This window comes from Sphingobium sp. (assembly GCA_023266575.1).
Lineage (GTDB): Bacteria > Pseudomonadota > Alphaproteobacteria > Sphingomonadales > Sphingomonadaceae > Sphingobium.
Genome location: JAHFPV010000014.1, coordinates 1 through 57671, shown reverse-complemented (window position 1 = coordinate 57671; position 57671 = coordinate 1). Strand labels below are relative to the sequence as shown.

The window sequence follows — 57671 nt, the reverse complement described above, 5'->3', positions numbered from 1 at the left end:
TATACAACACATGCCGGTTTTGAGTTTTCAGCAAAAGGCTTGCGCCGGGTCAAAATTTTGCGAATTCAACATTATTTCCTACACATCTTAGGCATCACAAGACGCCAGGGGCTCAACATTGTAGTTGCGATTACAAGCCTCATCGCTGCTGTCGCAGCCTGCGCGTCAGCTTATTTTTCATATTTAGCATTGAGCGCCAAATAATGCCCAAACGCACCGACATCTCCTCCATCCTCATTATCGGCGCTGGTCCGATCATCATCGGCCAGGCGTGTGAGTTCGATTATTCGGGCACGCAGGCGGTGAAGGCGTTGAAAGAGGAGGGCTATCGCATCATCCTGGTCAATTCCAATCCGGCCACGATCATGACCGACCCGGAATTTGCCGACGCCACCTATGTCGAGCCGATCACGCCCGAAATCGTGGCGAAGATCATCGAGAAGGAGCGGCCGGACGCGGTGCTGCCGACGATGGGCGGGCAGACCGCGCTCAACACCGCGCTGGCCCTGTTCAATGACGGCACGCTGGAGAAGTACGGCGTCCAGATGATCGGCGCGGACGCTGAAGCTATCGACAAGGCGGAGGACCGGATCAAGTTCCGCGACGCCATGGACAAGATCGGGCTGGAATCCGCCCGTTCGCGCATCGCCCACTCCATGGAGGAGGCGCTGGAGGCGCTGGAATTTACCGGGCTTCCTTCCATCATCCGCCCCAGCTTCACCATGGGCGGCACCGGCGGCGGCATCGCCTATAATCGCGACGAGTTCATGACCATCGTGCGCGGTGGCCTGGACGCATCGCCCACCACCGAAGTGCTGATCGAGGAATCGCTGCTCGGCTGGAAAGAATATGAGATGGAGGTCGTGCGGGATCGCAACGACAATTGCATCATCATCTGCTCGATCGAAAATGTCGATCCGATGGGCGTCCATACCGGGGACAGCATCACCGTTGCGCCGGCGCTGACGCTGACCGACAAGGAATATCAGATCATGCGCAACGCATCCATTGCGGTGCTGCGTGAAATCGGCGTCGAAACAGGCGGTTCCAACGTACAGTTCGCGGTCAATCCCAAGGATGGCCGCCTGATCGTGATCGAGATGAACCCGCGCGTGTCGCGCTCTTCGGCGCTCGCATCCAAGGCCACCGGCTTCCCGATCGCCAAGGTCGCGGCCAAGCTGGCGGTGGGCTATACGCTCGACGAAATCACCAACGACATTACAGGCGCGACGCCTGCCAGCTTCGAGCCGACCATCGACTATGTCGTGACCAAGATCCCGCGCTTCGCGTTCGAAAAGTTCAAGGGCGCAGAGCCTTTGCTCGGCACCGCGATGAAGTCGGTCGGCGAAGTCATGGCGATTGGCCGCAATATCCATGAATCGATGCAGAAGGCGCTGCGCGGTCTGGAAACCGGTCTGTGCGGCTTCAACGATGTCGATCATCTGGTAGACGCGCCCAAGGATGACATCATCGCCGCTTTGTCGCAGCCCACGCCCGACCGGTTGCTGGTCGCCGCGCAGGCGTTGCGCGAAGGGCTGACCGTTGCGGAAATCCACAATATCGCCAAGTTCGACCCCTGGTTCCTCGAACGGATCAAGGAGATTGTCGAGGCGGAGGGCGAAGTCATCGAAAATGGCCTGCCGCGCGATGCGGACGGGATGCGTCGTCTCAAATCTATGGGCTTTTCCGACAAGCGCCTCGCCTATCTCGCGCTCAAATCCGCCAATCTGCGCGGCATGGAACGCGGCATCGCGCGCGGGTCAGGCCTGATCCACGAGGCGGTCAAGGCGATGACCGGCGGCGTGACCGAAGATGAGGTGCGCGCGCTGCGCCACAAGCTTGGCGTGCGCCCGGTATTCAAGCGCATCGACACCTGCGCCGCCGAGTTTGAGGCGAAAACGCCCTATATGTATTCGACCTATGAAGCGCCGATCTTCGGGCAGGCGGAAAATGAATCCGCGCCGACCGATCGCGAAAAGGTCGTGATCCTGGGCGGCGGGCCGAACCGGATCGGGCAGGGGATCGAGTTCGACTATTGCTGTGTCCACGCCTGCTTTGCACTGAGCGACGTTGGCTATGAAACCATCATGGTCAACTGCAACCCGGAAACCGTGTCCACCGACTATGACACGTCCGACCGCCTCTATTTCGAGCCGCTGACCGCCGAGGATGTGCTGGAAATCCTCGACATCGAAAAGTCGAACGGGACATTGAAGGGCGTCATCGTCCAGTTTGGTGGCCAGACGCCGCTCAAGCTGGCGCAGGCGCTGGAGGATGCGGGCATCCCGATCCTGGGCACGTCGCCCGACGCCATTGACCTGGCCGAAGATCGCGAGCGTTTCGCCGCGCTGATCGACAAGCTCAAGCTGCGCCAGCCCGACAATGGCATTGCCCGCAGCCGCGAGGAGGCGATCGCGGTTGCCAACCGCATCGGCTATCCCGTCCTCATGCGCCCCAGCTATGTGCTGGGTGGCCGGGCGATGGAGATTGTCGACGGGCAGGCGCAACTGGAAGAATATATCACCACCGCCGTTCTGGTATCGGGCGAATCGCCCGTGTTGATCGACCAATATCTGCGCGACGCGATCGAGGTCGATGTCGATGCGCTGTGCGATGGCGTCGATGTCGTTGTGGCGGGCGTGTTGCAGCATATCGAGGAAGCCGGCGTCCATTCGGGCGACAGCGCCTGCTCGTTGCCGCCCTATAGCCTGAGCAATGATATCATCGCGGAAATCGAACGGCAGACCGAAATTTTGGCGCACGCCCTGTCGGTCCGCGGCCTGATGAACATCCAGTTCGCGGTCAAGGATGGCACCGTCTATCTGATCGAGGTCAACCCGCGCGCCAGCCGCACCGTCCCCTTCGTCGCCAAGGCGATTGGTACGCCCATCGCCAAGATCGCGGCGCGGGTGATGGCGGGCGAGATGCTCGAAAACCTGCCCGTGATCGACCGCAACGCGATCAACCATGTCGCGGTCAAGGAAGCGGTATTCCCCTTCGGTCGCTTCCCCGGCGTCGATCCGGTCCTCTCACCGGAAATGAAAAGCACCGGTGAAGTCATGGGAATCGATAGCGATTTCGCGACCGCCTTTGCCAAGGCACAGATCGGGGCAGGCACCATGCTGCCGACCAGCGGCACGGTGTTCATATCCTTGAAGGATGGTGACAAGCAGGTCATCCTGCCCGCTGCCAAGAAGCTGGCCGCCATGGGTTTCCGCATCATCGCGACCGGCGGCACCGCCACCTTCCTGGCCGATAATGGCCTGGCGGTGGAAACGGTCAACAAGGTGGCGCAGGGTCGTCCGCACATTGTCGATCGGATCACAGACGGCGACGTGCAGCTGATCTTCAACACCACCGAAGGCTGGCAGTCCCTCAAGGACAGCAAGGCGATCCGCACATCGGCTCTACGGGCGAAGATTGCCAGTTTCACCACGGCCGCTGCCAGCGTCGCCGCTGCTGACGCGATCGAGGCTTTACGGGACCATCCCCTTGAAGTGCGGTCGCTCCAGTCCTATTATCCCCTGTCGCAAGCCTGATCCCCTGCACAAGGACACACGCTGCGGGTGGCACCATGTTGGTCGCCGCCAAAGGGAAGTTTTGACGAAGGATTTGCATAATGGCGACCGTTGAGAAGATGCCGATGTTGCAGATGGGCTATGACAAGCTCATGACGCAGCTCCGCGAACTCAAGGCTGAACGGCCATTGATCGTTGACGCCATCGAAGAAGCGCGGGCACATGGCGACCTGTCCGAAAATGCCGAATATCACGCCGCCAAGGAACGGCAGGGCCAGGTCGAAGCGACCATCTCCGATCTGGAGGACAAGCTGTCGCGCGCGCAGATCATCGATCCCAAGAGCCTGTCGGGCGACAAGATCGTGTTCGGCGCGACTGTCACCTTGCTTGATGAGGATGACAAGCCGGTCAAATATCAGATCGTGGGTCAGGCCGAAGCCGATGCGAAGCTTGGCATGATTTCCTATAACAGCCCGCTTGGCCGCGCGCTGATCGGTCGCACGGTGGGCGAGGATGTGGAAGTGTCGGTCCCGGCGGGCGACAAATTCTACCAGGTCGAAAAAATCGCCTTCATCTGACCGTGAAATTACCCGCAGGCAGGATGACCAACGGGATTGCGGCGATCACTTTCGTCGCATTTCTGCTGCTCCATTTCACTGGCCGCACCGATGACGCCGCCATCATTGGCGGCTTCATCCCGGCGCGGATTGGCGACCCTGCTCTGCTGGAGGGCATGGCGGCGGTCCCGGCCTGGCTGACGCCGCTCAGCTGCGCGCTGATCCACGCGGGCTGGCTGCATATCGGCTTCAACCTGCTGATGCTGGTCTTTTGCGGGCGGCAGGTCGAACAGGTGCTGGGGAAGGGGGGTACGCTCTGCCTTTACCTCGTCGGCGCTTATGGTGCCTGCGCCGCGCAATGGGCGATAGACCCCGGATCGACCAATCCGATGGTTGGCGCCAGCGGCGCGATCTCGGCGATCATGGCGACCTATGCCTTGCTCTACAGTCAGCAGACGGTGCGCCGCATCGGGCCGCTATCGGCCAACATCGTTCGCCTGCTCTGGCTGGCGGCGGCGTGGATTGGCTTGCAACTGATGATCGGCATCGCGACCGCTGGTGGTCTGGGCGATCTGGGCCAGATCGCCATCGCTGCCCATATTGGCGGTTTTCTGGTGGGGCTGGTGCTGACGCGCCCGCTGCTGCGCTGGCGTTTCCGCAAACCGCCCCAGCCCCTGAACTAAATTATCAAGCGGACGGCAGGTCCGGTTCCAGCAGTCGGTGCAGATGCACGATGACATAGCGCATTTCCGCGTCATCGACCGTCCGCTGTGCCGCGCTGCGCCACGCCTTTTCGGCCGACGCATAGTCAGGGAACACGCCGACCAGATCGACCTTGCTCAGGTCCTGAAATTCCAGTGTCTGTGGATCGGTAACGCGACCGCCCATCACCAGATGCATTTTGCTCATGGTGTTATCTTATCCTCGCTTGGGTGAACGCTGACCCTAGCAGCGGTGCAGCGTCCATCCAAGGGGGAGCAAGGCAGCAACTGCGTGCTTTTCCCGCCGTTGCGATTAGTTTTTCGGCAATCGCGCCTTGATCGCTTCGGCCAGGGCGTCGATCTTGGTGGTGACCATTGCCACCACGTCTTCTGTGATGTGCGATGCCTTGGCGGGCAGGTCGCTCGACGCGGCTGTCTTGCGTGCCGTGGCGGCCAGATCGCTGGCACCCTGCTTGATCGTTTCCGCGCCATCCGATGCCGCCGACCGCGCAGCCAGCGCTGCCTCGACCAGCCGCGCACCGGCGGTGCTGGCGAGGCCCGGCAGGGCTTTCATCGCTGCGCGGCTCTTGGGGAACATCCATGCGATCACTGCGCCAGCAGCGACTGCACCAGCGACAGCAACGACAGGATGCTCCTGCACAATCTGGTTGGCGCGCGCAGCGACCTTCTGCGTGCGGTCGCGTGCGTCGCCATAGGCTTCGCTTGCCTTTTCCCGGCTGGTCTGGATCAGCTCGCCCGCGCCTTCGCGCGCCTTTTCCGTGCCATCCTTGATCTTGTCCGTCGCGCTCGACGCGACATCATTCGCCGCTTCGCGGACGCGGCTCAGTTGGGCGCGAATATCAGCCATCATCAGTCTCCGAATGGTCGGGGTTTGTGTCGTCATTTTGAACGCCCAGCCGACCAAAAAGTGCCGCCAGCGGGCGACGGGCGAAGAAGAGGAGCAGCGCGACCCCAGCCGCGCCAACCATGGCTGGCCGCTGACGCGCGGTGGCGGCGGCATAGGCCATCCCGTCCATGGCAACGTCCACCACCTTGGCCGTGGCATCCTGCTTCAGCCGGGCGGGGGTGATACGCGCTTTTGCCGCCTGAGCGCTGGAAATCAGGCTTTGTTTCGCTGCCTCGGCCCGCGCCACAGCCTCTTGATAGCGCCCTGCACCGCTCATGGCGTAATCGCTTTCTTCATCCGGGAAATCCGCGCCTTCGCCAGCAGCAACAGGCCGATCGCCACCAGCAGGCTGGCGCCAAGCACTGCGAAGGTCGCCCAAAGCGGGCCAAGCTGTGGCGCCAGCGCGATGATCAGGCCGATCAGGAACGCGACCAGCGTGGCAAAGACCAGCATGATCGCAACCCCGGCAAAGATCGCCGCGTCGCGCACGCCTGCGCCGATCAGGCCCGCGCGCGCCTTCTGCTTGTCCGCTTCCGCCGCCGCATAGGCACGACCATCGGCATAGAGACGGGCAAAGACGTCGCGCACCGATTCATCGGGCGCGCTATCGTCCGGCCCGTCGGCGTGCGGCGTCACCGCCGTTTCCGCTGGCATCTCTGTCAAATCAACCTCCGCCGCGCTTGCCGCAGCTTTTGCGCAGATGTCAGGCGTCGCTGTCCGAACCCTTGGCCAGACGCATCAGCACGAAGCCGACCACTGCCGCCGCGCCGATCGCGACCGCCGGGCTTTTACGCACAAAGTCGCGCGCTTCGGTCATCAGCTGGTCGACATCCTTGCTGTCGAGCGAATCCGCCGCACCAGCGACCGATTCGGCCGCCTGCCGGGCATAGTCGCCATATTGCGGACCCAGCTTGGCATCGACCGTACCTGCCGTATCGGCGATCAGCTTGGCCAGGCTCTGCATGGCGGTGCCGGTCTTTTCCTTGGCGACGCCAGCGGCGGACTTGGCGGTTTTACCCGCCTGTTCCTTGATCGGGTCGATATGCGACTTCCAATCGACAGCGCCCAGCGCATCGGTCGCGGACTTGGCGGCTTGTTCCGCCTTCGCCTTGATCGGCGCAATCTGCGCGGCCCAGCCGGTGGAGGCTGCGCCATTGCCCGGCTTTTTGGCCGCCTTGGCCGCAGGAGCCTTGCGCGCGGGCGTTTTACGCACCGGGGTGGCCTTGACGGGCTTCACCGCAGGCACGCTGGCGGCGGTGGCTTCGACCGGCTTGGCCTTGCGCGGCCTGCCTACCGACTTCTTCGCTGCGCTTTTGTTCGCTGCGGTCTTGACGGGCGGGGTTTCGGGCGTGTCAGCCATGGTCCTAAGTCTCCCTTTCGGTTGCGCGGCTGGGGCGTGCGGCGCAGCAATTGATACTTTGGTCAAATGCTTTGCGGTCGCTCACAGTTCCGTAGCCGTTCCAATTTCGACCATCGGCATTTTTTCGGCCCATGCAAGCCCCTCTGCATTGCCAAGCACCGGGTCGCTGGCTAAGCGGAGCGCGAAAATAGGCGTCCTGCCGCAGCGCAGGCCATATTTCAGGGAGCGACCATGACCGCCATTCTCGACATTCACGCCCGCCAGATCTTCGACAGCCGTGGCAACCCCACCGTCGAAGTCGATGTCATGTTGGAGGATGGCAGCTTCGGCCGCGCCGCCGTGCCATCGGGCGCATCCACCGGTGCCTATGAAGCGGTGGAAAAGCGCGACGGCGACAAGTCGCGCTACATGGGCAAGGGCGTGCTGGGCGCAGTCGAGGCAGTCAATGTCCAGATCGCTGACGCGCTGGTCGGCTATGATGCCGAAGATCAGGGCGAAGTCGATGCCGCGATGATCGAACTCGACGGCACCGATAACAAGTCGAACCTGGGTGCGAACGCGATCCTGGGCGTCAGCCTGGCGGTGGCGAAGGCCGCGGCGGACGCACGCGGGCTGCCGCTCTATCGCTATGTCGGCGGCGTGTCGTCGCATGTCCTGCCGGTGCCGATGATGAACATCATCAATGGCGGCGAACATGCCGACAATCCGATCGACTTCCAGGAATTCATGATCATGCCGGTCGGTGCCGAAAGCATCGCGGACGCCGTGCGGATCGGCTCGGAAATCTTCCACACCTTGAAAAAGGGCCTGCATGACAAGGGTCTCGCGACCTCGGTCGGTGACGAGGGCGGCTTTGCCCCCAACATCGCCTCGACCCGCGACGCGCTCGACTTCATCATGCTGTCGGTCGAGAAGGCTGGCTACAAGCCGGGCGACGACGTCGTGCTGGCGCTCGATTGCGCCGCGACCGAATTTTTCAAAAACGGCAAATATGAGATTTCGGGCGAAGGCCTGTCGCTCAGCCCGGTCGAAATGGCCGATTATCTGGCTGCCCTGTGCGCCGACTATCCGATCAAGTCGATCGAGGACGGCATGAGCGAGGATGATTTTGAGGGCTGGAAGGCGCTGACCGACAAGATTGGCGGTTCGGTCCAGCTGGTCGGCGACGACCTGTTCGTGACCAATCCCAAGCGTCTGGCGATGGGCATCGACATGGGGCTGGCCAATTCGCTGCTGGTCAAGGTCAACCAGATCGGCACGCTCACCGAAACGCTGGCGGCGGTCAATATGGCGCACCGCGCGCGCTACACCGCCGTCATGTCGCATCGTTCGGGCGAGACCGAGGATGCGACCATCGCGGACCTGGCCGTCGCCACCAACTGCGGCCAGATCAAGACCGGTTCGCTGGCGCGCTCCGACCGGCTTGCCAAGTATAATCAGCTCATCCGTATCGAGGAAGAATTGGGCGACGTTGCCGTCTACGCCGGTCGCTCGATCTTCCGCTAAAATCCGTCAGGATTCGGTTGGCCGCAAGTTAACCATTTTTTACTTGCGGCCAGCCCCTCCCTGTGATTCATCTTGGCCATGGCGCATATCGCGAAGCTTCGTTCCCTTCTTTTCTCGGCCTTTGGCCCGGCGGTCGCGCTGCTGCTCCTGCTCGTCTTTGCCGGTTATGTCGTGCTGGGGTCGAACGGGGTGCTGGCGTGGGGCGACTATTCGCGTCAACTGCGCACGGCCAAGGCGGAACTGAAAACGACCAAGGCCGCGCAAGCAGAACTGCGCAACCGCGTCGAAGCGCTTGATCCCCGCCGCGTCGATCCCGATCTGGCCGACGAACTGATCCGCCGCCAGCTTGGCGTCATCCATCATGATGAAGTGATCGTTCCGCTCAACTGAGCATCGTGCGAAAAAGGGGTAACCGGTTTTTCGCCTGAAACGATGCGACAATAAAAAGTTGGAGCGCGCGACAGCCTCCCATTTGACGCAGCGCGCTCCGAGCCATCATATTTTTGCGCAGTCTATTGGTTCTGCCCGGATTCCGCGGGGTCCGCCGTTGCATTATTGGCGGTTCTGCCGCTATATCGCCATTCCTTCCATCCTACCCCACGCAAAAGGATAAGAGCCTTGGCGAAACCAACGACGCCGCGTCCTTCACGCGCAACGGCAAAGGCGGCTGCACCCGCTGCCGGCGCGGACCATAACCGGCCTCGCCCTGAAACTCCCACTGATTACAAGGCATCCAAGGAAGAGTTGCTGGAATTCTACCGGCAGATGGTCCTCATCCGCCGTTTCGAGGAAAAGGCCGGGCAGCTTTACGGCCTGGGTCTCATCGGTGGCTTCTGTCACCTCTATATCGGCCAGGAAGCGGTCGCGGTCGGCATCCAGTCGGCGCTCAAGCCCGGCAAGGACAGCGTTATCACCGGCTATCGCGACCATGGCCACATGCTGGCCTATGGTATCGACCCCAATGTCATCATGGCCGAACTGACGGGCCGTGAAGCGGGCATTTCCCGCGGCAAGGGCGGTTCGATGCATATGTTCAGCGTCGAACATAAATTTTTTGGCGGCCATGGTATTGTCGGCGCGCAGGTTTCGCTGGGCGCGGGCCTCGGCTTTGCCCACAAATATAATGGCGATGGCGGCGTATGCGTCGCCTATTTCGGCGACGGCGCGGCCAACCAGGGCCAGGTCTATGAATCCTTCAACATGGCCGAACTGTGGAAGCTCCCGATCATTTTCGTCATCGAAAATAATCAATACGCCATGGGCACCAGCGTCAACCGCTCATCAGCCGAGGACCAGCTCTATCGCCGTGGCGAAAGCTTCCGCATCCCGGGTATCCAGGTCAACGGTATGGATGTGCTGGCCGTGCGCGGCGCGACTGAGGAAGCCTTGAAATGGGTGCAGGGCGGCAATGGCCCGATCCTGCTGGAAATGAAAACCTACCGTTATCGCGGCCACTCCATGTCCGACCCGGCCAAATATCGGTCGCGTGAGGAAGTCCAGGCGATGCGCGACAAGTCCGACCCGATCGAAGGCGTCAAAGCCTATCTCGCCGCGCAAGGCGTGGGTGAGGATGAACTCAAGAAGATCGACCAGGACATCCGCAAGATCGTCAGCGAAGCGGCGGATTTCGCCGAAACCTCGCCTGAGCCGGACATGGCCGAACTCTATACAGACGTGCTGGTGGAGCAATATTAATGGGTATCGCAATCAAGATGCCGGCGCTCTCGCCGACGATGGAAGAGGGTACGCTGGCCAAGTGGCTGGTCAAGGAAGGCGATGACGTCCGTTCGGGCGACATCCTGGCCGAAATCGAAACCGACAAGGCGACGATGGAGTTCGAGGCGGTCGACGAAGGCAAGATCGGCAAGATCATGATCGCCGAAGGCACCGAAGGCGTGAAGGTCGGCACGGTCATCGCCGAAATGGCGGGCGAAGGTGGCGAAGAAGCTGCTCCTGCGCCGAAGGCCGCCGCGCCGGCCAAGGCCGAAGCCGCACCCGAAGCGCCGAAAAAGCCGGTTGCGGTCAAGGCGACCGTGGCTGATCCCAGCCTGCCTGCCGGCACCGAATATGTCAAAACCACGGTCCGCGAAGCGCTGCGCGACGCCATGGCCGAGGAAATGCGTAGCGACGAGCGCGTGTTCGTGATCGGCGAGGAAGTCGCCGAATATCAGGGCGCCTATAAGGTGACCCAGGGTCTGCTCGACGAATTTGGTGCCAAGCGGGTCATCGACACGCCGATCACCGAATATGGCTTTGCCGGTATCGGCACCGGCGCGGCGATGGGTGGTCTCCGCCCGATCGTCGAGTTCATGACGTTCAATTTCGCCATGCAGGCGATCGACCACATCATCAATTCGGCGGCCAAGACCAACTATATGTCGGGCGGCCAGATGCGTTGCCCGATCGTGTTTCGTGGTCCCAACGGCGCGGCCAGCCGCGTCGGCGCGCAGCATAGCCAGAATTACGCCCCCTGGTATGCTGCCGTCCCCGGCCTGATCGTCATCGCGCCCTATGACGCGGCTGATGCCAAGGGTCTGCTCAAGGCCGCGATCCGCAGCCAGGACCCGGTCGTATTCCTCGAAAACGAACTGCTCTACGGTCGCAGCTTCGACGTGCCCAAGGTCGATGATTATATCCTGCCGATCGGCAAGGCGCGGATCATGCGGTCGGGCAGCGACGTCACGCTGGTCAGCTACTCGATCGGCGTCGGCCTTGCGCTGGAAGCTGCCGAAACGCTGGCGGCAGAGGGCATCGACGCCGAAGTCATCGACCTGCGCACCTTGCGCCCGCTCGATACGGCAACGGTGCTGGAGAGCTTGAAAAAGACCAACCGCCTCGTCGTGGTCGAAGAAGGCTGGCCGACCTGCTCGATCGCGTCGGAAATCGCCGCCGTGGTCATGGAACAGGGCTTCGACGATCTCGACGCCCCGGTCCTGCGCGTCACCAATGAGGATGTGCCGCTGCCCTATGCCGCAAACCTTGAGAAGGCAGCCCTGATCGACGCCGCCCGCGTCGTCGCGGCGGCCAAGAAGGTCTGCTACAAATAGGTGTTCAGAAACGGGCAGCGGATCAACGCTGCCCGTTTCGTCATCTCTCGTGCCGGTCTATGCCGAGCAGGTCGAGGCCGTGACATTTTCCGTATTATAGACCGTCGTCAGGTCGCGACTGTCGCGGACGTTGAACGCCGACGTTTCGGTAATGTCGCTGAGCGGCAACCAGAAGAGCGGCATCAGTCGTTTGTAGCGATACCGGATTTCAACGAACATCACAGCGGTGCCAGCCGCGGCTTTCAACTGCTTGCCGGTCGGTCCCATGCCCGCGAACCCGGTGCCGGTGGCGCCGGTGCCCTGCGCGCCATAGGCTGAGGAATAGGCGACCGATCCAAAGCAGCGCTGCCACTTGATCGTTTGTCCGCCGTCGCTGTTCAATTGCAGACTGGACAGGATGATGCGGCTGTTGGCTGCCAGGTTCAGGCCCGATGCCTGAAGATCCGCGCCGATGAATACATCGTTGATTTCCGCTTCGCTGATCGGCTTGTTGTTGATCGCGCTCTGCGCACCCATGCGGGACGCATTGTCCGACACCATCACGCCCAGTTCGCCGACCCGCTTGACCGTGATGGCATAGTTGGTGAGTTCCAGCGCCGAGGTCGCCATGATCATCAGGAACGGCAGGACCATGGCGAATTCCACCAGTGCCATGCCGCTTTCACTGCGCCGCAGACGTTGCGCATGACGCTGCCATCTGTCGCTTCGCGCGTGGGAGAAAGGGAGAATCGCGGTCATACTGTGATCCTCATGTGCAATTGCCGGTGACGGGTTCGGACTGCTTGTCGAAGGGCTGGTTGCGCAGGATGGTGCTGGACGCCATGGTCACTTCCTGTGGCCAGCCCAGCAGATAGGCCATCGGGAAGATACGATTGTAACGGAGCGTCACCGTGTAGATGGTCACATCCTTCGCGCCGCCTTGCCCGCTCGCGCCCGAATCCAGGTCGCGCACGTTGTTGGCATTGGCGTCATCGAAGGTCTCATTATTGTTGCACAGGCCGTCGCCATTGCCATCGACAAAGGCTTCGGCCTTCGACTGTGCGCGACCATAGGATTTATAGGCCATGCGCGTGAAGGCGACATTGCCCGCACCGACCAGCCGCTTCACCGCCGTTTCCACGCCACTGTCGAGCGCGTCGCGGTTGGCTTGGGTCGCAGTTTCCAGGCCCGATGCGCGCCCGGCCGCTTGCACCTCCCCGCTCAGGATCGCGCGGGCGTAGAGATAATAGGCCGTGTCGAACAGGAACATCAGGATCAGGATCAGCACCGGCGCGACAAAGGCGAATTCCAGGATCGTCGCCCCGCGCCTGTCCCCGCGCAGGGCGCGCAGCAGCCCCATGCCGGGCCATCGCGAGCCAGCGCGTTTCATCGTGTGATCCGCAATTGAGCGATCTGCGACGCTATCTGTGAGAAGGTCGTGGTCAGCTGATCCGCATTGTCCGCCTGATAGGCACGGCCTGGCGACGCGCAATTGGACAACATCGTACTCAGATTGGTGCCGAAGGCGATGACCCAGACGGTGATATTCTTCTGGGTTTTGGCAATCGTACACAATTCAGTGAGACGAGCTTCCGTGATGGCGTTCTGATCGGCATTGGTCGGGATGGACGCCGTGGATGTACGACGCCGGGCGACCGCCGACAGGCCCCATGCGTCATAGCTGCCGATGCGCGTGTCGGTTTCACCATCGGTCATGAAGATCAGGTTGCGGGCGTAGCGTCCCGTCGATTCCGCTGTAGCATGTTCTGCCGCGAACAAGCCTTCGCGTGACATCAGCCGCAGACCCCACATCATGCCGATATCATGATAGGTATAGCCGGCGGGTACGAGCGCGGAAAGATAGGTCGACAGGGTGGAAGAGTCGATTTCCGCCAGCTTCCGCGCATAGGTCGGACAAGCGGCATATTGGGATGTGGACCCGTTGGGCGTGTAATAATTGGTCGTGGCATTGGGCGTGACCACCCGCGTATAGGTCGCTGCTGCGCCGCTATACTCCCAGCCTGTCGTGGCAGTCGCGCTACCGCCGCGACGGCCATAGACGACCCCAGGCAGGAAGGGTTTCCATTGCGTTTCAGGCTTGGTTGAATCGGGGATCAGGTCAACGTCCATATCGTAGCGGGGAACATCGGTCCCTTCATTATTGCGACGGGTCGCGCGTTCCTCGATGCAGGCGTTGGTCTGCGTCCAGCTGATTTTTCGATCCGTACCGAAATTATTGGTCACTGGTGCCATGAAAAAGCCGCCAGTCACCAAATCATCGCCTGAGCCGGTGCCCTTCAAATTGGCCATTGAGTAGGTCACTGGCTTGTAAATCCAGTGATAGGCTGTCCCATCGGCATTCTGGTTACCCGCGTTGGGATTTTCCGACACGGTTTCGGTGTAGGTTTCCTTCAAATTATTATAGTTGGTCGGCGTGATCCAGCAGACGCCGTTAGTCAGGCCCGCTGAATAGGTCACGCCGTTGCGGGTGCGCACGCGCGTCCGGGACCGGGGCAGGGCGGTGGCAGACGGCGACCATGCTGACCATGCAGTATAGCTATCGCTTAGCGAATTGGCGGGCGCGGTGCATGTTTCCGACGAACCCTGATATTTGGTGCCGGTCGATGTATTGCCACTATCTACTACTGACGTGGTTTTGCTGGTTGTGGCGCCCTGCGTTGATCCCGGAATGACGGAAGTCCCATCCGGCACGCGGGAATCATAGATCGCATTGTCCTGAATCCAGTTGCGCTTGAGCAACATGCCGACATTGACGGTCGAGGAATAGGGCACGAAGCCATAGCGGATATGGCTGCCCGCCGGTTTAACGAGTTGCAAAGCATCGTAGAAATCCTTGACCGCCTTGCGCAGCACGATGATGCGACTTTCGCTGTCGCCCGGATTAATGTCGTTCATCGACAGGGTGGTGTCGAGCACGAACATGACGTCCGTGTTGGGCAGTTGCAAATCCGCCGTGCATTCGGCCGAAATGGTGCGGCTGGTGACGTGGAACAATTTCATCAGCGTCATCGGCACCGCGACGGACGCAGTGCCGGTCACTGCACCGGTGTTTGATGCGGTATAGGCGATGGCCGGTGTTCCCGCTCCATATTTGTTTGCGGGAAAGTTGAGGTTGAAGAAATTCTTGGCGGTTTCCTCATTGCTGCTGGCGCCTGTCGTCCAGGTGATGCCCGACATGGAGCGGCGCCCTGCCAGCGCGCCCGCGTCGCAGGCTTGCTGAAGGCGGGTCTTTGCCAGATAAAGTCGGCTGATGTCGATGCCGCCGCCGATCAGGCCCGCCAGCGGGATGACCGACGCCGCGACGATGGCCAGGGTGTTGCCGGCCTGGTTATGCGCCAGCCGGGCCAGAAACCCGTTCGTCCGATTGATCTGCTTGCCCATCTGTCCGCAATCACCCATGTCGCGCCCAACACCCCCCATGTCCGGGTGGGGCAATTCTGTTCGCCTATGCAGGCCCACTGGTTAGAATGTGTATGAGGAAGATGGTTAAAGGACCGATAATCCCCGCGCCCGACGATGGTCTGTCCCCACTGGCGGCGCTGCTGAGTGCCCATGCCGGGGCGGATTCCGCGCGGCATCGGGCGATCTGGGCCTATGACGGACGACTGGCGCATATCGCGCGCTCCACCCGTGAACCCGCGATCGGTCAGATGCGGCTGGCCTGGTGGAATGACGTCATCTATGATGCTGCCGGGGTCAAAGGGCAGGGGGAGCCGGTGATCGACGCGATGCGGGCGACGGGGGCCATTGCCGCGCCGGGGCTGATCGCGATGATCGACGGCTGGGAAATCCTGGTGGTGGAGCCGGAGATCGACGTCGAGGGGCTGCGCACCTACGCCTTCGGTCGGGGCGGCGGGCTGTTCCGGGCGTTGGCGGGGGAGACGGAAGCGCCCGACTGGCTGGTGCAGGCGGGGCAGGTCTGGGCGCTGTGGGACCTGTCCGGCCATGTTGGCGACGAGCGACTGGCCGATGAAGCGCTGGCGCTGGCTCGCGCTCTGGTGACGGACGCGCCGCCAGCCTGGCCGCGCCGGTGGAAGCCGTTGCGGATCGTTTATACACTCGCCCGACGGGATGTGCTGGCCGGACGCCGCGCCCCGGTCGGGATGCCGCGCGCCCTGGCGCTGCGGCTGTTGCGGGTTGCGCTGTTCGGGCGCTAGGATGGGCTGACGAGGCGGCGACAGGAGAACAGGGAATGGGGCGATTGCTGGCGGGCGCGATGGCGATGCTGCTGCTGGTCGCGGGCGGCCTGTTCTGGTGGCAGGGGCGGGCGAACCAACAGCCGGTGCCGCAACTGGCCCTCGCCCCGCCACCGCCTCCGCAGATTGAAGGTCTGCCCGAAGGTGATGCCGACGCCACCGGCGACGCGCCGCCCATGCCCGCCGAGGCCAGCCCGCAAAGCCGCGAACAGCGGCGCTTTGCCCGCTACGATCGCAACCGCGATGGCGTCATCACCCGGATCGAGATGCTGGGCAGCCGCACCAAGGCGTTCAAAGCGCTCGACAAGGATGGCGACAATCTGCTGTCCTTCGAGGAATGGGCGGTCGCGACATCGGATCGCTTCGGCGCTGCGGACGGCAACAAGGATGGCAAGCTGACCCCGGTGGAATTTGCCGCGACCGCGCCGAAACGGGCGGTGAAGGCGAAGTGCCGGTGCTGACCCCACAGGGGTGGGGAGATTACGCCCCCACCATCTCCCCCAACCACGCCCCCAGCGACGCCCGTGCTCGTGACGTGTACGCCTCCTTGCGCTGCTTCTTCTTCACATCGTCCAGCGTGGGAAACAGGCCGAAATTGACGTTCATCGGCTGATAGTCCGCGCTCACGACATTGCCGGTCACATGGCCCAGCAGCGCGCCCAGCGCCGTATCGGCGGGCGGGGGCGTCATCACCCGGCCCTGTAATTCCGCCGCCGCGAAGCGCCCCGCCAGCAGGCCGATCGCCGCGCTCTCGACATAGCCCTCACACCCCGTCATCTGCCCGGCAAAGCGGATATGCGGCGCACTTTTCAGCCGCAAAGTCGCATCCAGCAATTTGGGCGACTGGATGAACGTGTTACGGTGCAGCCCGCCCAGCCGCGCAAATTCAGCCTTCTCCAGCCCCGGTATCGTGCGGAACAGTTCCACCTGCGCGCCATGTTTCAGCTTGGTCTGGAAGCCGACCATGTTCCACAGCGTCCCGCTGGCATTGTCCTGCCGCAACTGAACCACCGCATAGGGCCAGCGGCCGGTGCGCGGATTGTCCAGCCCCATCGGCTTCATCGGCCCATGGCGCAGCGTTTCCGGCCCGCGCGACGCCATCACCTCGATCGGCATACAGCCCTCAAAATAGGGGGTGTTGGCCTCCCATTCCTTGAACTCGGTCTTTTCGCCGTCGATCAGCCCCTGGACGAAGGCCTCATATTGCTCCCGGTTCATCGGGCAATTGATATAATCCTTCCCCTCGCCACCGCCGGGACCGATCTTGTCCCAGCGATTGGCCATCCAGCACTGGTCCATGTCGATGCTGTCATGGTGGATGACCGGCGCGATCGCGTCGAAAAAGGCCAGATGCTCCATCCCCGCCGCCTGGCCGATGCTGGTCGCCAGCGCAGGCGCAGTCAGTGGCCCGGTCGCCACGATGGTCATGCCCGACGTGGGGAGCGTGTCGATCCGTTCGCGAATAATCTCCACATTGGGATGTTCGGCCAGCGCGCGGGTGACGCCGCCCGAAAAGACATGCCGGTCCACCGCCAGCGCGGAGCCTGCCGGCACCTTGGCCGGTTCCGCCTGCGCCATGATGACGGAATCGAGCCGCCGCATCTCCTGATGCAGCAGCCCCACGGCATTCTTGTCCGCATCGTCGGACCGGAAACTGTTGGAACAGACCAGCTCCGCCAGCCCCTCGGTCTGATGCGCCGGAGACATATCACCCGCGCCCCGCATTTCCGACAGGCGCACTTTCACCCCCGCCTGCGCCAATTGCCACGCCGCCTCGGAACCTGCCAACCCGCCGCCGATGATATGCACCTGATGATTTGACATGGCGCGTTCCATGGCCCTCGCGCGCGCTCAGGTCAATCCGTCAGGCAACTGCCAAGTCGCCCGTTCCATAATAAGCGCCCTCGTCCAAAATCCCCTCGCGCTTCGCGACGACCACGCCCACCAGCACCTGCCCCGCGACATTCACCGCCGTGCGGCCCATGTCGAGAATCGGGTCGATCGCCAGCAGCAGCCCCGCGCCCTCCAGCGGCAGGCCGAGTGTCGACAGGGTCAGCGTCAGCATCACGGTCGCGCCGGTCAGGCCTGCTGTCGCCGCCGAGCCGATCACCGATACCACCGCGATCAGCGCATAATCGACCACGCCCAGCGGGATGCCGTAAAAGCCCGCGACGAAGATCGCCGCCAATGCGGGGTAGATGGACGCGCAGCCGTCCATCTTGGTGGTCGACGCCAGCGGAATGGCGAAGACGGCGTAGCTTTTGTCGACGCCCAGCCGCTCGGTCACGGCTTCGGTGACGGGCAGGGTGCCGACCGAGGAGCGGGAGACGAAGCCCAGCTGGATCGCGGGCCAGGCCTTGGCGAAGAAGGGCAGGGGCTTCAAACCATGGGCGATCAGCAGCGTGGGGTAAACGATCAGCAGGACGATCCCCAAACCCAGATAGATGGCGCCGGTGAATACGCCCAGCCGCGCCAGCGCGTCCCAGCCATAGGTGGCAACAGCCGCGCCGATCAGCCCCGCCGACCCGATCGGTGTCAGGCGGATGACCCAGCCGAGCAGCGCACGCACTACCGCCAGCAGCGATCGGACGAAGGCGAGGAAGGGGTCTGCCTTCTCCCCGACTTTGAGCGTCGCCAAGCCCATCGCGATGGCAATGACCAGCAATTGCAATATGTTGAAGCTGATGCTGGTGCTGGCCGCGCCATCCTCGCCGATCTTAGTGCTGCCTGACAGCGCCAGGCTGTTGCCCGGCACCAGCCCTTTGAGGAAATCGAGCCAGCCGCCGACCGACGATGGCGGCTTGGCGACCAGCGCGGCGCTGCTCAGGCCCACGCCCGGCTGGGTGACGATCCCGATGGCGAGGCCAATGAGGACCGCGATCAGCGCGGTGATGGCGAACCACAACAATGTCTGCCCAGCCAGCCGCGCGCCATTATCAAGCGCGCGCAGATTGGCGATCGACGCGACGATGGCGGCGAACACCAGGGGCGGCACGATGGCCTTGAGCAAGGAGACGAAGATCGACCCGACCGTCTTGAGCGTGGTCGCCAGCCAGTTGAGATCGCCGTCCGGCCCCGCGCCGATCTGGCGCGCGACAAGGCCCAGCGCCAGCCCCGCGACCATGCCGACCAGCACCTGAAATCCGAAACTGCGATAGGGTAGGGCCATGTTGTACCGTCCTGTGGGCGTAGGCCGGTGATATGGGATCGACCGGGCCGATTGCGCGCAAGCAAATCTTGAGGGGGGACAAGGTGGATAAGGAGGCCCTCTTTCCGCCTGTCGTCGGGTCAAACGCATTGGCCGACGCAATCCGCTATGCCACACAGGGCGTCACGGTCCATCAGGGAGTGCAAATAGATGATGTTGCGGCGCATGACAGTGGCGATGACGGGCGCGGCATTGATGCTGCCCCATGGCGCGATGGCGGCGGCGGACCCGGCAGTGGCGAAGGACATATTGATGCGCTCGGTCGCCTTTCGCACGGTGGAGGGGGCAGGGCAGGTGCCAAAGCTGGCGGCTTATTTTGCGTCGGTGTTGAAGGCGGCGGGCTTTGCCGATGCCGACATCGTCATCACGCCGATGGGCGAGACGGCAACGCTGGCCGCGACGATCAAGGGGCGCGATGCGAAGCTCAAACCCCTGCTGATGATCGGCCATATGGACGTGGTGGCGGCGGATCGGGCGGACTGGACCCGTGATCCCTTCGTGCCGGTCGAAGAAAATGGCTATATTTTCGGGCGTGGGTCGGAGGATAATAAATATGACGTCGCGATGATGGTCGCGACGCTGGCGCAGCTGAAAAAGCAGGGCTGGACCCCGCGCCGCACCGTCACCCTGCTGCTGTCAGGCGATGAAGAAACCGCGATGGTGACGACCAAGGCGCTGGCGGCCCAATATAAGGACGCCGAATTGCTGCTGAACGGCGATGGCGGCGGCGGGCTGCTGAATGAGGACGGCAAGCCGGTCCTCTATCAATTGCAGGCGGGCGAGAAAACCTATGCCGATTTCGAGATCGGCTTTACCGATCCGGGCGGGCATAGCAGCGCGCCGACGCCGGGCAATCCGATCTATCGACTGGCCAAGGCCATCGACAGGATCGCGGCCTATCAATTCCCGCCGATGCGTAACGAACTGACCCAAGCGTCGCTCAGCCTGTCGGCGGGCCGGATCGGCGGCGAGGTCGGCGCTGCGATGCGGCGTTATGCGGAGACGGGCGACGCGGCGGCGGCGGAACTGCTGTCGACCAAACCGGAATTTGTCGGCCAGGTCCGCACCACCTGCGTCGCGACGATGGCGCAGGCGGGCCATGCGCTCAACGCCCTGCCGCAAAGCGCGAAGGTCATGGTCAATTGCCGCATCTTCCCCGGCGTGGCGATTGAGGCTGTGAAGGCGGAACTGGTGAAGGTGGTTGCCGATAGCGGCGCAACCGTGACCACGCTGGGCGATCCGCTGGCCAGCGATGCGTCGCCCCTGCGCGCGGACGTCATGAAGGCGGTGCGCGACGCGGTGACCGCCCGTTCACCGGGCATCACCGTGATGCCCGGCATGTCGGCGGGCGCGACCGACAGCCTCTATTTCCGCGCCTTGGGCGTGCCGAGTTACGGCGTGTCCAGCCTGTTCATGAAGGCCGAGGACGGCTTTGCCCACGGCCTGAACGAGCGGGTGCCGGTCGCGGGCATCGGGGAGTCGCTGGCGCAGTGGGATGCGGTGGTGCGGGCGCTGGCGAAGTAAAACATAATCTCCGTTCGCCCTGAGCGAAGTCGAAGGGCTCGCCCGACCAGCGGGAAGGCACTTCGCTTCGCTCAGTGGGGGGCTTCGACTTCGCTCAGCCCGAACGGATAAGTGGGTTTACCCCCGCGCCACCGCATTCGCCGCCGACAGCACCGCCTGCACCGAAGCCGTCGCGACGTCCGCATCCGTCCCCACGCCAAACACCGTACGCCCGTCCGGGGTGCGGCATTCGACATAGGCGGCGGCGTTCACGTCGCTGCCCGAACCGATCGCATGTTCGCTATAGTCGGCAATCTCCAGCTCGACGCCCAACTCGTCGCGCAGCGCCGCCAGCACCGACGAGAGCAGGCCGTTACCACGCCCCGAAATGCTCCGCTCGCCGCCCTTGTGCGCAATCTTGCCGGTGAAGATGCGGTCGCCCGCCGCGCCGCCCTCATGATAATCGATCAGGCGATAGGCCTGTTCGCCACACAGGCGATAATGGTCCTGGAACGCCGTCCAGATATCCGCGGCATTGAGTTCGCGGCTCGAATGGTCGGCCATGCCCTGCACCACGCGGCTGAAATCGGCCTGCATCCGCTTGGGCAGTTTGAAGCCCTTGTCCTGCTGCAATACCCAGGCGACGCCGCCCTTGCCCGACTGCGAATTGACGCGGATCACCGCTTCATAGTCGCGGCCCAGATCCTTGGGATCGATCGGCAGATAGGGGACGTCCCAGATCAGGTCGTTGCGTGCTTCCTGTGCGGCAAAGCCTTTCTTGATCGCGTCCTGATGGCTGCCGGAAAAGGCCGTGAACACCAGTTCGCCAGCATAGGGGTGGCGCGGATGGACCGGCAACTGGTTGCAATATTCGACGGTCTGGATGACCTCGTCAATGTCGCTGAAATCCAGGCCGGGGTTGATCCCCTGCGTGTACATATTGAGCGCCACGGTCACGATGTCGCAATTGCCGGTGCGTTCGCCATTGCCGAACAGGCAGCCTTCAACCCGATCCGCGCCCGCCATCAGGCCCAGTTCCGCCGCCGCCACGCCAGTGCCGCGATCATTATGCGGGTGGAGCGAGATGACGACGCTGTCGCGGCGCGAAATATGGCGGCACATCCATTCGATCTGGTCGGCATAGATGTTCGGCGTGGCGCATTCGACCGTCGCTGGCAGGTTCAGGATCAGCGGCTTGTCGGGCGTCGGCATCAAAATATCCATCACCGCCTCGCAGCACTCCAGGCTGAAATCCAGCTCGGCAGTGGAGAAGGTTTCGGGCGAATATTCAAAATGCCAGTCCGTGTCGGGTTGGGCCGCTGCATTGTCGCGCAGCAGCTTGGCGGCGGTGACGGCGATCTCCTTGATCTGCGGCCGCTCCATCCCGAACACGATCCGCCGCCAGGCGGGCGACACCGCGTTATAAACGTGGACGATCGCCTTCTTCGCGCCGCGCAGCGATTCAAACGTCGTCGCGATCAAATCCTCGCGCGCCTGGGTCAGCACCTGCACCATCACATCGTCGGGGATGCGCCCGTCCTTCACCAGCCCGCTGATGAAGTCGAACTCGGTGGCACCGGCCGACGGGAAACCAACCTCAATCTCCTTGACGCCGACCTTGACCAGCAAGTCGAAAAAGCGGCTCTTTTTCTCCGCATTCATCGGGTCGATCAGCGCCTGATTGCCATCGCGCAGGTCGGTCGAGAGCCAGCGCGGGGGCGAGGTGATGACATTGCCCGGCCATTGGCGATTGGGCAGGTCGATCTGGGGGAAGGCGCGATATTTCTGGGACGGATCGGTCAGCATCATGGGACTACTACTTCTTTTGCGAACGGGCGCGCGGGTCGTTGAGGGCGCGCAGCCCGGTTAACGATGATCAGCGAAAAGGAAGCCCTTAGGCGTATCGTTGCTGCCCATAATCGAAAGGCAGCGCAAAAACCACGCCTAAGGGCGTGTAAGTCGTAGCAGGGGAAGAAGCGTCGCGCTCTGCATGATGGGGACGCTTGTAGCCGGTTTGGGGGCGGGGCGTCCAGTGGTTATTGCCCAACCCAGATCCGTCATCCTGACGAAAGTCAGGATCCAGGGTTCGACGCACAGCGCCGGACGCTCTGGACCCCGGAGCAAGTCCGGGGTGACGGAGAGGGAGTAGGTAGTCGTCTTACTTCTGGAACGCGGCGACGATCTTCAGTTCGATAGTATCGCCGACCATCGGCACGCCATAGCCCATGCCGAACTCGCTGCGCTTGATGGCGCCGGTCGCGACGAAGCCGACATTTTCCTTGCCGCCCGCCATCGCCGGGGCCTTGCCCGCGCCGTAAAGTTCAGCGTCCAGCGTCACCGGCTTGGTCACGCCCTTGATCGTCAGATTGCCGGTGATGTCCGCGCCGGTCGCGCCGTCGGGCTTCACGCTGGTCGATACGAAGGTCGCGGTCGGGAATTTGGCGGCGTCGAAGAAATCCGCCTTCATCAGATGCTCGTCCAGCTTGGGCACACCCGTGCGCAGATTGGCGATCGTGAAGGTGACGGACACTTTGGATGCGGCCGGGTTCGCCTTGTCCAGGGTCAGGGTGCCGGTCGGTTCGGCGATGGTGCCCATATTGCTGGTGAAACCCATATGGTCCCAAGCGAACACGACCTGGGTATGGCCCGGATCGACGGTATAGCTGCCGCCGGTCGCTTTAGCGGCATCCTTGGTGCCGGGCGCGGTCATCGGCCCCTGCGCGATCAGGACGGTGCCGCCGGTCAGGGCGATCAGGGCGGCGGCGGGGATGAGATATTTTTGCATGGGGGACTCTCCAAAACGATCAAGGGGCGCAGCTTGAATAAGCTACGCCCCTAAATTGTTCCAGAGCCGTAACCGGAAACGGATCGTTCGCCTTTAAGCCCCTCCCCTTCAGGGGAGGGGTTGGGGTGGGGCTTGTCGTCTGGAGACAGCGCTTGGGACACAGCCCCACCCCCGTCCCCTCCCCTGAAGGGGAGGGGTGAAGAAGGCTTAATTCTTTTCCTGGTCCACCAGCTTGTTGGCGGCGATCCAGGGCATCATCGCGCGCAGCTTTGCGCCGGTTTCCTCGATCGGGTGGCGCTTGGCGGCGATGCGGCTGGCTTTCAGTTCCGGCTGGCCGGCGCGGTTGTCGAGGACGAAGTCCTTGACGAAGCGGCCCGACTGGATGTCGGCCAGCACGCGCTTCATTTCCTTCTTGGTTTCTTCGGTGATGATGCGCGGGCCGGTCTTGATGTCGCCATACTCTGCTGTGTTGCTGATCGAATAGCGCATGTTGGCGATGCCGCCTTCATACATCAGGTCGACGATCAGCTTGAGTTCGTGCAGGCACTCGAAATAGGCCATTTCCGGTGCGTAACCGGCTTCGACCAGCGTTTCGAAACCGGCCTGGACCAGCGCGGTGGCTCCGCCGCACAGCACGGCCTGCTCGCCGAAAAGGTCGGTTTCGCATTCTTCGCGGAAGTTGGTTTCGATGATGCCGCTGCGGCCACCGCCCACGCCGCTGGCGTAGGACAAGGCGATGTCATGGGCGTTGCCGGTCGCGTCCTGATAGACGGCGATCAGGCAGGGGACGCCGCCGCCGCGCTGATATTCGCTACGCACGGTGTGGCCCGGACCCTTGGGCGCGATCATGATGACGTCAATGTCCTTGCGCGGCTCGATCAGGCCGAAATGGACGTTCAGGCCATGGGCGAAGGCCAGCGCCGCGCCGGGGCGCAGATTGGCGTGGATGTCGTCGGCATAGATGGCGGCCTGATGCTCGTCGGGGGCGAGGATCATGAGGACGTCGGCCCAAGCGGCGGCTTCCGCATTCGGCAATACCTTGAAGCCCGCGCCTTCCGCCTTCTTCGCGCTGCCGGAACCGGGGCGCAGGGCGATGGCGACTTCGGCCACGCCGCTGTCGCGCAGATTCTGCGCATGGGCATGGCCCTGCGACCCATAGCCCAGAATGGCGACCTTCTTGCCCTTGATCAGGCCGATGTCCGCGTCGTGATCGTAATAAACCTTCATGAGTGTCTCTTCCCTCGAACAAATCTCCTCGCCCCGCCGGGGAGAGGATATGAAATCTTGGCCTGGCGCAGCCGGGCCTAGATGAAGTTGGAGAGGGGCTTTGGACGGACGAACGTCGCTGCCCCCTCTCCCAGCTTCGCCTAGGCAGTCGATCAGAGTCACGTGCCTCTGAATCGACTGCCAAGGCTGCGCAACCCTCTCCCCGCCGGGGAGCGGGAATTCGTTAAATCGCTTCTTTCCCCCGGATCAGGCCGACAACGCCGGTGCGGCCAACCTCGACCAGGCCGATCTGGCGCATCAGGCCAACAAAATTGTCCACCTTGTCGGTGGTGCCGGTAATCTCGAAAATGAAGCTTTCGATCGTCGTGTCGACCACCTTGGCGCGGAACACGTCGGCCAGGCGCAGCGCCTCGATCCGGTCCTCGCCCACGCCCGCCACCTTGACCAGCGCCAGTTCGCGCTCGACGAAGGGGCCGCTCTCGGTCAGGTCGGTAACCTTGTGGACCGGGACCAGCCGGTCAAGCTGCGCCATGATCTGGTCGATCACCTTGGGCGGGCCGTTGGTGACGATGGTGATGCGGCTGACGCCATGGTCCTGGGTGATGTCGGCCACGGTCAGGCTGTCGATATTATAGCCGCGCGCGGTGAACAGGCCCGCGATGCGCGCCAATATGCCCGCCTCGTTGGAGACGGTCAGCGACAGGACGTGTCGCTGACTCAGTTCTTCCTGAATATGCATCAGATGCTTGTCCCGTTGTCCGTATCTTCATGGGCACCTTTATGGTCTGCCCGTTCCGAAATCATCGCCGTAAAGGCATAGTGCCAGCCGCCATCCTGCCGGTGGGCGAGGCGGACGGGAAAGCCCGTTACCGCGTCGAACATTCGGCTCAGATGCTCGCCCACATAGCGCGGACCGATCAGCAATGTGCCGATGTGCCGCTCATGATGCTCGAACCCATGGTCCAGATGCACTTCCCATTCCTCATTGTCCGGGTCGGCATGGTCGATGGTCCAGCCGGTCAGCTCGGCGCTGCCCGCGTTCCGCTCGAAATCCCAGGGTTCCGTAACGTGGATGCGCAGTTTTAGGTGTTGGGTCACACTAGCGCCTTGGCTTCGTCCGTCATGCTGCCCTTCACCTGGCTGGGATCGAGCAGCATTTCGGTATGCGCCGCGCCCGACGGGATCATCGGGAAACAGTTGGACAGCTTAGCCACGCGGCAATCGACGATCACCGGGCCGGGCGTGTCGATCATGGCGCGGATGCCGCTTTCCAGATCATCCGGTCCGTCGATGCGGATGCCGGTCCAGCCATAGGCTTCGGCCAGCTTCACGAAATCGGGCAGGCTGTCGGAATAGCTGTTGGAATAGCGGCTCTGATAGGTCAGTTCCTGCCACTGGCGGACCATGCCCATATATTCATTGTTCAGGATGAAGATCTTGACCGGCAGGCGATATTGGCTGGCCGTCCCCATTTCCTGAATATTCATCTGGATCGACGCATCGCCCGCGACGCAGATGACCAGACTGTCGGGATTGCCCATCTGCGCGCCGATGGCGGCGGGGAAGCCATAGCCCATTGTGCCAAGGCCACCCGACGTCAGCCATTTATTGGGCGCGTCGAAACCGAAATGCTGCGCCGCCCACATCTGGTGCTGGCCGACTTCGGTGGTGATGATGATGTCCTTGCCGGTCGCGGTGCATGCCTTGTACAGGTCCGCGATCGCGCGCTGGGGCATGATCTCGGTCGCGTTCTCGGCATAGTCGAGCGACTTTTTCGCGCGCCAGCCATCGATCTGCGCCCACCAGGCCGACAGGTCGGCGGCTTCATGACCGCGTGCCTTCCACAGCGCCACCATGTCGCTCAGCGCGCTGCCAACGTCGGCGACGATGGCGACATCGACATCGACGATCTTGTTGATGCTGCTGCGATCGATATCGATATGGACCTTGCGGCTGTTGGGCGCGAAGGCGTCCAGACGGCCGGTCACCCGGTCATCGAAGCGTGCGCCGACACAGATGATCAGGTCCGCCTTGTTCATCGCAAAATTGGCTTCATAGGTGCCGTGCATCCCCAGCATCCCCAGCCATTGCGGCCCGGTTGCGGGATAGGCGCCCAGACCCATCAGCGTGGAGGTGACGGGCGCACCGGTCATCGCGGCCAGTTCGCGCAGCAGGGTGGAGGCTTCCGGCCCGCTGTTGATGACGCCGCCACCGGTATAGAAAACCGGGCGTTCGGCGGCCGCCAGCATCTCGACGGCCGCGTCGATCCCGGCGGCGTCCGCCTTGGTCTGCGGGTGATAGCTGGCATGGGCGACCGGTTCGGGACGCTTGTAGGGTGCCGTAGCGATCTGGACATTCTTTGGAATGTCGATGACGACCGGGCCGGGGCGACCGGTGGTGGCGATATGGAACGCCTCATGAATGACGCCCGCCAGTTTGGCCGGGTCTTTCACCAGATAATTATGCTTGGTGCAGTGGCGCGTGATGCCGACCGTGTCCGCTTCCTGAAAGGCGTCGGTGCCGATTAGTTGGGTTGGAACCTGGCCGGTGATGACGACCATGGGGATCGAATCCATCAGCGCGTCGGTGATGCCGGTGACCGCATTGGTCGCGCCGGGACCCGACGTGACCAGGACGACGCCGGGCTTGCCGGTCGACCGGGCATAGCCCTCCGCCATATGGGTCGCGCCCTGTTCGTGGCGGACCAGCACATGCTTGATCGTGGGATGATTGAAGAGCGCATCGTAAATGGGCAGCACTGCGCCGCCCGGATAGCCGAACACGACTTCGACGCCCAGATCCAACAGGCATTCGACCAAAATGTCCGCGCCGCTCTTTTCGGCCACGATAGATTCCTTCGCATTGTTCAAGCCGCGCCCTTTGCGTCATGCGACGCGAAATGGCAAGGTGGCGGCCACTATCTGACATAAAATGACGTGTCAAATATTATTGTTGTAATTTAATTACTAATTCACCGATAATTTTGTCATCAATATATCGCCTCTCGCGCGCCCAGCCCGGCGGCGGCTGGTTGGAGAACCAGGTATATTGCCGCTTGGCATATTGCCGCGTCGCCAGCCGGCCTTTTTCGATTGCACTGTCCAGCTCAGTGTCGCCTTTGATCCAGCCGCGGATGTCCGGCACGCCAATCGCCCGCATCACCGGCAGGTCGGGGTTGAGATTGCGGGCCAGCAACGCCTCCACTTCCGCCACCGCACCTTGCTCCATCATCAGCCCGAACCGCCGGTCGCACCGCTCCATCAGCCAGTCGCGCGGCGGCAGCAGGATCATCGGCGACAGGCTGATCGTGTCGCCAATCCCGCCGCTCTTATGCTGCTGCCAGGCTTTGAGCGGCCTGCCGGTCGATCGCACCACCTCCAGCGCCCGCGCCACCCGCGTCGTATCGGCAGGGGCGAGGCGGGCGGCGGCTTCGGGATCCTCGACGCTCAGCGCCGCATGGGCGTCGGCGACCGGCAGCGCCCGCACCGTCGCGCGAATCTCCGGGTCGATCTCCGGCACCGGGGCGATCCCGTCCAGCAAGGTGCGGATATAGAGGCCGGTCCCGCCGACCAGCACCGGCAGGCGGCCCGCGTCATGGGCGGCGGCAATCTCCGCCTTCGCCTCCGCCGCCCAGCGTGGTGCCGTGCAGGCTTCCGCCCCGTCGATATGACCGAACAGCCGGTGCGGCACATCGCCCATTTCCTCTGGCGAAGGCCGGGCGGACAGGATGGCAAGGTCGGCATAGACCTGACTGGCGTCGGCATTGATGACGACGCCGCCCGTGGCCTTGGCCAGCGCAATGGCAAGCGCGCTCTTGCCGCTGGCGGTCGGCCCGGCAATAAGCGCGACCCGTGGGCGGGATTCGCCCTGTTGTGGTTCGGAGATAAGCATGTTCGTCGCGACCTTAGTGGCAAGCGCCTCGATGGGGCAGGGGGATATTGCGCAGGCGCTCGATCGGCTTGCCCAATCGGGTTGCCAGCCGGGCGATACTTTATGGCTCGACGCTGACAAGGCCGCCGATATCTTCTTCGCCGCCGATCCGGTTGCGGCCCGCGCGGCGCTGACCGATCTGGGGCAGGGGATCGACATCATCGTCCAGCCGCAAGCCACCCGCGAAAAGGCGCTGATCATCGCCGACATGGATTCGACCATGATCACCGTCGAATGTATCGACGAACTGGCCGACTATGCCGGGATCAAGCCGCAGATCGCCGAGATCACCGAACGGGCGATGCGCGGCGAACTGGACTTTGCGGGCGCGCTGGACGAGCGGGTCGCTTTGCTCAAGGGGCTGGACGATAGCGCCATCGACCGCTGCCGCGCCGAGCGGGTGACGATCATGCCGGGGGCCAAGGCGCTGGTCCGCACGATGAAGGCGCGCGGCGCACGGGCGCTGCTGGTGTCGGGCGGCTTCACCCGCTTTACCGGACCAGTGGCGGAGGAGATCGGCTTCGACGCCGCCGTCGCCAATGTGCTGGAGATTGCCGATGGCGCGCTGCTCGGCACCGTCTCCCGCCCGATCGTCGACGCCGCGCGCAAGCGGGCGGAACTGGAAGCGATGATCGCGGGCGGCATCGACCGCGCGCTGACGCTGGCCGTGGGCGATGGTGCGAACGACATTCCGATGATCGAGGGGGCAGGGCTGGGCGTTGCCTATCATGCCAAGCCCAAGACGCGGGCGGCGGCGGCGGCGGAGATCGTCCATGGCGACCTGTCGGTGCTGCTTTATGCGCAGGGCATTGCGTCCGCCGATTGGGTTCAGGACTGATTTTTCGGCGTTTTCGACGCATTATCGTGGTTAAGCCACTATTCGCCGTCATTTCGCTACGGTAATGGATTTTTTGCGCGGTTCGCACGTTGGCCCCGCGTCGTAGCTGCTGTCGCAACCGCTGCGGCAAGAGGTTTAACGCGGCGTCCGGCGATCCCCGCCATCGCGCCCAGGGAGAAGATATGAAAATCAACCATATGGCTTTGGCTGCTGCCGGGTTGTTCGCACTGAGCGCCTGCGCGACGAATGAAGCCCCCGTCACCGTCGCGCCGCCCGTCGGCCCCGGCGCGATCGCTGGCACCGTTGCCGCCGACCGCGATGGCGACGGCTATGTCGATGGCTATTATACGTCGGACGGCATGTATCACGCCGTGCAGGGTCCGCCTTGCCCGCCGCCACCCCCGCCGCCAGCGCCCCGTCGCGGAGAACGCGGCTGATCCGTAAGTTGAACCGGGCGCGGCACCACCGCCGCGCCCGTACCTTGCCCCTCGCGCTGCTGCTGGCCGCGTGCGCCGTCACGCCGCTGGCCGCGCGCGCCCAGCCGGCAGCGCCCGCCGAGGCCGCGAAGGCCAGCGTCGCGACCGAAATCCGCGCAGGCGTCAGCGGCAAGCTCAAGGAATTTTACGCGCCCCGTGGCTATTGGCCGCTCTGGGTCGAAAAGGACGCGATCGGGCCGCAGGCCGACGCGCTGCTGGCGCTGATCGCCAGCGTCGATGTCGATGGCCTCGACCCGCGCGACTATGACCCGCGCGGCCTCCAGCGCCTGATAGAGGAAGCCGACGCCAGCCCGACCCCCAAGGCATTGGCCCGCGCTGACCTCGCTCTGTCCAAGGCGTTCGCCGCGCTGGTCGCGGACATGCGTCGCCCGGCGCGCGGCATGGGGATGCGCTATCTCGACCCGGAGGTCGAGCCGCGCGATCCCGATCCGTCCGATCTGCTGCGCGCCGCCGCCATCACCCCGTCGCTGACCGACTATATCCAGACCGCAGGCTGGATGAGTCCCTTCTACATGCAGCTGCGCACCGCCCGCGCCGACTATCAGGCGAAATGGGGCGACCTGCCCGACGTGACCGTGCCGGAGGGCGTCAAGCTGCGCCCCGGTGGTCGCGTGCCAGAGATCGCGTTGCTGCGCCACCGGCTCGGCCTGCCCGACGGCACTGCCTATGATAGGGTGCTGATGGCGCGGGTGCGCAGCTTTCAGAGCGACCATGGCCTCAACGCTGATGGCGTCGCTGGCGCGCAGACCATTGTCGCGCTCAACCGGGGCGCGTCCTATTATGAGCGGCTGCTGGCGCTCAATATGGAGCGGACGCGGCTGCTCCCTGGACCCTGGGTGCGCCATGTCGTGGTCGATGCCGCCTCGGCGCGCCTATGGTATTACAGCAAGGGTTCGCTCGACGGCACGATGAAGGTCGTGGCGGGCGCGAAGGACACGCAGACGCCGATGATGGCGGGGATGATCCGCTACGCCACGCTCAACCCCTATTGGAACATCCCGCCTGACCTGGTGCAAAGCCGGGTCGCGCCCAAAATCCTGAATGGCGCATCGCTCAAAGGCCTGCATTATGAAGCGCTGGCCGACTGGAGCGCCAATCCTGCGCCACTCGCCCAAAGCGCGATCGACTGGCGCGCGGTCGCGGCGGGGCGCAGCGAAGTGCGCGTTCGTCAGTTGCCCGGCGGCGACAATGCGATGGGCCGGGTCAAGTTCATGTTCCCCAATGACCTTGGCATCTACCTGCACGATACCCCGTCGCGCGACCTGTTCGCCAAACCCGCGCGCCATTTCAGCAATGGCTGCGTCCGGCTGGAGGATGCCCAGCGTCTGGGCCGCTGGTTCTTCGGCAAGCAACCGGTGGCGGAGGGTAGCGCGCCGGAACAGCATCAGCCATTGCCTCAGCCGGTGCCGGTGTATCTCACTTATCTGACGGCGGTTCCCACGGCGCAGGGGGTGCAGTTTTTGCCCGATGTGTATGGGCGGGACGGGAATTGAGATTACACCAAGCTCCGTTCGTTTCGAGCGTGTCGAGAAACGGGGCAGAGCCAAGTTCAGCGCCACTAAAATGAGATTGCTGTCCTATCCGTTTCTCGACTTCGCTCGAAACGAACGGATGTGGTGTCAACCCTAAAGCCCCGCCACCAGCCCGTCGATCGCGCCCTGCAAAATGTAACTCGCCGCCAGCTTGTCGACCAGCACCTCGCGCCGGGCGCGGCTGGCGTCGGCTTCCAGCAGGGTGCGGGTGACGGCCTGGGTCGACCAGCGTTCGTCCCACAGCAGGATGGGCAGGCCCAGATCGAGGAGGTTCTGCGCAAAGGCGCGGCTGGACTGGCTGCGTGGGCTGCCGGTGCCGTCCAGGTTGAGCGGCAGGCCGATGACGATACCCTTGACCTGCTGCTCCGCGATAAAGGCGGCGATGGCGATCTTGTCCTTGGTAAACTTGCCGCGGCTGATCGTGTGGGCGGGACTGGCGATCGACCAGCGATCGTCGCACAGCGCCAGCCCGATCGTCTTGGTCCCGACATCCATGCCGATCAGCCGCCCGCCGTCGGGCAGGCACTCGCGAAAGGCCACGCGGTCCGTGGTCAGCAAGCTCATGATTTGACGAACGCCGCCAGCCGTTGCCGGGCATCGTCGCGGACATTGGCCCAGAACAGGCTGTAATCGTAAACATGGTAGTTGTTGCCGGGCAGGGTGAACGGACCCATGTCCACAGGCTCGCCGATCATCAGCACGCCGCTGGTGTCGCAGCGTGCAGGCACGATGCCTGACAGGAGGCGCGGGGGCTTTCCTTCTTCCCGGCTGTCGAGCGTGCCGCGATTGGCGCTGGCCGGGGCCGCGCCGTTGAACGCGCCGGTGAGGGGGTTGGTGCAGAGCATGTGCGTGCCCTTGCGCGGCTTGCCGCTATAGCCGGTTTTCTTGCCGAAGGTTTCGATCACCGCCGAAGGATCAGCCGGTTCGGCATAGCTTTGCCAGCTCACGATGCAGTGCGCTTGGCGCGCCCGCGCACAGGCGGGCAGGCCGAGTGCGGGCAGGTCCGCCTCTACCGAAATCGGCCAGCCCACGGCATAGACCGCCGCAACCCGGTCCGCGACCGGCTTGCCTGCGACTTGCTCGCGCAGCAATTGCAGCAGGTGGCGCGACCCCTGGCTATGCCCGGCGAGGATCAGCGGCCCGGTGGGATTGGCTTTCAGGAAGGCGGCAAAAGCCTGGGCCACGTCGCGATAGGCCGCGGCCAGCGCCTTGTCGCCCTCCGGCCCGTCGGTCAGGAAGGCGCCATAATTGGCCTGGCGATAACGCGGCGCCCACACATTGCCCACCGCGTTGAAGGCGCTGGCCTGCCCGGTGACGAAGCGGCGCGCGGTTGCGTCAGCCTCCTTCTCGCCGATCGGCGCGTTCCAATGGGCGTCGCCAAAGGTGGTGATGTAGCTGGTTGGGTGGATGAAGAACACCGCTGCCTTTTCCGGCACGGGCGCGCCCTTGATCCCCTGCGGCGTCCACAGTGCGGGATTGTCCTTCACGATATCCGGCCGGGCGATCCACATCGCCTGTCCGTCATAGGCGTCGGCGGGCAGGGGCTTCAGGTCGCTAAACGCCTCTCGCGGCACCATGACCGCGCGGATCAGCTGCATCCCCCAGATGCGATAGATCAGCAGCGCGGCGATCACCAGCACCACAAGGCCAGCGATGACATAGAGGAATTTGCGCGCCACGACTGCTCTCCGATGTTGGCCGGAACCCGTCCCGCCTTTCTGCCGCCTGTCTGGCCCAACCGCCGCGGCGGCGCAAGATGAACCATGGTCGGCAGGTCGCCCCTTGAAGCGGGTTAAACCGAGTGCTAGCGGCGGAGCCATGTCGATAGACCTTCAAACCGTAAAAAAGATCGCCAGCCTCTCGCGCATTTCGGTGACTGACGCCGAAGCGCAAGCGATGGTGCCTGAACTCAACAACATCCTTGGCTGGGTGGAGCAACTGGGCGAGGTGGACGTCACCGGCATAGAGCCGATGACCGCCGTCATCCCCAATACCCAACGCCTGCGCGTGGACGCCGTGACTGACGGCAATGTCCGCGACAAGGTGCTGGTCAATGCGCCCCAGGCCGAGCATGGCTTTTTTGCCGTTCCCAAGGTGATCGAGTGACCAATCTTACTGACCTGACCGTAGCCGAAATCCGCGACGGATTCCGCGCTGGTGATTTTTCAGCGCGCGAAGTGGCCGAAGGTTTCAACGCCAATGTCGCGGCGGCCAAGGCGCTTAACGCCTTCATCGTCGAAACGCCGGAAAAGGCGCTGGCCGCTGCCGATGCTGCGGACAAGGCGAAGGCCGTTGGCGAAACGCTGGGCGCGCTGGCCGGCGTGCCGATCGGCATGAAGGATCTGTTCTGCACAGAGGGCGTGCAGACCACCGCCGCGTCGCACATGCTGGAAGGCTTTGTGCCGACCTATGAATCGACCGTGTCGGGCAAGCTGTGGGCGGCGGGCGCGGGGATGCTGGGCAAGCTGAACCTGGATCAGTTCGCCATGGGATCGTCCAACGAGACCAGCTATTTTGGCAATGTCATTTCCCCGTGGAAGCGCGGCGGCGGTGACAATGCGGCGCTGGCGCCCGGTGGCTCTTCGGGCGGCTCTTCGTCCGCCATTTCCGCGCGGCTCTGCCCGGCGGCGACCGGTACGGATACCGGCGGTTCGATCCGCCAGCCTGCCGCCTTCACCGGCATTTCGGGCATCAAGCCGACCTATGGCCGCTGTTCGCGCTGGGGCATCGTGGCGTTTGCGAGTTCGCTCGATCAGGCCGGGCCGATGGCGCGCACCGTGCGCGACAATGCGTTGCTGCTGGAAGTGATGGCGGGTTTCGATCCCAAGGATTCCACCAGCCTTGATTTGGCCGTGCCTCAGTGGGAAGCAAACCTGTCCAGCGACCTGCGCGGCAAGACGGTCGGCATCCCCAAGGAATATCGCCCCGATGGTCTGAACGCGGAAATTGCGGCTTTGTGGGACAAGGGCATCGCTTGGCTCAAGGACGCAGGCGCGAACGTGGTAGAAGTGTCGCTGCCGCATACCAAATATGCGCTGCCGACCTATTATATCATCGCGCCCGCCGAAGCGTCATCCAACCTCGCCCGCTATGACGGCGTGCGCTATGGCCAGCGCGACCTGCCCGATGGCGCGGGCTTGCAGGACATGTATGCGGCGACCCGCGCCGCGGGTTTCGGGCCGGAGGTCAAGCGCCGCATCATGATTGGCACCTATGTGCTGTCGGCCGGTTTCTACGACGCTTATTATACCCAGGCGCAGAAGGTCCGGGCGCTGATCGCGCGCGACTTTGACCGGGCATTCGAGCAATGCGACCTGCTGCTGACGCCGACTGCGCCCAGTGCGGCCTTCACGCTGGGCGAAAAGCAGGCCGATCCGTTGGCCATGTATCTGAACGACGTGTTCACCGTGCCGGCCTCACTCGCTGGGCTGCCCGCGATGAGCGTGCCGGGCGGTCTGGACAGCCAGGGCCTGCCGTTGGGCTTGCAGATCATTGGCAAGGCGCTGGACGAGCAAACGGTGCTGAACGCCGGGCTGGCGATCGAGGAACGGGCTGGCTTCGTCGCGCGGCCGGACAAGTGGTGGTAACCTATATTCCCGTTCGCCCTGAGCTTGTCGAAGGGCTGCTTTTTTCTTCAAGAAAGGACTGGGCTTCGACAGGCTCAGCCCGAACGGAACCAAGATTATGAGTGACTATCGCATCCAGGGCGCAACCGGTGAGTGGGAGGTCGTGGTCGGCCTGGAGGTCCATGCGCAGGTGACGTCGAATGCCAAGCTGTTTTCCGGCGCGGCGACAGCGTTCGGGGCGGAGCCGAATACGCAGGTGTCGCTGGTCGATGCGGCGATGCCCGGCATGTTGCCCGTGCCTAACCGCGAATGTATCCGCCAGGCGGTGCGTACCGGCATGGCGATTGACGCGCAGATCAACAAATGGTCGCGCTTCGATCGGAAAAATTATTTCTACGCCGATTTGCCGCAGGGCTATCAGATCAGCCAGCTCTATCATCCGATTGTGGGCGAGGGTCAGATCGAGATCGTGCTGGACGAAAAGAACCCGGATACCAGCACCAAGGTGATCGGCGTCGAGCGCATCCATGTCGAGCAGGATGCGGGCAAGCTGATGCATGACCAGCATCCGACCAGCTCTTATGTCGACCTGAACCGCTCGGGCGTCGCGCTGATGGAAATCGTGTCGCGGCCGGACATGCGTTCTCCCGCCGAAGCCGGGGCTTATCTGGCGAAGCTGCGGACGATCCTGCGCTATGTGGGCTCCTGCGATGGCAATATGGATCAGGGTTCGATGCGCGCCGACGTCAACGTCTCGGTGCGCAAGCCGGGCGGTGAACTGGGGACGCGGACCGAGACGAAAAACGTCAACTCGGTGCGCTTCGTCATGGCCGTGGTGGAGCGGGAGGCGAGCCGTCAGGTCGATGTGCTGGAGGCCGGCGGCAAGATCGTGCAGGAAACCCGCCTCTACGACCCGGACAAGAATGAGACGCGCTCGATGCGGTCGAAGGAGGACGCACACGATTATCGCTACTTCCCCGATCCTGACCTGTTGCCGCTGGTGCTGGACGACGCCTTTCTGGACGAATGCCGCGCCTCGCTGCCCGAACTGCCCGACGTCAAGCGCAAGCGCTATGAGCAGGCGCTGGGCCTGTCGCCCTATAACGCCGCGACCCTGACCGCCGACGCAGACACGGCACGTTGGTTCGAGACACTGCTGACGGAGAGCGCCGCCGCCCAGAAGAAGAGCGAGAGCGACGTCGCCAAGGCAGCGGCCAACTGGCTGTTGTCGGACCTCTATGGTGCGCTCAACCGGCTTGGCAAAAGCCTGGAGGACAGCCCGGTCAGTCCGGCGCAGGCCGCCGAATTGCTGGCGCTGGTCGCGGACGGTACGCTGTCGGGATCGCTGGCCAAGCAGGTGTTCGAGATCATGCTGGAAACCGGCGACGCGCCCGGCAAGATCGTCGAGGAAAAGGGTCTGAAGCAGACCAGCGACACCGGCGCGATCGAAGCGGCCGTCGCCACTGTGCTCGCCAACAATGCCGACAAGGTCGAACAATATCGCGGCGGCAAGGAAGCGCTGTTCGGCTTCTTCGTCGGCCAGACGATGAAGGCGATGCAGGGCAAGGCCAACCCGCAGGTGGTGAACGAGTTGGTGAAAAAGGCGCTGGCCGGGTAAACCGCGCCGCTCTTTCAAGCGGAAAAATTAAGGGGCGCCGCCGGGGGGACCGGCGACGCCCCTCTTTTTGGGCCCGGCGCCCTGGGGGAGGGATTATGCCGGGGCGGAATGGACGGACCGGGAGGGTCTGTGGGGTGTGGCCCGTCCATTCACAATCAAGACGTCACAGCACGAAGTTAACCGTCGCCCTAAATGAGATGGCGACGTGATTTTGTTGTTCCTCCGCGCCGAACTCCCCGCCGACCCGAAACGTATCGGTGCCGCCATAAAGGCGCGCGCGGCCGGTCCAGCCATTGGTGCGATCGTCCGCCACCAGGGTGAAACGGTCGCCGCCCTTGAAATAGGCCACCGTATCGCCCAGCGATCCGCCAATGATCTGGCGACGGCCACCCTCCAGCTCCAGACGGACCCAGCCATCTTCGGGCTTGAGGCTGCCAAAGTCATAGCCCGCCGTCACCGTGCCGTTGACGGTGGTTTCATCGCTGCTGCGGCCCAGGACGGTCAGGTTGAAGGCGTCGCCGCCGCCAGCCTCGCTATAGCCGTCCTCCTTCAGGCGGTAATAGTCGATGCCGACCGCCGGGCGCAGGCTGATGCGCCCCATCTGCCACTGATAGGCGGCACCGGCTGTGGCAGAATAGAGTTTGCCATCCCACTTGCCGTCCGCCGTCCGGGTGACGTCGCCATTTTCGAAATGGCGGGTGCCGGTAAAGCCGATCGTCGCCGCCGATAGCCGAGCGAAGGCCAGCAACGGTCCCCATTGGCCGCGCCAGTGCGCCGCCAGTTCATATTGGTCGGAATCGACCGCATTGTTGGAGCTGCCACTGCTGTCGCTGGCGTGGATATAGGCGAAGGAACCGCCGAACGCGCCCAGATCGGTCAGATATTCGACGCCACCGCCAGCGCCCCAACCGCTGATATCGTAAGAGGCTGTATCGCCCACGCTCTTGGCCCCGCCGAAACCGACCTGTTGCAGCCAGAAGCCCAACCGCCCGTCCTTGGTGCGATAAATGCCGTTGGGGTCGGACAGGATGCGTGCGGTCGCGCGCGACCCCGACGTCACCGCCTCGAACGTGCCGCCTGCATGGTCGGGCAGCATCTGGCGCAAATTGGTGGCGAGCGTCGTGCCGTCGCTGATGCCGAGATAGGCGCTGGCGACCGCGGCGTCATTGTCGAGCGCATTGAAGATCGCCGGATAGGCGCGGGCGAGCGAGCCGGTGAGGCCCAGATCGGTAACGCTTTTGGCCGCGATCGAGAGGGTAACCGTGCCGGCGTTGCTGTCGCCAGTGACGCTGCCCTTGAACAGATAGGGCAGCAACGTGCTGGTCGCCAGCGTCGGCGATCCGCTGAGCGATCCGGCCCGCACGATGACATAGTCGCCCGCCGATCCGCTGACCTGGGTCAGGTTCACCTTGACCTGCGATCCGCTGGCAAAGCTGGCCGCGCCCGCTACGTCATAGACGGTGGCGGTGTTGGTCGCCGCGTTGATGGTGACGCCAAGGGTTGACGTGCCGCTCGCGGACAGGGAGGCAAGCGACACCGTGCCGGTGTTGGTGGCATTGAGCGTGCCGCCGTTCAACACCACCGCCATATTGCCGCTGTTGCTGATCGCACCGGTCAGCGTCGATGTGCCGCCCAATGTCAGCGTGCCGCTGCCGCTGCCGAAATCGACCGCGCCGGTCAGCTTGGCGCTGTCGGATAAGGACAGATTGGCATTGCCGACACCGAAGCCGACATTGCCGGTGAGGCTGGACGTGCCGGAAAGGGCAATGCTGTCATTGCCCGCGCCCAGCGTCAGATTGCCGGTAAGGCTGCCCGCCGAGACGGTGAGCGCGTCATTGCCGGACCCCAGCTTGATGTCGCCGATGATCGACGGCGCGGTGGCGGTCGCGGAGGCGAGCGCCTGGGTCAGGGTGACGCCGCTGCTGTTGGCGCTAAGGTCGATCGCGGTATTGGTCAGGCCGCCCGATGCGCTGATGCGGCCGGTGTTGGACAGGCTGGCTAGCGTGCCGGAGGAATCGAGGATGGCGATCGCTATGCCCTTCTCCGTGCTCAGCGCCGATGCGCCGACGGTGCCGCTGATGGTGAGCGCGTTGACCGATGCGCCCGCGTCGATGACGATGGCGCGCGCCGATGTGCCGGTCAGTGCTGATCCGGTCGCGCCGATCGTGCCGCCGACCTTGATGGTGCCGGTGCTGGCCCCGGAGCCGAGCCGCAGCGCGGTGGCGTTGCTGTCATAGGAGACCGCGGCGAGCGTGCCGTCGATCGCGACCCCTTTGGCGATGGTGACATTGCCGCCGAGGCCACCGATGGTCAGGCCATTGGCGGCGACCCCGTCATAAATGCCATAGCCGCCGATCGCGCCCTTGACGATCAGGCCATAGCCCGAACTGTCGGCCGCGACCTCGCCGATGACAGTGTTGGCGCTGGACGATCCGACCTGCACCGCAGCGGCGGAGCCGTAGCTGATGATCGACGCGCTGCCTTCACTGCTGTCGGCCAACCCGTCATCATCCACAGCGGTGTCGGTGTCGCTGAGCGTCGGCGGCACGTCGAAGATCACGCCGCCGCCCACATTGCCCGCGATGACGACGGCGGAGCCGCCCTGCAACAGATCGTCGGCGTCCAGCTTGGTCACGTCGGTTGGGCGGGTGGTGGAGCGGTAGCCGGTGCTGACGATCGCCCCCTGAATCTTGAGCGCGCCGCTGATGTCGCCCAGCAAAGCTGCACCGATGCTGTTAGCACCCAGCACTGACGTCGAACTGCGCAGCGTGACATTGCCGGTGACGGCGTTTGCGACCAGCCCGTAGCTGTTGTCGCCGGTGACGGTGGTGGTCCCGCTGGTCGTCAGATTGCCGGTCAGTGCGCCGTCGAGCCGGATGCCAGCGGACTGGTTGCCCTCGATCGTCATCGTGCCGCTATGGTCCACATTGCCGATATGGGCTGCACCGGACTGGACCCAGATGCCGGTCTTGCCCGATCCCTTGGCGAAGGTGCCATCTATGTCGCCATCGCTGTCGGTGTCGGTTGCCGTGTAATTTTCAGTGAGGGTGATCGTGCCGCTGTTGGTGATGTCGCCGGTGGTACCGGGAGCGACGAGAATGGCGGTGACATTGTCCGCGTCGTTGATCGTGATCGTGCCGGCATTGCTGACGTCATGATTGCTGTCGAGCGTGACCCCGGTGCCGCTGGTCAGGGTGATCGATCCGGCGGAGCTGATGATGATGTCGTCCGCCGATCCGCTGGCGATGGTCGATGTCTTGACTGCGGTCGTGGTTGATGTGCCGATGGTGGTGGCTGCCATGGCGTTGGCCAGCGTCAGCGCGACCAGCGCCGGGGCGATGGCCGTGCAGGCCAGTAGATGTCGCATGATGTCTCCTCTGCGTGCCGCGCCTGATTTTTATGCGCGCGTGCAGAAAGGACGGTGCCGGACCGGTATTTCCGTCTGAACCGATGTTCAGAAAGCGAAGTCGATGCCGATCCGCACGGTACGGGGCCGCAATGGGGTGTAGTAGTCGGTACGCAGGTCGAAGGGCGTACCGAGCGAGAAGCGGTTGCCGTCGCTGTCGAGCAGGTTGGTGAGCGAAAGCGACATCTGCACGGGACCGCGCGTCACGCTGGCGGACAGGCTGGTGTCGACATAATCGCCCTGGGTCCGCCCCAATATCGGACCGACGCCCAGTTGCGACTTGCCGACATAGCGGGCCGAACCGGACAGATGCAGGGCCATCGCATCGCCCATCGGCGCACGATAATCGAACGCCAGCCGCCCGCCCAGATTGGCGACATTGGGCAGGGTGAGCGACCGCCCTTCGTAGGAGAGCGCGCGCAGGAATTGCGCGGGCTGGGTCAGGCGGCTGTCATTATAGATGATGCTGCCATCCAGCGTCAGGCGCGGCACCGGGCGCACGACGATCCGCCCCTCAACCGTATAGATGCGCCCGTCGCCAATATTGGCTGTGGTGGGCAGGCCGATCCGGTCGGTCACGTCGGCCTGAATGTTGCGCCAGTCGGTATAGGCCAGGTTGCCGCTGATCGCGATCGCGTCGCGCCCCGGCACGCCCTTGCGAAAGCCGATCTCCACGGTCGAGGCACGATCATTCTGGAACCGGCGGACCCGCTGGTCGTCCACCGCCAGCCCGCCGGGCCGGAAGCCCTGTTGATAGCGGGCGTAGAGGGTGACGTCGGGGATCGCGTCGGTCAGCAGCGCGAAGGAGGGGAGGAAGATGGTTTCGCTGCGATCCGCCTGCGCTTCGGCGCGGGCGAGATCCGCCGAGGACAGGGCCGAAATCGGATCGAGCGCCTCGCCCGACAGGCGGCTGTTGGTCAGCCGTCCGCCGACCGTGGCGATCAGGCCTTTGACCGGCTCGAACGAGGCTTCGCCGAACAGAGTCGCTTCCTTGACGCTGTTGCGCACCCCGGTCGCCGTCGCGGGCATCCCGCCGCCGAACATCGGCACGCCGGGGATGACCTGCGACTGGACCGGCGCGGTGCCGTAGGAGGTCAGCGAGCGGCGTATCCTTGACTGGCTTTGCAGGTAGGACGCGCCCAATATCCAGCCCAGGCCATTGTCGATATCCCGCACCAGCCGGTTTTCGGTCGAAAAGATATCGACATCATTGCGCTGACGGAACAGCGCGCTGGGGCCGTCCGGCTGGGTGGCGTCATAGCTTTCGGCCAGCTCGTTATGGACAAAGCCGGTCGAGGACACGAAGCGTAGCGTATCCCACTGACGCTCTATCCTGATGCTGCCGAGCAGATAGTCGGAAAAATAGGGTTGGGCGACACTGGAGGCGCGCTGGAGCCGGTCGAGCGACTGGGTCGCATATTGGGCGTCCCGACCATCGATATGCTGGTACACGCCATTCAGGTCGATGGTCCAGTTTTCGTCCGGGGCGAAGCGCAGAGCGGCGCGCCCGCCATAGGTGCGGGTGCGGTTGACGTCGTTCAGGTCGCGGCTGACATCGTCGATATAGCCGCCCTCCTGCACGCCATAGCCAACGACCCGCAGTGCAATCTTTTCCGCGACGATCGGCACATTCAGCGTGGCGGACAGGTCGCCGCCGGGGTTGCCATGCTGGGTGGCGGAGAGGCCCGCCGACACTTGCCCGCCAAATTCGCCGAGATTGGGGGCGTTGGGCATGATGCGGATGATCCCGCCAAGCGATCCCGCGCCATAGAGCGTCCCCTGCGGCCCCTCCAATATCTCGACCCGGCCTACGTCATAGAGTTTAAGGTCCGGGTCGGGCGCCGCATAATTGAGCCGCATGTCGCCCAGATATTGGCCGGTGGTCGCCTGGGTCGGCCCGGCGACGCCGGAATCGGCGATGGCGCGGATGAACAGCTTGTTGCGGCCTGCGCCTGCATGGGTGGAGCTGAGGCTCGCGACCCGCGCCAGCAGCGTTGCGGTGCCGCCCGAAGCCTCGCCGCTGGAAAAGAGGTTGGTGTCGAGCGCTTCGACCATGCCGGCATAGCGGAGCAAAGGCGTGTCGCGCTTGGAGGCGGTGACGATGATTTCGGCTGCGGGTTGATCGGCCAGAGGTGCCGCCGCGATTGGAGCAGGCGCGCTGGGGCGCGGGGCGGATCGGGCGCGGACGATGCGCCAGGTGGTGGCGTCGATCCGCCGGGCGGTCGCGCCGCTGCCCTTCAAAAGTCGCTTAAGAGCCGCTTCCACCGACAGGCGCCCCGTAACGGCTGGGGTCGCTATCCCGGCCAGCGACTGGTCCGACATGCCGATGCTGACGCCGGTTTGGCGGCCAAGCGCCACCACGGCCTCGCCCAGCCGTGCGGGGGCGATGCTGATAGCCTGTCTTTCCGCCGCTTGTGCGGGCGTTGCGATTGCCAGGGCGGTGACGATCAGGAGGTCAGCTTTGCGGCCCATTCCCTTCCTTCAGCACCCAGCTGTCGCCGGTGCGTATCGCGCGCAGCCCCATCAGCGGGGCAGCGCCTGCAAAGAAGCGCGCCGGGTCCTTGTCCAGCCGGATCGTGCCGGTGAAGCGCATCGCCTGTGCGCCGGGCGTGGCGGTCAGCTTTACGCCGAGCGACCGGCCAATATCTTCGCTGATCTCGCTGACCGCAGCATTGGCATAGACCAGCCGTCCCTGCCGCCAGCTGGCAACCGCCGCTGGGGCGACATCCATCACCCGTAAGCCCTGCGCATCATCGGCCAGCGCCCGTCCGGCGGGCAGGCTGATCGCTTGCGCCTCCGGGTTGTAGATCACCTTGCCCTCGGACACGCCAATCCGGGTCGCGCCGCCGCTGTGGACGATGTTGAACACCGTGCCCGCATCCTCGAACACGGCGTCGCCCACGGTCACGCGGAACGGGTTGGCCTCGTCATGGCGAACGGTGAAGGCCGCTTCGCCGCTGTCGAGCGCGGCAAAGCGGGTGTCGTTGCGGTCGAGCCGCAGCGTTGTGCCGCCATTGACGTCGATCCTTGTGCCATCCTTCAGCGCGATGGTCTGCGTTTCGCCGGGGCGGGTGGTGACGGTGTAGATGTCCGCCCGGTTCATCATGCCGATCGAAACCGCCGCGACCAGCGCCGCCGCAATCGCGCCGCCGCCGACCCAGCGCCATGTCCAGCGTTGCGGCTGCCCCGGATCATTGGCCGCGACCGGCATGGCGACGGGTTCGGGCGGAATGATCATGTCCAGCTCGGTGTCGGCTGCCATCAGCGCGTCATAGGCGTCGGCACGCGCCGGGTCGCCCTCCAGCCACAGGGTGAAGGCCTCCCAGTCGACAAAGTCGGGATCGCGCGTGCGGATAACCCATCCGAGCGCTTCCTCTTGCATCATGGCTCCAGCCCTGTTCATTTTTTGCCCCTTACAGAGACTGACGCCGCCGACCCGCTCATGCCGTATCCATTTTCTGCTTGAGCGCGATCATCACACGATAGGCCTTTTGCAGATCCTTCTCCACCGTGGTCAGGCTGACCCCCAGTTCGTCGGCGATGGCGCGTTGCCCGACGCCTTCGATACGGAAGCGGCGGAACACCAGCTCGACGCGTGGGCCAAGCGCGCGCAGCACCTCGCGCGCCTCGTCGAGCGTCTGGTTGAGGATCAGCCGTTCGTCGACCGGCATGTCATCGGCGGGGTCCGCCATCACGCCGCCTGCCCCTTCTGCCCAATCCTGTTCGCGCCGTTCGCGCCGGGTGGCGGATCGGTAGCGGTCCAGCATCAGATTATTGGCCATGCGATAAAGATAGGGCAGCGGATCGGCGACCGGGCCGATATCCTTGGCCTCCAGCTTCATCCACATGTCCTGGATCATATCCTCCGCATTCTCCCCCGCACCGCGCGCACGCAGGAAACGCAGCAGGGCGGCGCGGTTTGCCATGAAAAGTTCGGAAAGGCCGGTGGCCATGCCTGTCTATGTCCAATGCGGGGCAGTTCTTGGCGGGTTGCCATAGATGGCCGGGCGGGGTCTTGGCAACGCCCAAGCTGTTTACGCGGTCGCGTTGCTGCATTAGCGCTGCACGTAGAGGGTGATCGGAGCATGACGGCATGACGGATGGCGTGGACAGGGCGGCGGCGCGGGCGGCGGGGATGGACCCGGATCGGCTGGATGCGTTGATCGGCCATCTGGACCGGACCTATCTGGCGTCGGGCAAGCTGGCGCATATGCAATTGCTGGTATCGCGCGATGAGCAGCCTTTGCTGTCGATGGCGCGCGGTGCGGCGCGGGCGAGTGGCGAGCCATTGCGCGACGATGCGCTGTTTCGCATCGCGTCGATGACCAAGCCGGTCACCTCGGTTGCCTTCATGATGCTGGTGGAGGCGGGCAAGGTCGCGCTCGATACGCCGGTGGCCGACGTCATCCCCGAATTTGCCGATTTGCGCGTCGGGCGGGGCAATCGGGCGCGGGTGAAGCAGGCGATGCGGATGATCGACCTGCTGCGCCATACGTCCGGGCTGACCTACGGGTTGCAGCGCCAGACACCGATTGATGCGCGATACCGGTTGCTGGGACTGGACGAATTTCAGCAGAAGCGTACGTCGGATGCGTTCATCGCCGATCTTGCCCGGCTGCCGCTGGAATTTTCGCCCGAAGCGCGGTGGAACTATTCGGTGTCGACCGATGTGCTGGGCGTGGTGGTTGAGCGGCTGAGCGGGATGGACCTCGACGCTTTTTTCCGCACCCGCATCTTTGATCCGCTGGGCATGACCGACACCGCCTTCGTCGTGCGCGACGATCAGGTCGATCGGATGACCGACGCCTGGCGGCTGGATGAGGATGGGCAGCGTGTCATCGCTGATCTGGGCGCGCGCAGCGGCTGGCGGCGGCAGGGGCGGTTCCTGTCGGGCGGGGGCGGGCTGGTGTCGAGCGTGGCCGATTATCATCGCTTCGCCCGCATGTTGCTGCGCGGCGGAGAGCTGGACGGCGCGCAACTGTTGCGGCCCGAAACGGTGGCGATGATGCGGGACAATCATCTGCCGGGCGGGGGCGATCTGGCCCGCCACTCGACCGGCATGTTCAGCGAGGCCGACTATGAGGGCGTGGGCTTTGGCCTGGGCTTTGCGATGAACCTTGAAAGCCGCGAATATTATTGGGGCGGGGTGTTTTCGACCTATTTCTGGATCGACCCGATCGAGCGGCTGATCGGCATTTTCATGACACAATTGCTGCCTTCCAGCGCCTATCCGGTGCGGGCCGAACTGCGCGCCGGTGTGCGGGATTCGATTGTCGAGCGTCGGGGTAGCGATGTGCGCTGATTTTTTTGCTGCGCTGCAAAAACCCTTTGGCTTGGGCCGGGACGCTGTGCCATCATCGCCCTGACAGAATAGGGGGACCAGCCGCATGAACCTCAAGGGCCAGACCAAACTTCCCATCCCCGCGCCGCGCCGGGTTGACCCCGAAGTGCTGGCCCATGAGATTGTCGAGCGGCTGACCTATCGCATCGGCAAAAATGCGGCCGCGGCCAAGCCGCATGACTGGCTGCACGCCGTCATTCTCTCGATCCGTGACCGGGTGATCGACGCCTGGATCACATCGACCCAGAAAACCTATGAGGAAGAAGGGCGGCGGGTCTATTATCTGTCCCTGGAATTCCTGATCGGCCGGCTGATGCGCGATGCCGCGTCCAACATGGAAATGCTGGACGACATGCAGGCCGCGCTGGCTTCGCTCGGCGTCGATATCGACATTATCGCGGCGCTGGAGCCGGATGCAGCGCTGGGCAATGGCGGGCTTGGCCGTCTGGCCGCCTGCTTCATGGAGAGCATGGCGACGACCGACGTGCCGGCCTATGGCTATGGTATCCGCTATGTGAACGGCATGTTCCGCCAGGAAATTTCGGATGGCTGGCAGGTGGAGCTGCCCGAAACCTGGCTGGCGCACGGCAATCCGTGGGAGTTTGAACGGCGCGAGGCCAGTTATGAGGTCGGCTTTGGCGGGCGGGTCGATCCGGCGGAGGGCGAGGATGTCGGGCCGAACCAGATGCACTGGCGTCCATCCGAGCGGGTGATCGCGACCCCCTATGACACGCCGATTGCGGGTTGGCGCGGCAAGCGGGTCAATACGCTGCGCCTGTGGCAGGCGCAGCCGATCGACCCGATCCTGCTCGCCAAATTCAACGCGGGCGATCATCTGGGCGCGTTGGCCGAAAGCAATCGTGCAGAATCGCTGACCCGTGTTCTCTATCCCGCCGACAGTTCGGCGGCGGGGCAGGAATTGCGGCTGCGGCAGGAATATTTCTTCTCCTCCGCGTCCTTGCAGGACATCGTCCGGCGGCACATCCAATATTTCGGCAGCATCGTGACTTTGCCGGACAAAGCGGCGATCCAGCTGAACGACACCCATCCGGCGGTGGCGGTGGCGGAGCTGATGCGCATCCTGCTCGACGATCATGGGCTGGACTTTGGCGAGGCGTGGGACATTACCCGGCGCACCTTCAGCTACACCAACCACACTTTGCTGCCTGAAGCGCTGGAAAGCTGGCCCGTTCCTCTGTTCGAGCGGTTGCTGCCCCGGCATATGCAGATCGTCTATGCGGTCAACAGTCGCTTGCTTGCCGAAGCGCGCAAGTCCGGTCAGTTTGACGACCATGCGATCGGCGCGATCTCGCTGATTGACGAGGGCGGCGACCGGCGGGTGCGGATGGGCAATCTGGCCTTTGCCGGATCGCACAGCGTCAATGGCGTGTCGGCGTTGCATACCGATCTGATGAAGGTCACGGTCTTTGCCGACCTGCACAATCTTTATCCCACGCGGATCAACAACAAGACCAATGGCGTCACCTTCCGCCGCTGGCTGATGCAGTGCAATCCGGGGCTGTTCGCGCTGATCCGCGAGGCGATCGGCGACCGGTTCATGGATGATCCCGAAGCGCTGCGCGACCTTGATCCCTTTGCCGACGACAGCGCGTTTCAGGAGAAATTCCTGGCCGTGAAGCGGGCGAACAAGGAAGCGCTGTCCAATATCCTGCGGCAGAAGGTCAACGCGCGGATCGATCCGGGCGCGATGTTCGACATCCAGATCAAGCGCATCCACGAATATAAAAGGCAATTGCTCAACATCGTCGAGGCGGTGTCGCTCTATGACCAGATCCGGTCGCACCCGGAAAAGGACTGGGTGCCGCGGGTCAAATTGTTCGGCGGCAAGGCGGCGTCGAGCTATCATAACGCCAAGCTGATCATCAAGCTGGCGGGCGATGTGGCGCGTGCGGTCAATCATGATCCGGCGGTACAGGGGCTGCTGAAATTGCAATTCGTGCCCAACTATAACGTGTCGATGGCCGAAGTGATGATCCCGGCAGCTGACCTGTCCGAACAGATTTCGACCGCGGGCATGGAAGCGTCCGGCACCGGCAACATGAAGTTTGCGGTAAATGGCGCGCTGACCATCGGCACGCTGGACGGCGCCAATGTCGAGATGCGCGATCATGTGGGGGAAGAGAATATCATCATCTTCGGCCTGACCGCGCAGGAAGTGAATGAGCGCCGCGCCAATGGCTATAATCCGGGCGAGGTGATCGGCCAGAGCCGCGAATTGTCGCAGGCGCTCGACGCGATTGCCAGCGGGGTATTTTCGCCCGACGACCCGGATCGCTACAAGGGGTTGATCCAGGGCATCTATGAGCATGACTGGTTCATGCTGGCGGCCGATTTCGACAGCTATTCCGCCGCGCAGCGCAATGTCGATGCGCTCTGGACGGATGGCGCTTTGTGGGCGAAGAAGGCTATCCATAATGTCGCCCGGATGGGCTGGTTCTCGTCAGACCGGACCATCCGCGAATATGCGACCGACATCTGGAAGATAAAGCCATGATCTGGATGCGAGGATAGAGCGGTGTTGACGCCGGAGCAGATTGACCGGCTGATACAAGGTCGCGAGGACGACCCCTTTGCCACGCTTGGCGTGCATCCGGCCGATAGCGGTTTTACCGCCTGTGTTTTATTGCCCGAAGCGGTCGGGGTTACTGCCCAGACGCTGGATGGCAAGCCGGTCGGCGAACTGGCGGCGATCCACCCGGACGGGCTGTTTTTCGGCAAGGTAAGAATCCGCAAGCGCCAGCCGCTGCGTTATGTCGCCCATTATGGCGATGGCGGCGATCATGTCATGATCGACCCCTATGGGTTCGGCCCGGTGCTGGGGCCGATGGACGATTATTATTTCGCCCAAGGATCGCACGGTCGCCTGTTCGACAAATTGGGCGCGCATGTCATGACCCATGACGGGGCGACCGGCACGCATTTCGCGGTCTGGGCGCCCAATGCCAAGCGTGTGTCGGTGGTCGGCGACTTCAACCGCTGGGATGGCCGCCGCGCGCCGATGCGCCACCGGGCGGATGCGGGCGTGTGGGAGATTTTCCTGCCCGATGTCGGACCGGGCAGCGCGTATAAATATGAGATTATGGGCGCGGACGGAGTGGTGCTGCCGCTCAAGGCCGATCCCTTCGCCTTCCAGTCCGAATTGCGCCCCTCGACCGCGTCGATCGTCGCTGCGCCGCTCGACCACAAATGGGGCGACGCGCGGCACAAGGAGCATTGGCAGAAGGCCGATGCCCGGCGTGAGCCGGTGTCCATCTATGAAGTCCATGCCGGGTCATGGCAGCTGGACGAGTCCGGCGATTTTCTGAGTTGGGACGAGATGGCCAACCGGCTGATCCCTTATGTTGTTGGCATGGGTTTTACCCATATCGAATTTCTGCCGATCAGCGAATATCCCTATGATCCCAGCTGGGGCTATCAGACTCTGGGCCTCTATGCGCCGACCGCGCGTTTTGGCGATCCGGCGGGTTTTGCGCGCTTTGTCGATGGGGCTCATCGGGCCGGGATCGGCGTGATTCTCGACTGGGTGCCGGCGCATTTTCCGACTGATGAGCATGGGCTGGCCTATTTTGACGGCACGGCGCTCTATGAACATGCCGATCCGCGCAAGGGGTTCCATCCCGACTGGAACACCGCCATCTATAATTTCGGGCGGCGCGAAGTGTCGCAATATCTGGTCAACAACGCGCTGTTCTGGGCCGAGCGCTATCATGTCGACGGGCTGCGGGTCGATGCGGTCGCATCGATGCTCTATCTCGATTATTCGCGTCAACCGGGCGAATGGGTACCCAACGACCATGGAGGGCGGGAGAATGTGGAGGCGGTGGCCTTCCTCCAGCAGCTGAACAGTGACCTTTACGGCACCCATGGCGGTGTGATGACGATAGCGGAGGAATCGACCAGCTGGCCGGACGTGTCACGCCCGGTGCATACGGGCGGGCTGGGTTTCGGCTTCAAATGGAATATGGGGTTCATGCATGACACGCTGCGCTATTTGCAGCGTGACCCGGTGCATCGTCGCCATCATCATGACGACATCACCTTTGGGCTGCTCTACGCCTTTACCGAGAATTTCGTGCTGGCGCTGAGCCATGACGAGGTGGTGCATGGCAAGGCGTCGCTGCTGCACAAGATGCCGGGCGACGACTGGCAGAAATTCGCGACGTTGCGGGCCTATTATGGCCTGATGTGGGGCTATCCCGGCAAGAAGCTGTTGTTCATGGGGCAGGAATTTGCCCAGCGCGGCGAATGGAGCGAGGAGCGCGCGCTCGACTGGCATCTGGTCGATCATGCGCCCCATCATGGCGTGCAGCAGTTGGTGAGCGATCTCAACCATCTCTATCGCTCCCGCCCGGCGCTGCACGCGCGCGATTGCGAGCCGGAGGGGTTTGAGTGGGTGCTGGTCGATGCCGCAGCCGACTCCATCTTTGCCTGGGTGCGGCGCGCGCCCGGCGTCCGGCCGATCGTCGTGATCAGCCATTTTACGCCGGTGTTGCGGCACGGCTACCGGATGCGGCTGCCGTCGGGCGGGCGCTGGCGCGAGATATTGAACAGCGACGCGGCCGATTATGGCGGCAGCAATGTGGGCAATATGGGCATGGTGACGGCGGACGAGGAGGGCTGGGCCAATGTTACCATTCCCCCCTTTGCGACGTTGATGCTGGAACTGGATATTTAACGAAGCCGACGGGCGCGTGCAGGCGACGGACGGGGCAAAGCCAAGGAGAGGCCCGAAATGCAGCAGACACGAAACCAGCCGATCGCCCGCGACGCCATGGCATATGTGCTTGCCGGGGGACGCGGCAGTCGCCTGGCGGAACTGACCGACAAACGCGCCAAGCCCGCCGTCCATTTTGGCGGCAAGGCGCGGATCATCGATTTTGCCCTGTCCAATGCGCTGAACAGCGGCATCCGGCGGATCGGCGTGGCGACGCAATATAAGGCCCATTCGCTGATCCGCCATTTGCAGCGCGGCTGGAACTTCTTTCGTCCCGAACGCAATGAGAGTTTCGACATTTTGCCAGCCAGCCAGCGCGTGTCGGAAAGCCAGTGGTATGAAGGGACGGCGGACGCCGTGTTCCAGAATATCGACATCATCGAAAGCTATGCGCCCGAATATATGGTGCTGCTGGCGGGTGATCATGTCTATAAAATGGACTATGAGCTGATGCTCCAGCAGCATGTCGACAGCGGTGCGGACGTGACGGTCGGCTGCATGGAAGTGCCGCGCAGTGAGGCGTCAGGCTTTGGCGTGATGCATGTCGATGAGAAAGATTGGATCACCGCCTTCGTCGAAAAGCCCAAAGACCCGCCATCCATCCCCGGCCAGCCCGACATGGCGTTGGCGTCGATGGGGATTTATGTGTTCCAGACCCGCTTCCTGATCGAGCAGTTGCGGCGCGACGCGGACGACCCGGCGAGCAAGCGCGATTTTGGCGGGGACATCATCCCCTATATCGTCAAGCATGGCAAAGCCGTGGCGCACCGCTTTTCGAGCAGTTGTGTGCGGGCCGAGAGCGAGCTGGTCCCCTATTGGCGTGACGTGGGGACGATCGACGCCTATTGGCAGGCGAGCATCGACCTGACCGATGTGGTCCCCTCGCTCGACCTGTATGACCGTAGCTGGCCGCTCTGGACCTATTCCGAAGTCACACCGCCGGCCAAGTTTGTCCATAATGAGGATGGGCGGCGCGGGTCCGCGACATCGTCGCTGGTGGCTGGCGGCTGTATCGTGTCAGGATCGTCGCTGCATCGCAGCCTGCTCTTTTCCGGGGTCAAGACGCATAGCTTCTCGTCGGTCACCGACAGCGTCATCATGCCCAATTGCGAGATCGGGCGGGGTGCGCGATTGCATAAATGCGTGCTGGATTCAGGAATCATCATTCCGCCGGGCTTGATCATCGGCGAACATCCCGAAGAGGATGCGCAGCGTTTTCGCCGGACCGAGAGCGGCATATGTCTGGTAACGCAGCCGATGATCGAGCGGCTGGTGGCTTGAGCGGGCCTGTGGCGATGAAATTGCTGTCGGTCGCGTCCGAAGTCTATCCGCTGGTCAAGACCGGCGGCCTTGCCGATGTCGCTGGCGCCCTGCCCGGTGCGCTGGCGGGGCAGGATGTGAAGGTCCGGACGCTGGTGCCGGGCTATCCTGCCGTGATCGCGCGGCTGGGCAAGGCGAAGGTGGTGCGGCGGTATGAGGCGCTGTTCGGCGTTCCCGCCACGGTGCTGGCGGCCAGCGTCGGCGGGCTGGATCTGCTGGTGCTGGACGCGCCCGATTTCTATGCGCGTGAAGGTGGTCCCTATGGCGACCATGCGGGCAATGAGTGGCCTGACAACTGGCGGCGCTTTGCAGCTTTGTCGCGGGTGGGGGCGGATATTGCGGCGGAGGGCGTGAAGGGCTGGCGACCCGATGTCGTCCATGTCCATGACTGGCAGGCGGCGATGACAGCGGCCTATATGCGCTTTGGCCCAGCGGCGCGGGTGCCCAAGGTGGTGACGATCCACAATCTGGCGTTTCAGGGGCGGTTCAGTGCGGATATCTTTGCCGCGCTGGGTCTGCCGCAGGAAGCCTGGGGGGTGGATGGGGTCGAATATTATGGCGGCATCGGTTATTTGAAGGCGGGGCTGGTGTCGGCTGATGCTATCACGACAGTAAGCCAGACATATGCGGAGGAAATTCGTTCGCCCGTCCATGGCATGGGGCTGGATGGCCTGATCAACGGGCGGGTCGACCGGCTGCACGGTATATTGAACGGGATCGATACCGACATCTGGAATCCTGAAAATGATAGCCTGATTCCAAAGGCTTACACGGCACGCGCACTTGGCGGACGAACGGTTAATCGTCGCGCGCTGGAGAGCCGCTTTGGCCTCGATCATGATGGCGCGCCGATCTTCATCATCGTCAGCCGCCTGACCTGGCAGAAGGGGATGGACCTGCTGGTCGGCGCGATCGACCATCTTGTCGGGCTGGGTGCGAAGCTCGCCGTGCTGGGATCGGGCGATCATCCGCTGGAGGGCGCGTTTCTGGGTGCGGCGGATCGGCATCGCGGGCGGATCGGCGTGCAGATTGGTTATGACGAGCCATTGTCGTATTTGATGCAGGCGGGGGGTGACGCGATATTGATCCCGTCGCGCTTCGAGCCGTGCGGGCTGACGCAACTTTACGCGCTGCGCTATGGCTGCGTGCCGGTGGTGGCGCGGGTCGGCGGGCTGGCCGATACGGTGATCGACGCTAATGAGGCGGCGGTGGCGGCGGGGGTGGCGACGGGCATCGTCTTTGCCCCGTCCGATCCGCTGGCGCTGCATGGCGCGATCGGCCGGGCGGTGCGGTTGCATGGGCAGCGGCCGGTCTGGCAGGCGATGCAGCGGGCAGGGATGCGCAGCGAAGTGTCGTGGGATCATAGCGCGGCGCGCTATGCGGCGCTGTACCGGGCTTTGCTGGCGGAGGCGGCGTGAGCGGGGGCGGATGTGCGCCGGTCATCGGTGCCACCGCCACCCGCTTTTCGATCTGGGCGCCGGAGGCCGAGCAGCTCTGGCTGTGCCTGTTCGATGATGCCGATCGGGAACGGCGCTTGCCCATGCTGCGCGATGGCGATGGCGTGTGGCATGTCGAGGCGGCGGGTGTCGGGGCAGGGGCGCGCTATGGCGTGCGGGCGGATGGTGTCTATGATCCGGCTGCGGGGCTGTGGTTCGATCCCGACAAGCTGCTGCTTGATCCTTATGCGCCTGCCATCGACAGGGCGTTCGTCTATGATCCGGTGCTGACGGCGCGGCGCGGGGAGGGGGGCGACACCGCGCCGCTGATGCCGAAAGGGGTGGTGGCTGCGCCGATGGCTCCAGTCCCCGCCAAGCCGCCGCATTTCGTGCCGGGTGGCCTGATCTACGAACTGCATGTGCGTGGTTTCACGATGCTGCATCCTGATGTGCCGGACGCGCAGCGCGGGACCATTGCCGCGCTGGCCCATCCCGCTGTGATCGCGCATTTGCAGCGATTGCATGTGTCTGCAGTGGAACTGATGCCGATCAACGCCTGGATCGACGAACGGCATCTGGGGCCGCTGGGTCTGACCAACTATTGGGGCTATAATCCGGTCAGCTGGTTCGCGCTGGACCCGCGCCTAGCGCCGGGAGGCATGGCGGAGCTGCGCGCCACGGTCGCGGCGCTGCAGGATGCGGGGATCGGTGTGATCCTGGACATGGTCTATAATCATAATGGCGAGAGCGACATCTATGGGCCGACTTTGTCGGTGCGTGGCCTTAATGCCCGCGATTATTTCCGCCATGCTGATGACGGGCAGCTGATCAACGATACTGGCACGGGCAACAGCATCGCGTGCAATCAGCCGGTGGTGCGCCGCCTGATCCTGGAGTCGTTGCGCCATTTCGTGACGCAGGCCGGGGTTGACGGTTTCCGCTTCGATCTGGGGCCGGCGCTGGGGCGGATGGCGGATGGGTTTGATCCCCATGCGCCATTATTGGAAGAGATGCGGGCCGACCCTGTGTTGGCCGACCGGGTGATGATCGCAGAGCCGTGGGACATCGGGCCGGGCGGCTATCAGCTGGGGCGCTTTGGCGAGGGGTGGCTGGAATGGAATGACCGTTATCGCGATGACATCCGGCGTTTCTGGCGGGGGGACGCGGGGACGCTTGGCGGCTTTGCGACGCGGCTGGCTGGATCGTCCGATATATTTGGAGACGATGAGACCCGGAGCGTCAATTTCCTGGCGGCTCATGACGGCTTCACGCTGGCGGACCTGACCGCCTATGAGCAGCGGCACAACCACGCCAATGGTGAACAGAATCGCGATGGCCATGGCGAAAATCTGAGCTGGAATAATGGCGTCGAGGGGGTGAGCGACGACCCGGCCATTGTCGCGGCGCGGCGGCGGGATGTAATGGCGCTGCTCTCGACGCTTTTCTGCTCGCGCGGGGCGATCATGCTCAGCGCGGGGGACGAATTTGGCCGCAGCCAGCGGGGCAATAATAATGCCTATGCACAGGATAATGCGATCGGTTGGATCGACTGGGCGGGGCGGGACCGGGCGATTGAGCGCCACGCCTTTGCGCTGGCGGCGCTGCGGGCGCGATGTGCTGACCTCATGGATATTGCCCTGCTGCGGGACGAGGATGTGGTCTGGCTGGACGAGCGTGGTGAGGCGATGAGTGTGGCGCAATGGGAGCAGCCGAGGCGGCGCTGCGTCGCGCTGCATTTCGTGCGGTCGGGATGGACGCTGTGCGTCAATGGCAGCGGCGAGGCGCAGGATTTTCGCCTGGGCGATGATCGCTACGTCAGTGTTGCCAGTCGTAGCCTGATGCTGCTCGATCCATTGTCCGGTTAAGGGATAAGCCTCCCGATAACCGGGGCAGGAACGAACAAGAGAAAGTTGGCGCGATGTCGGAAAAACGGCCCCCCATGTTTCAAGGCCTTCGGCGCGGCAGGGCCAGAGGGCCGATGCCGGATTCGGCCTATCCCGCGATGATCGATACGCTGCGGGATTTTCTGGACGATCTGGCCAGCGCCAGGCTGGACGAAGCGACGATCGGGGCATTGACGGCGGACTTGAGCGACTGGCGCGGGCGACTGGCGCCATTGAAAGCGGGTGAGGACGAGCGGATGTTCGGTCGCGTCGATGATGTGCCGGGCCATGGTCAGGTCATGTGTCCGGCCTTTGCGATCGAGGAGCAGGATGCGACGTCAGTTCGGGCGACGGTTACCTTTGGCGACTATTTTCTGGGCGGCAATGCCGCGGCCCATGGCGGCGCGGTGTCGCTGCTGTTCGACGAAGTGCTGGGCATACCGGCCAATTCGGGTCCGGCCATGATGGCGCGCACCGCCTATCTTCACGTCAATTATCGCGCGATCACGCCGATGAACCGGCCTCTGACCGTAACGGCGAGCCTCTATGCGGTCGAAGGCAGAAAGCGGTTCGTGCGTGGGGAATTGAAGGATGGGCAGCGGCTTTGCGCCGATGCCGATGGGCTGTTCCTGGAACTGCTGCCCGGCCAGCAATGATGGCCATTTGAAATGGTGAGTCCAGCTGGGTTCGAACCAGCGACCTACTGATTAAAAGAAAAGTTCATGGCTGTGAGCGTTGGTTTAAGTAGCCATACGGTGGCATATGGTGGTCTATGTGCCACTGAAAATGAGAAGTGATCCATCCACTGTAAATTTTAGAACGAAATTCGAGGGTTTGTATGTTACTATCTTTGTCAGTTATCTGACTGACAGGAAGATCAGTAGGGCGTATATTGAGTGACACCGTGGGTGTCAGAGGTGACAGTTAGCCATTATCTTTTCAGCACTGAAGAATGGTAATAAGTGGATGCTCCAATTCAGGAGCTGACATGAAAGCCGTTCTCACCAAAAAGCTGATTGAAGCTTTTTCTGTCCCGACCGTTCGCACCGTGATCTCTGATCTGGCGACCTCAAATCTGAGTTTGGTGGTAAGTCCGAGAGGTGCAAAAACGTGGACATGGATCGGACGGGTTGGCGGTGATCTGGTCTATCTGACGCTTGGACGGTATCCGGCATACGGGCTTACAGAGGCTCGTGCATGGGCCACCGAGGTCACGACCAAGCGCGATAGAGGAGAAGATGTGCGAGCTTCCAAGCGCGCGCAGAAAGAACAAATCGAGTATGAGCGGAAGGTTGCAGAAGCGGCTAGCCTCAAGGCTGCGAAGGAGCAGGGCAGGACATGCGATTGGGCTTTCGCACTATATATGCATCACGAAGGCAGCAAGCGTGCGAGTGGCCCGGAGAAGGCACGATCGTATAATCGAGACGTGTCTCCCTTTATCGGCGATAAATTGCTGTCGAGCGTAACGCATGATGATCTGGCAGAGCTTCTCCAGAAAAAGCTCCCTCATGCTCCGGTTGGAAGCATCGGACTGCGAAGAATGATCAGGCGATGGATGCGGTGGTCGGTTATTAATCGCCATTTGACGGGTCTCACTGACGACCCTGCTAAATTTCTCCCTCAATTAGCATCTGAAAGTCCAAGAGAGCGGGCATTAGATGATTTTGAACTCGGCATTGCATTGAAGGCGATCGAAAGCCACGGGCGTCGAATGCGCGATCCCCTCAAACTGATAATTTACACAGGCGCACGAAAGTCCGAGGCATTTGAAGCAGAGTGGAGTGAACTCAACTTCGAAAAAGGTGAATGGCTCATCCCCGCAGCGAGGACAAAAAATCGCGTGCCACATCTCTTACCACTCACCTCAGAGATGGTTGCGATGCTTGTCGCTATACCCAGAACACCCAAGTCGAAATTGATTTGGCCTGCTCGTGGGAATTTGGAACACGGTATGGGGGATTTTTCGAAGGCTATTGCAAGAATCCGAGATCAAATGAACGAACTTGCAAAACCGTTTGGGAGAACAATCGCGCATTGGACGATCCACGATTTGCGACGCTCAACGATTACAGGAATGTACAGCCTTCTTGATGCCGATGACCGTCCCCTAATTCAACCACATATCGTTGAGCGGATCGCCAACCATAAGCAGGAAACTATTAAGGGCATTTATAATAAACACCACTACTATCTGGAAAAGAAAATGGCTCTTCGTGCATGGGCGGAACATCTTCGGAGAGTTGGATAGGGTGCGTAGGCAAGCCAATTTGCACGAGCAGGAACATGCTGCTACGAACCGCAATCGATCACGCAGCCTCCGGTGCTCTGCGAGAGAGATTGGTTTTGGCCAGTTGCTGACTGTCCGGTGCCTGACACACAATTTCGGTTAGCTGACATTAAAACTGACGACCTTCGTATGATTGAAGCGAAGGAATGTGGGCAACATCAGTAGGGAAATAGCGAAAAATCAACGACGTATAGCCTGCGGAAGTTTCCTTAGTAGGATTGTGCAGGGCATGGGTAGGGAGTTATCGCTTGGGAGGGGGTAAAACATCAGTTGGTTCGTGCATAAGAGGAACCGGCATGTGGACCGTGTTTAACATTGCTTCCGTCGCAGCATGTGGCTCGGCTGTGCGAAACTGCAACGCATTTCCGTCAACGTCGACCGCTGTAAGCTTCGCACGGCTCTTCTCAAGATACTTGCGCCAGCTTTTCATTACGCTCGCAACTTTTCCATTAAAAAAATAGAATAGCATTGCGCCGTTAGTTTGGTTCGGCATTCCCGTCGCGTAACGGTCGCATAACTGTTGAAATCCGCCCATAAGTTTGCCGTAGCCATTATAGATTTTGGCTTCGCCAAGCCAAAGCATTTCTGAATTGCCCTCGATTGATACGTCGCAGTTTCCGCCGATGTTTTTGCTGTGCGATATGTCAAACCCAAGTTGAACAGTGCCAGCGGAACACGCAGAGAACGTGAGCTGGTAAGTATCTGATATCGCTGGGCGTGGATTTGGTGGCAAAACCGGGTGTGCTAACAACATTTTGCCTGTGACT

At 63.0% G+C, this 57671-nt stretch carries 49 protein-coding genes (1 of these 49 running past the window's edge); 25 read left to right on the top strand and 24 right to left on the bottom strand.

The genetic code is table 11. From position 1 onward, the window contains the following. The 4 genes from Q0D44_RS14020 to Q0D44_RS14005 form a co-directional block, all read left to right on the top strand. On the top strand, positions 1-204 hold the 3' portion of the coding sequence (locus Q0D44_RS14020) for a hypothetical protein (protein ID WP_294137216.1). The gene continues 198 nt to the left of window position 1, outside the view; 204 of the gene's 402 nt are visible here — the last part of the coding sequence; its start codon lies off the left edge, out of view; it ends in the stop codon at positions 202-204. Continuing rightward, entirely contained in the window at positions 204-3539 is a 3336-nt protein-coding gene (gene carB / locus Q0D44_RS14015; protein WP_294137214.1) for a carbamoyl-phosphate synthase large subunit, read from the top strand. The genes Q0D44_RS14020 and carB overlap by 1 nt, the downstream gene beginning before the upstream one ends. 80 nt (positions 3540-3619) lie before the next feature. After that, entirely contained in the window at positions 3620-4096 is a 477-nt protein-coding gene (gene greA / locus Q0D44_RS14010; RefSeq protein ID WP_006963282.1) for a transcription elongation factor GreA, read from the top strand. 23 nt (positions 4097-4119) lie between these two features. Further along, complete coding sequence (locus Q0D44_RS14005; RefSeq protein ID WP_119744290.1) at positions 4120-4758, top strand: rhomboid family intramembrane serine protease; 639 nt, start codon at positions 4120-4122, stop codon at positions 4756-4758. A gap of 4 nt (positions 4759-4762) precedes the next feature. Here the strand turns inward: Q0D44_RS14005 and Q0D44_RS14000 are convergent, their stop codons facing one another. The 5 genes from Q0D44_RS14000 to Q0D44_RS13980 all read right to left on the bottom strand — a co-directional run bounded on the left by Q0D44_RS14000 (position 4763) and on the right by Q0D44_RS13980 (position 7043). Next, entirely contained in the window at positions 4763-4984 is a 222-nt protein-coding gene (locus Q0D44_RS14000; protein WP_294137210.1) for a DUF4170 domain-containing protein, read from the bottom strand. A 105-nt stretch (positions 4985-5089) separates the two neighbouring features. Then, positions 5090-5644 (bottom strand): hypothetical protein, encoded by a 555-nt coding sequence (locus Q0D44_RS13995; protein ID WP_294137329.1) that lies wholly within the window; start codon positions 5642-5644, stop codon positions 5090-5092. Next, the gene (locus tag Q0D44_RS13990) at positions 5637-5960 is read right to left on the bottom strand and encodes a hypothetical protein (RefSeq protein ID WP_294137209.1); all 324 of its coding nucleotides are present in this window, start codon (positions 5958-5960) and stop codon (positions 5637-5639) included. Before Q0D44_RS13990 ends, Q0D44_RS13995 begins: the two co-directional genes overlap by 8 nt. Continuing rightward, positions 5957-6346, bottom strand: coding sequence for a phage holin family protein (locus tag Q0D44_RS13985; RefSeq protein ID WP_119744286.1), 390 nt, complete (start codon positions 6344-6346; stop codon positions 5957-5959). The genes Q0D44_RS13990 and Q0D44_RS13985 overlap by 4 nt, the downstream gene beginning before the upstream one ends. Before the next feature lie 40 nt (positions 6347-6386). After that, positions 6387-7043 (bottom strand): hypothetical protein, encoded by a 657-nt coding sequence (locus tag Q0D44_RS13980; protein ID WP_294137208.1) that lies wholly within the window; start codon positions 7041-7043, stop codon positions 6387-6389. A gap of 231 nt (positions 7044-7274) precedes the next feature. Here Q0D44_RS13980 and eno point away from each other — a divergent pair, with 231 nt between their 5' ends. The 4 genes from eno to Q0D44_RS13960 all read left to right on the top strand — a co-directional run bounded on the left by eno (position 7275) and on the right by Q0D44_RS13960 (position 11596). Continuing rightward, a complete protein-coding gene (eno, locus tag Q0D44_RS13975) occupies positions 7275-8549 on the top strand; it encodes a phosphopyruvate hydratase (RefSeq protein ID WP_294137207.1) in 1275 nt (424 codons plus the stop codon). A 78-nt stretch (positions 8550-8627) separates the two neighbouring features. After that, positions 8628-8939 carry a septum formation initiator family protein gene (locus tag Q0D44_RS13970; protein ID WP_294137206.1) on the top strand — a complete coding sequence of 104 codons (312 nt, stop codon included), beginning with the start codon at positions 8628-8630 and terminating at the stop codon, positions 8937-8939. Between the two features lie 228 nt (positions 8940-9167). Continuing rightward, complete coding sequence (pdhA, locus tag Q0D44_RS13965; protein ID WP_119744282.1) at positions 9168-10244, top strand: pyruvate dehydrogenase (acetyl-transferring) E1 component subunit alpha; 1077 nt, start codon at positions 9168-9170, stop codon at positions 10242-10244. Further along, complete coding sequence (locus tag Q0D44_RS13960; protein ID WP_294137204.1) at positions 10244-11596, top strand: pyruvate dehydrogenase complex E1 component subunit beta; 1353 nt, start codon at positions 10244-10246, stop codon at positions 11594-11596. The genes pdhA and Q0D44_RS13960 overlap by 1 nt, the downstream gene beginning before the upstream one ends. A gap of 57 nt (positions 11597-11653) precedes the next feature. Here the strand turns inward: Q0D44_RS13960 and Q0D44_RS13955 are convergent, their stop codons facing one another. The 3 genes from Q0D44_RS13955 to Q0D44_RS13945 all read right to left on the bottom strand — a co-directional run bounded on the left by Q0D44_RS13955 (position 11654) and on the right by Q0D44_RS13945 (position 14995). Continuing rightward, a complete protein-coding gene (locus Q0D44_RS13955; RefSeq protein WP_294137203.1) occupies positions 11654-12250 on the bottom strand; it encodes a hypothetical protein in 597 nt (198 codons plus the stop codon). Positions 12251-12344: 94 nt separating this feature from the next. Next, complete coding sequence (locus tag Q0D44_RS13950) at positions 12345-12965, bottom strand: TadE/TadG family type IV pilus assembly protein (RefSeq protein WP_294137202.1); 621 nt, start codon at positions 12963-12965, stop codon at positions 12345-12347. Beyond that, positions 12962-14995, bottom strand: coding sequence for a TadE/TadG family type IV pilus assembly protein (locus Q0D44_RS13945; protein WP_294137201.1), 2034 nt, complete (start codon positions 14993-14995; stop codon positions 12962-12964). The genes Q0D44_RS13950 and Q0D44_RS13945 overlap by 4 nt, the downstream gene beginning before the upstream one ends. Before the next feature lie 83 nt (positions 14996-15078). Between Q0D44_RS13945 and Q0D44_RS13940 the strand changes: the two genes are divergently transcribed. Both Q0D44_RS13940 and Q0D44_RS13935 read left to right on the top strand, forming a co-directional pair. Then, on the top strand, positions 15079-15753 hold the full coding sequence (locus Q0D44_RS13940; protein ID WP_294137200.1) for a hypothetical protein: 675 nt from the start codon (positions 15079-15081) through the stop codon (positions 15751-15753). A gap of 35 nt (positions 15754-15788) precedes the next feature. Continuing rightward, on the top strand, positions 15789-16253 hold the full coding sequence (locus Q0D44_RS13935) for a hypothetical protein (protein ID WP_294137198.1): 465 nt from the start codon (positions 15789-15791) through the stop codon (positions 16251-16253). 19 nt (positions 16254-16272) lie between these two features. On the opposite strand, the gene trmFO is transcribed toward Q0D44_RS13935, so the two are convergent. Continuing rightward, on the bottom strand, positions 16273-17616 hold the full coding sequence (gene trmFO / locus Q0D44_RS13930; RefSeq protein WP_294137197.1) for a methylenetetrahydrofolate--tRNA-(uracil(54)-C(5))-methyltransferase (FADH(2)-oxidizing) TrmFO: 1344 nt from the start codon (positions 17614-17616) through the stop codon (positions 16273-16275). Between the two features lie 40 nt (positions 17617-17656). Then, on the bottom strand, positions 17657-18961 hold the full coding sequence (locus Q0D44_RS13925) for a dicarboxylate/amino acid:cation symporter (RefSeq protein ID WP_294137195.1): 1305 nt from the start codon (positions 18959-18961) through the stop codon (positions 17657-17659). A gap of 192 nt (positions 18962-19153) precedes the next feature. On the opposite strand from Q0D44_RS13925, the gene Q0D44_RS13920 reads away from it, so the two are divergent. After that, complete coding sequence (locus Q0D44_RS13920) at positions 19154-20524, top strand: M20/M25/M40 family metallo-hydrolase (RefSeq protein WP_294137327.1); 1371 nt, start codon at positions 19154-19156, stop codon at positions 20522-20524. A 117-nt stretch (positions 20525-20641) separates the two neighbouring features. On the opposite strand, the gene leuA is transcribed toward Q0D44_RS13920, so the two are convergent. The 7 genes from leuA to miaA all read right to left on the bottom strand — a co-directional run bounded on the left by leuA (position 20642) and on the right by miaA (position 28406). Then, complete coding sequence (gene leuA, locus Q0D44_RS13915) at positions 20642-22312, bottom strand: 2-isopropylmalate synthase (protein WP_294137193.1); 1671 nt, start codon at positions 22310-22312, stop codon at positions 20642-20644. A gap of 349 nt (positions 22313-22661) precedes the next feature. Then, entirely contained in the window at positions 22662-23288 is a 627-nt protein-coding gene (locus Q0D44_RS13910; protein WP_294137191.1) for a YceI family protein, read from the bottom strand. A gap of 207 nt (positions 23289-23495) precedes the next feature. Beyond that, positions 23496-24515 carry a ketol-acid reductoisomerase gene (gene ilvC / locus Q0D44_RS13905; RefSeq protein ID WP_119744257.1) on the bottom strand — a complete coding sequence of 340 codons (1020 nt, stop codon included), beginning with the start codon at positions 24513-24515 and terminating at the stop codon, positions 23496-23498. Positions 24516-24738: 223 nt separating this feature from the next. Beyond that, positions 24739-25254: an acetolactate synthase small subunit gene (gene ilvN, locus Q0D44_RS13900; protein WP_294137186.1), complete on the bottom strand. Its 516-nt coding sequence runs from the start codon at positions 25252-25254 to the stop codon at positions 24739-24741. Continuing rightward, entirely contained in the window at positions 25254-25613 is a 360-nt protein-coding gene (locus tag Q0D44_RS13895) for a hypothetical protein (RefSeq protein ID WP_294137185.1), read from the bottom strand. Before Q0D44_RS13895 ends, ilvN begins: the two co-directional genes overlap by 1 nt. Beyond that, a complete protein-coding gene (locus Q0D44_RS13890) occupies positions 25610-27361 on the bottom strand; it encodes an acetolactate synthase 3 large subunit (protein ID WP_294137183.1) in 1752 nt (583 codons plus the stop codon). The genes Q0D44_RS13895 and Q0D44_RS13890 overlap by 4 nt, the downstream gene beginning before the upstream one ends. Positions 27362-27461: 100 nt before the next feature. Then, on the bottom strand, positions 27462-28406 hold the full coding sequence (gene miaA, locus Q0D44_RS13885) for a tRNA (adenosine(37)-N6)-dimethylallyltransferase MiaA (protein ID WP_294137182.1): 945 nt from the start codon (positions 28404-28406) through the stop codon (positions 27462-27464). On the opposite strand from miaA, the gene serB reads away from it, so the two are divergent. The 3 genes from serB to Q0D44_RS13870 all read left to right on the top strand — a co-directional run bounded on the left by serB (position 28405) and on the right by Q0D44_RS13870 (position 31273). Further along, entirely contained in the window at positions 28405-29283 is an 879-nt protein-coding gene (serB, locus tag Q0D44_RS13880; protein ID WP_294137181.1) for a phosphoserine phosphatase SerB, read from the top strand. The genes miaA and serB overlap by 2 nt on opposite strands. Positions 29284-29465: 182 nt before the next feature. Next, the gene (locus tag Q0D44_RS13875; RefSeq protein WP_294137180.1) at positions 29466-29720 is read left to right on the top strand and encodes a hypothetical protein; all 255 of its coding nucleotides are present in this window, start codon (positions 29466-29468) and stop codon (positions 29718-29720) included. A gap of 44 nt (positions 29721-29764) precedes the next feature. Then, positions 29765-31273 (top strand): L,D-transpeptidase family protein, encoded by a 1509-nt coding sequence (locus tag Q0D44_RS13870; protein WP_294137326.1) that lies wholly within the window; start codon positions 29765-29767, stop codon positions 31271-31273. A 132-nt stretch (positions 31274-31405) separates the two neighbouring features. Here Q0D44_RS13870 and ruvX read toward each other — a convergent pair whose 3' ends face one another. Then, positions 31406-31870 carry a Holliday junction resolvase RuvX gene (gene ruvX / locus Q0D44_RS13865; RefSeq protein WP_182913848.1) on the bottom strand — a complete coding sequence of 155 codons (465 nt, stop codon included), beginning with the start codon at positions 31868-31870 and terminating at the stop codon, positions 31406-31408. Positions 31871-31872: 2 nt separating this feature from the next. Then, complete coding sequence (locus Q0D44_RS13860) at positions 31873-32991, bottom strand: DUF3089 domain-containing protein (protein ID WP_294137178.1); 1119 nt, start codon at positions 32989-32991, stop codon at positions 31873-31875. Between the two features lie 139 nt (positions 32992-33130). On the opposite strand from Q0D44_RS13860, the gene gatC reads away from it, so the two are divergent. From gatC to gatB, 3 genes are all read left to right on the top strand, one after another. After that, positions 33131-33418 carry an Asp-tRNA(Asn)/Glu-tRNA(Gln) amidotransferase subunit GatC gene (gatC, locus tag Q0D44_RS13855; RefSeq protein WP_294137177.1) on the top strand — a complete coding sequence of 96 codons (288 nt, stop codon included), beginning with the start codon at positions 33131-33133 and terminating at the stop codon, positions 33416-33418. After that, positions 33415-34899 carry an Asp-tRNA(Asn)/Glu-tRNA(Gln) amidotransferase subunit GatA gene (gatA, locus tag Q0D44_RS13850; protein ID WP_294137176.1) on the top strand — a complete coding sequence of 495 codons (1485 nt, stop codon included), beginning with the start codon at positions 33415-33417 and terminating at the stop codon, positions 34897-34899. Before gatC ends, gatA begins: the two co-directional genes overlap by 4 nt. A 97-nt stretch (positions 34900-34996) precedes the next feature. Beyond that, entirely contained in the window at positions 34997-36496 is a 1500-nt protein-coding gene (gatB, locus tag Q0D44_RS13845) for an Asp-tRNA(Asn)/Glu-tRNA(Gln) amidotransferase subunit GatB (RefSeq protein ID WP_294137175.1), read from the top strand. Positions 36497-36659: 163 nt separating this feature from the next. On the opposite strand, the gene Q0D44_RS13840 is transcribed toward gatB, so the two are convergent. From Q0D44_RS13840 to Q0D44_RS13825, 4 genes are all read right to left on the bottom strand, one after another. After that, the gene (locus tag Q0D44_RS13840) at positions 36660-39863 is read right to left on the bottom strand and encodes an autotransporter domain-containing protein (RefSeq protein ID WP_294137173.1); all 3204 of its coding nucleotides are present in this window, start codon (positions 39861-39863) and stop codon (positions 36660-36662) included. Positions 39864-39950: 87 nt separating this feature from the next. After that, positions 39951-42374: a TonB-dependent receptor gene (locus Q0D44_RS13835; RefSeq protein WP_294137171.1), complete on the bottom strand. Its 2424-nt coding sequence runs from the start codon at positions 42372-42374 to the stop codon at positions 39951-39953. Then, positions 42358-43287 (bottom strand): FecR domain-containing protein, encoded by a 930-nt coding sequence (locus Q0D44_RS13830; protein ID WP_294137169.1) that lies wholly within the window; start codon positions 43285-43287, stop codon positions 42358-42360. The genes Q0D44_RS13835 and Q0D44_RS13830 overlap by 17 nt, the downstream gene beginning before the upstream one ends. A 55-nt stretch (positions 43288-43342) precedes the next feature. Then, positions 43343-43855 (bottom strand): sigma-70 family RNA polymerase sigma factor, encoded by a 513-nt coding sequence (locus Q0D44_RS13825; RefSeq protein WP_294137166.1) that lies wholly within the window; start codon positions 43853-43855, stop codon positions 43343-43345. A 140-nt stretch (positions 43856-43995) separates the two neighbouring features. Between Q0D44_RS13825 and Q0D44_RS13820 the strand changes: the two genes are divergently transcribed. The 8 genes from Q0D44_RS13820 to Q0D44_RS13785 all read left to right on the top strand — a co-directional run bounded on the left by Q0D44_RS13820 (position 43996) and on the right by Q0D44_RS13785 (position 56865). Next, positions 43996-45204 carry a serine hydrolase domain-containing protein gene (locus tag Q0D44_RS13820; protein ID WP_294137164.1) on the top strand — a complete coding sequence of 403 codons (1209 nt, stop codon included), beginning with the start codon at positions 43996-43998 and terminating at the stop codon, positions 45202-45204. Between the two features lie 85 nt (positions 45205-45289). Next, positions 45290-47758, top strand: a complete 2469-nt coding sequence (locus Q0D44_RS13815; protein ID WP_294137162.1) for a glycogen/starch/alpha-glucan phosphorylase — start codon at positions 45290-45292, stop codon at positions 47756-47758. Between the two features lie 21 nt (positions 47759-47779). Then, positions 47780-49939, top strand: coding sequence for a 1,4-alpha-glucan branching protein GlgB (glgB, locus tag Q0D44_RS13810; RefSeq protein ID WP_294137160.1), 2160 nt, complete (start codon positions 47780-47782; stop codon positions 49937-49939). 57 nt (positions 49940-49996) lie between these two features. After that, positions 49997-51259: a glucose-1-phosphate adenylyltransferase gene (glgC, locus tag Q0D44_RS13805; RefSeq protein ID WP_294137158.1), complete on the top strand. Its 1263-nt coding sequence runs from the start codon at positions 49997-49999 to the stop codon at positions 51257-51259. Positions 51260-51267: 8 nt separating this feature from the next. Next, positions 51268-52716 (top strand): glycogen synthase GlgA, encoded by a 1449-nt coding sequence (gene glgA / locus Q0D44_RS13800; RefSeq protein WP_294137323.1) that lies wholly within the window; start codon positions 51268-51270, stop codon positions 52714-52716. Then, the gene (glgX, locus tag Q0D44_RS13795; RefSeq protein ID WP_294137156.1) at positions 52713-54599 is read left to right on the top strand and encodes a glycogen debranching protein GlgX; all 1887 of its coding nucleotides are present in this window, start codon (positions 52713-52715) and stop codon (positions 54597-54599) included. Before glgA ends, glgX begins: the two co-directional genes overlap by 4 nt. A gap of 113 nt (positions 54600-54712) precedes the next feature. Then, complete coding sequence (locus tag Q0D44_RS13790) at positions 54713-55273, top strand: PaaI family thioesterase (protein ID WP_294137154.1); 561 nt, start codon at positions 54713-54715, stop codon at positions 55271-55273. Between the two features lie 332 nt (positions 55274-55605). Further along, positions 55606-56865 (top strand): tyrosine-type recombinase/integrase, encoded by a 1260-nt coding sequence (locus Q0D44_RS13785; protein WP_294137153.1) that lies wholly within the window; start codon positions 55606-55608, stop codon positions 56863-56865. Between the two features lie 280 nt (positions 56866-57145). On the opposite strand, the gene Q0D44_RS13780 is transcribed toward Q0D44_RS13785, so the two are convergent. Next, positions 57146-57671 (bottom strand): hypothetical protein (locus tag Q0D44_RS13780; protein WP_294137152.1); only part of this gene is annotated, 526 nt, incomplete at its 5' end.

What these genes read in the sequence shown, in the direction of transcription:
- carB (WP_294137214.1), top strand. Translation starts at nt 204, where the DNA reads ATGCCCAAACGCACCGACATCTCCTCCATCCTCATTATCGGCGCTGGT.
- greA (WP_006963282.1), top strand. Translation starts at nt 3,620, where the DNA reads ATGGCGACCGTTGAGAAGATGCCGATGTTGCAGATGGGCTATGACAAG.
- Q0D44_RS14005 (WP_119744290.1), top strand. Translation starts at nt 4,120, where the DNA reads ATGACCAACGGGATTGCGGCGATCACTTTCGTCGCATTTCTGCTGCTC.
- Q0D44_RS14000 (WP_294137210.1), bottom strand. Translation starts at nt 4,984, where the DNA reads ATGAGCAAAATGCATCTGGTGATGGGCGGTCGCGTTACCGATCCACAG.
- Q0D44_RS13995 (WP_294137329.1), bottom strand. Translation starts at nt 5,644, where the DNA reads ATGGCTGATATTCGCGCCCAACTGAGCCGCGTCCGCGAAGCGGCGAAT.
- Q0D44_RS13990 (WP_294137209.1), bottom strand. Translation starts at nt 5,960, where the DNA reads ATGAGCGGTGCAGGGCGCTATCAAGAGGCTGTGGCGCGGGCCGAGGCA.
- Q0D44_RS13980 (WP_294137208.1), bottom strand. Translation starts at nt 7,043, where the DNA reads ATGGCTGACACGCCCGAAACCCCGCCCGTCAAGACCGCAGCGAACAAA.
- eno (WP_294137207.1), top strand. Translation starts at nt 7,275, where the DNA reads ATGACCGCCATTCTCGACATTCACGCCCGCCAGATCTTCGACAGCCGT.
- Q0D44_RS13970 (WP_294137206.1), top strand. Translation starts at nt 8,628, where the DNA reads ATGGCGCATATCGCGAAGCTTCGTTCCCTTCTTTTCTCGGCCTTTGGC.
- Q0D44_RS13960 (WP_294137204.1), top strand. Translation starts at nt 10,244, where the DNA reads ATGGGTATCGCAATCAAGATGCCGGCGCTCTCGCCGACGATGGAAGAG.
- Q0D44_RS13955 (WP_294137203.1), bottom strand. Translation starts at nt 12,250, where the DNA reads ATGGCACTGGTGGAATTCGCCATGGTCCTGCCGTTCCTGATGATCATG.
- Q0D44_RS13950 (WP_294137202.1), bottom strand. Translation starts at nt 12,965, where the DNA reads ATGAAACGCGCTGGCTCGCGATGGCCCGGCATGGGGCTGCTGCGCGCC.
- Q0D44_RS13945 (WP_294137201.1), bottom strand. Translation starts at nt 14,995, where the DNA reads ATGGGTGATTGCGGACAGATGGGCAAGCAGATCAATCGGACGAACGGG.
- Q0D44_RS13940 (WP_294137200.1), top strand. Translation starts at nt 15,079, where the DNA reads ATGGTTAAAGGACCGATAATCCCCGCGCCCGACGATGGTCTGTCCCCA.
- Q0D44_RS13935 (WP_294137198.1), top strand. Translation starts at nt 15,789, where the DNA reads ATGGGGCGATTGCTGGCGGGCGCGATGGCGATGCTGCTGCTGGTCGCG.
- trmFO (WP_294137197.1), bottom strand. Translation starts at nt 17,616, where the DNA reads ATGTCAAATCATCAGGTGCATATCATCGGCGGCGGGTTGGCAGGTTCC.
- Q0D44_RS13925 (WP_294137195.1), bottom strand. Translation starts at nt 18,961, where the DNA reads ATGGCCCTACCCTATCGCAGTTTCGGATTTCAGGTGCTGGTCGGCATG.
- Q0D44_RS13920 (WP_294137327.1), top strand. Translation starts at nt 19,154, where the DNA reads ATGTTGCGGCGCATGACAGTGGCGATGACGGGCGCGGCATTGATGCTG.
- leuA (WP_294137193.1), bottom strand. Translation starts at nt 22,312, where the DNA reads ATGATGCTGACCGATCCGTCCCAGAAATATCGCGCCTTCCCCCAGATC.
- Q0D44_RS13910 (WP_294137191.1), bottom strand. Translation starts at nt 23,288, where the DNA reads ATGCAAAAATATCTCATCCCCGCCGCCGCCCTGATCGCCCTGACCGGC.
- ilvC (WP_119744257.1), bottom strand. Translation starts at nt 24,515, where the DNA reads ATGAAGGTTTATTACGATCACGACGCGGACATCGGCCTGATCAAGGGC.
- ilvN (WP_294137186.1), bottom strand. Translation starts at nt 25,254, where the DNA reads ATGCATATTCAGGAAGAACTGAGTCAGCGACACGTCCTGTCGCTGACC.
- serB (WP_294137181.1), top strand. Translation starts at nt 28,405, where the DNA reads ATGTTCGTCGCGACCTTAGTGGCAAGCGCCTCGATGGGGCAGGGGGAT.
- miaA (WP_294137182.1), bottom strand. Translation starts at nt 28,406, where the DNA reads ATGCTTATCTCCGAACCACAACAGGGCGAATCCCGCCCACGGGTCGCG.
- Q0D44_RS13875 (WP_294137180.1), top strand. Translation starts at nt 29,466, where the DNA reads ATGAAAATCAACCATATGGCTTTGGCTGCTGCCGGGTTGTTCGCACTG.
- gatC (WP_294137177.1), top strand. Translation starts at nt 33,131, where the DNA reads ATGTCGATAGACCTTCAAACCGTAAAAAAGATCGCCAGCCTCTCGCGC.
- gatB (WP_294137175.1), top strand. Translation starts at nt 34,997, where the DNA reads ATGAGTGACTATCGCATCCAGGGCGCAACCGGTGAGTGGGAGGTCGTG.
- Q0D44_RS13840 (WP_294137173.1), bottom strand. Translation starts at nt 39,863, where the DNA reads ATGCGACATCTACTGGCCTGCACGGCCATCGCCCCGGCGCTGGTCGCG.
- Q0D44_RS13835 (WP_294137171.1), bottom strand. Translation starts at nt 42,374, where the DNA reads ATGGGCCGCAAAGCTGACCTCCTGATCGTCACCGCCCTGGCAATCGCA.
- Q0D44_RS13830 (WP_294137169.1), bottom strand. Translation starts at nt 43,287, where the DNA reads ATGATGCAAGAGGAAGCGCTCGGATGGGTTATCCGCACGCGCGATCCC.
- Q0D44_RS13825 (WP_294137166.1), bottom strand. Translation starts at nt 43,855, where the DNA reads ATGGCCACCGGCCTTTCCGAACTTTTCATGGCAAACCGCGCCGCCCTG.
- Q0D44_RS13820 (WP_294137164.1), top strand. Translation starts at nt 43,996, where the DNA reads ATGACGGATGGCGTGGACAGGGCGGCGGCGCGGGCGGCGGGGATGGAC.
- Q0D44_RS13815 (WP_294137162.1), top strand. Translation starts at nt 45,290, where the DNA reads ATGAACCTCAAGGGCCAGACCAAACTTCCCATCCCCGCGCCGCGCCGG.
- glgC (WP_294137158.1), top strand. Translation starts at nt 49,997, where the DNA reads ATGCAGCAGACACGAAACCAGCCGATCGCCCGCGACGCCATGGCATAT.
- Q0D44_RS13790 (WP_294137154.1), top strand. Translation starts at nt 54,713, where the DNA reads ATGCCGGATTCGGCCTATCCCGCGATGATCGATACGCTGCGGGATTTT.
- Q0D44_RS13785 (WP_294137153.1), top strand. Translation starts at nt 55,606, where the DNA reads ATGAAAGCCGTTCTCACCAAAAAGCTGATTGAAGCTTTTTCTGTCCCG.